A 57671-nucleotide genomic window follows, 5' to 3' on the forward strand; every position below is an offset into this window, starting at 1 on the left:
TTCTCCCCATACAAAAACTCCTCTCTAAGTAAACAAGCTTTAATTATTTGCTTGTCTACCCATAGAGGAGTATAGCCCAACGACTTATATTGATCGTTGGCTCCTTTAGTGTTGTTTGATGTGAAAGTCGGAACCTAGGATTATGACGCTTGGTGCTAATTGGCTTAAATTACCACTGAGCCAATGCTAAGCTACCCGTCGTTATCCAACCGTTAGGCGGCAATTTCAACTAGCACCAAGCGTCCGACAGTTATTGATTTAGCAAATTCTGACGAACGAGGCGAGCCACGTAGCGTTCCTGAATGAGCTTAGCGTGGGTAATGCCAGCCTGATTAACGGTCATTTGGGTGTAGCGGTCAGCTTGGTTCATGAATAGCTGCTTGCCGGCAGCGACACTGCTGACTGGGACGACATCGTCATTACCGTGACCAGTATCACCCGCCACATTCACGACGGCGTGGAGCGACTTGAACTGGGCTTTTTTAGCTAGTAACGGGTTAAATAGCTCACGGTCAGGATGCTTAGTGCTGGTGCCTAAAAACGGTGTGCCAACTAACATCACGTTTTTTACGGTAACGGGTTGACTAGTGGTCATGCCCGCTAAGTAACGGCTAAGAATCAGACCACCGTTTGAATAGCCTAATGCATTAGCATCCCGCATCTTTAAACGCTTTTTAAGATCCATCATAGCTTTAGCCAGTCCCTGTGTTTGATCAACTATAGTCGCGTTGGTGTCCGTACTATTTTCATAATGAATGACCACGAGGGTTTCATTTAGTGGGGAGTCCTTCGTTCTGGTCTCGCTAAATCTGATAGTGTGGTCGGCAGTAATCGTGAGTCGGACCACCGGATGCTGCGACTGCGCATTGAGTTGCTTGACCAGGTTGTCAAAGTCATGCGGTGAACTGTCGCTGCCAGGAATTAGGATTAACGGTCGACGTTGGGTCAAAATGACATGACTGGTGCGGTCACTTTGCAATTGATTGGCTAGCCCCAAGCCAACAATCAAGAGGAGAAAAGCGGCGCAAGCTAATAAGCCCCATTTTACTTTTTTAGACATGTAGATGCCCCCTTGTCAGCCGAAATTTAGAAGCGTTCAGCAATGATTGGTCGACCATTTAGCGGCTGTACTGTTCGATGATTGGCTTGATAGCGTTGTTGATAAGCGGCTAATTGTTGTTCACCAACCATCACGGTGTCGGCACAGACGTACCATTCAACTGATTCTGTCAATGGCGGCGTCGTTAAGGACCCTAAATAATGGTAGACAGTCCCAGTATCTGGTAAAAGTTCAGTCAAATCAACGGGTTCCGTTAAGTCATGACTCGCGTTAGGGGTGACTTGGTCTAGTAAGCCTTGGAAGCTGGCATTGGGTTTGCCGATACGACCGAAGACAGCGACAACGGCTAATTGGCCGGTCACACTGCGATGAACTAGGTGCCATTCAATTGGAGCGGCCACGCCATCTAGTAAATGTTCAGCTGGGGTGTGGAAGTGAATTTGTTGAAAGTCGAAGTCGCGGTCATTTAAGTAAGCCTTACCAGTCCCCGTTGCTTGTAGCGTGGTGGCGGTTCCGGTGATGGACTTAGCTTGGTATAAGCCACGCCAGCTAATGGCGGAAAGTTGTGAAGTCACGGCTGCTTTGGTGTCAATGTCGATAGGTGACTGTTGCTGGCCGCCAACGAATTGCCATGATGATTGAGTTGCATAGTCTAGTGTCATTTGAAATCCTCCGATTGTTATTTAATGGTGTTTTTTGATTTAATGATGTTGTATTTGGGGCTAGTGGTGATTGCGTTTACCAGTTGGGTTCTAAACTGGTCGTCCGAGTAAAATAGTTGCAACCGGCACGGTTAACCAGCGTGGCAAGTACAATCAGGACTAGTCGCCAAAAATAACTACTTCCTATTTTCTCACGGCCACCAACTTTGTCAATTAATGGCACAGATTTATAATCGCTAGGGGGGCCGACAATGGTAGAATAGCAAGTAGATAATCTCAAAGAATAGGTGGACGATAAAATGGCAAATCAACGGGTATTAACAATGCAGCAAGGAATCAATTTCCGGGAATTGGGCGGTTACGCCACGGAAGATGGTCATACGCTTAAGTGGCATAAAGTTATTCGGACTGGGAACCTAAGTCAATTAACGGCGACCGATTTGAAATTCTTAGATGACTACGGCGTACGCTATGATATTGACTTTCGTTCACCGAAAGAAGTATTAGACGAACCAGACCGGGTGCCGGGCAATGCCAAATATCAATTTGCTCCAGTCTTCAACGTTGATGAAACCCGTAATTCAGATGGTACGGATAAGATGACCGCAAACTTAGAAAAGCATCCTGACAGTGGTTATCGGCATATGCTCAAAGTTTATCGGATGATTGCGACTGAAGACCATTCTAAAGCTGAATATCGGCGTTTCTTTGATAATTTGTTAGCTAATGATCAACCAAATGAAGTGTTGTTGTTCCATTGTACGGCGGGTAAAGATCGAACGGGCATGGGCGCGGTCTACTTGTTGAGTGCGTTAGGCGTTGACCCACAGACGATTCGGACGGATTACTTAATGAGCAATGAGACTTCCGTTAAACGGATTGATAATATGGTCAAAGAAGCAACGCAGCAAGGGGCTTCTGCCGCCACTATTGCGAGTGTTAAGGCGTTGTGGTCAGTGAATGGTGATTATTTGGATGCGGCCTTAGCCGAAATTAAACGGCAGTCCGGCAATATGCAGCACTACTTACGGACTGAATTGAAATTAACCAAAACAGAATTAGCAGATTTACGGCGGCTTTACTTAGATTAACCAGTCAATGTTTGGCCGTATAAATAAAAAAATATTATTTTGCTTTATATCGTGAAATCGTTTACAATATAGGTGACGATAAGCATAGTATATTGTTAAAATTCAATTATAAAAAGGAGTTATTTAAAATGCACAAGTTTGTTGCGATTGTCGGTACCAATTCAGATAATTCGACCAATCGAAAGTTATTACAGTTTATGCAAAAGCACTTTGCCGATCAAGCGACGATTGAACTCGTTGAGATTAAAGGATTACCGATGTTCAATAAGCCTGAAGACAAGCAGATTCCTGCCCAAGCTCAGGCCATGGCGAAACAAATCGATCAGGCTGATGGTGTGATTATTAGTACTCCTGAGTATGATCACTCGGCACCAGCAGCGTTGATGAATGCCTTAGAATGGTTATCCTATTATGTAAACCCCTTCGCTGATAAGCCAGTGATGATTACTGGGGCTTCTTATGGATCATTAGGCACATCGCGGGCGCAAGAACATCTGCGTCAGATTTTGGATTCACCAGAATTACGTGCGCGGATCATGCCCAGCTCCGAATTTTTCTTAGGCCATTCATTACAAGCCTTTGATGATGACGGCAATTTAGTTGACCAGACTAAGTTAGCTAAGTTGGAGGGGTTGTTTGCTGATTTCCAGACGTTTGTCGACATTACCAAGCAATTGAATCATGCTAATGCGGCTAACAAACAAGAAATCCATGATATTGATTGGGCCAACCGTTAGAGAGGAGCAGACAGTTAAATGAAATTAGTTGGAATTGCCGGTTCAGTAGCAGATAAATCCTACAACCGGTTACTATTAAAGTATATTGCACGTGAATTTAAAGATGTTGTTGATCTTGATGTTTTGGATATTAATGATGTGCCGTTGTTTAATCAAAGCGACGATCAGACGGATAGTCCAGCCGTTCAAGCCATCAGCAATAAGATCTTGGCAGCTGACGGGGTCATCATTGCCACGCCAGAACATAATCATACGATTACAGCCAGCTTGAAGAGTTTAATTGAATGGTTATCTTTCAATATCCATCCAATGTCTGGTAAACCGGTTATGATTGTCGGTGCGTCATATTATGATCAAGGCTCATCACGGGCCCAATTGAACTTACGTCAAATCCTGGAATCACCTGGTGTTGATGCGATTGTGATGCCCGGCAATGAATTCTTATTGGCGAACGTTAAGACTGTTTTTGACGAAAACGATAACTTGAAAGATGATCGCACGGTTTCCTTCTTAAAAGAAACCCTTGGTAAATTTACTAAATTTGTAAAGGTGATCAATAAAATGAACGAAAAAGAAGATCCAGGTTGGCAGTCTGAAGACCTTGAATCCCATGGCAAAGTTGAAACGACGGTTGAAGGCGTTGATATGCATGCCGCTGATTGGGTTGAAAAGGCCGCTGAAAAGACGAATGCTGCTGAAGGCGACGACTACGTTAAGTTAGATCGTGGACTTTTGACTGTTAATCAACTGAACTATTTCTTAAATTCCATGCCAATTGAATTGACTTATGCGGATGCCAACAACCAATTTATCTATTACAACCATTTCTTGGAAGCCAAAGATATGTTAGCTGCGCGGACACCTGGTCAAGCGGGGAACCCAATGGCCGATTGTCATCCTAAGCGGGCCATTCCTCATGTCCAACAAGTCATTCATATGTTGCGGACGGGCCAGACGGATATGTTCCGCTTACCTGTACCAGGGATGGGTCCGGACAAGTACGTCATGCATTACTACAAAGCGATGCATGATGCGAAGGGCGAATACAAAGGGATCAACGAATTGGTCTTAGATATTATGCCAATCGTTCAGTACTACTTGAAGCACACTGGTCAAATGTTAGTTAAAGATCCTGATGCGGATACCGATGCCGTTTCCGGGGCTTCAACGAATACGAAGCCAGAAAAGACGGATGCTGTTTCTGGTGCGTCTGCCGATACGGAACCTGAAAAACCAGCTGAACCAGAAAAGCCCGATGAAGTTTCCGGCGCTTCTGCCAACAGCTAAATAAGATTTTTGAGAACAGCCATTCTGAGGAGTGGCTGTTTTTTTAGTGCGCCCGGCATGGACGCTAACTAGGCGGTGAAAGTCCGCTGTGGGCCGTAGTAGTCGGAACCACGAGCCGAAGGCAAGGGTGTCCATCGCGAGGTGGAATCTGAAGGAAGCCTTAGGCAAAGCACTGCGCTGATGTACAAGAAGCGGCTAGAAGGCCGAAAATGACTGGGCGAGATTGCTGAACAAATTGAAGCCCAATACTACTCGAAGTCACAACGGTAAAGCCGACAGCGACATGGTGTGAAAGTTAGCGTTCTTACCCGGGGAGGCCTGATGGATATGTTCCCGACAAGAGACGCGTTATGCGTCACAGGAGCAAGCGGGTTAGTGATGGCTCGTTGAATCTATCAGGAGTCAGCCGAGGTCATAGTAGGATAGCTAACGCTATCTGAAGGACTGAACAGTAATAACTCATCATTGATAATGGAGGTGGAGAAGATGCGACAATCGCAGAAAACAGAACAAGCTGACCACCAGTCGAAGATAGGTCTGGAGGACCAAAGGTACACTGGGGCGCGTAGCATCATCTCTGGTGAAAGCACGATGATAAGTGGCACAGAATTTTCAAAACGTGTTCTGACTCGAAACAACATGAACCTCGCGTTTTCTCGAGTCAAGAAGAATAAAGGTGCGGCGGGCCTCGATGGTATGACTGTCGAAGACCTCTTACCCTATCTAAGAGAACACAAGGACGAACTACTTGAACAATTGGCGCAGGGAACCTATAGACCCCAGCCGGTTAAACGAGTGGAAATCCCTAAGCCCAATGGCGGCAAGCGCAAGCTTGGTATTCCTACGGTAGTTGATCGTTTAGTTCAACAGGCTGTGGCTCAGGTTATGACACCCGTCTTTGAGCAAGTTTTCTCAGATAATAGCTTTGGCTTTCGACCGAATCGAGGTGCTCAACAGGCTATCTCTCGTGTGGTGTCGCTCTATAATCAGGGCTATCACTATGTGGTGGATTTAGACCTCAAGGCATATTTCGATACGGTTAATCATGACTTACTCACTAAATTCGTCGGCCAATACATTAATGACCTATGGTTACTGCGACTGATTCGTCGCTTTCTGACTAGTGGTGTTATGGATGGAAAACTCTTTGAGCGAAGCGACAAAGGGACACCTCAGGGTGGCCCCTTGTCTCCACTATTAGCCAACGTCTATTTGAATGAGCTGGATAAACTACTGACCTCACGGGGACACCAGTTTGTTCGCTATGCGGATGACTGCAATATTTATGTCAAAAGCAAACGAGCAGGCCAAAGAGTCTTGGAAAATATTTCAAGATTCCTAGAGAAGGAACTCAAGGTGACCGTTAACCGAGAGAAAACAGCAGTCGGTTCACCACTTCGTCTAAAGTTCCTGGGATTCTCATTAGGTGTTGGGCACGGAGGGGCTTACGCTCGTCCGGCCAAGCAAGCCAAATTGAGAGTCAAGAGAGAGCTACGGCGTCTGACTAAGCGTAACCGAGGAATTTCTACGGACAAAATGTTTGTAGAAATTCGACAGAAGATGCGTGGCTGGCTTCAGTATTATGGCATTGGCAAGATGGCAAGCTTCATTAAGATTCTTGACCAGTGGTTGCGGAGCAGAGTTCGCCAGTACTACTGGAAACAGTGGAAGAAAGTCAAAACCAAGATAAATAATTTAAAGCGTTTGGGCCTTTCCCATAACGATGCCTATACCTTCGCCAATACCCGCAAGGGTGCATGGCGAACTGCGCATAGTGCGACTTTAACTTACACGTTAACGAATAGAAAACTGGAACGTCTCGGTCTAATAAATTTGACCAAAACGCTCCAGCTTATTCAAAGTGCTTAAATTACTGAACCGCCGTATACGGAACCGTACGTACGGTGGTGTGAGAGGTCGGTAGCCGAAGTAATCGGCTACCTCCTACTCGATTGCTGTCAATCAGCCGGTTGGGTCGGTGAAAATTGAATTGATCACGAAAATAGATTGTTCGTCTTTTGAATGATAAATATATTTATCGTAAAATATCGCGCTAATTCGCGGATTAGTTTGCTAAGTTAATAAAAGACGGTTAAACCGGCTAAAAATATATTAATAATCAGTAGCTTGTTCGTACGGCTTATTTTAATAAACACGAACATTAAAATGTTGATTTATCGGTAAAGTTAAGAAATTCGTTGACAGCGACGACCTAAGTTGCTAAACTTATCATGAAAACAAGGAAAGAGGGATTGAGATGGCGAAGGTTGGTTTAGTGATGGGCTCGATTTCTGATTGGCCAACGATGCAGTTAGCGGCTGAATTGTTGACTGACTTAGGTGTTACGTATGAACGGCGGGTGATTTCGGCCCACCGGATGCCAGCAACTTTACAAACATATGGCGAACAGGCTCAAGAACGCGGGTTAGATGTCATTATTGCCGGTGCTGGCGGTGCGGCGCATCTACCAGGAATGCTGGCAGCTAATACGGTCATTCCCGTTATCGGGGTACCGGTTCAGTCGCATGCGTTGAACGGGTTAGATTCACTATTATCAATTGTGCAAATGCCTGGTGGTGTCCCGGTTGCGACGATGGCAATCGGCAAAGCCGGCGCTAAGAATGCCGCCTTAATGGCCGCTCAAATATTAGGATTACATGATCAAAAAATTCAGCAAGCGATACTTGATTTTCGGCAACAACAACGGCAGGAGGCTGAACAAAGTGAACGCCAATTCTAAGCAAGTGATTTTACCACCCGCTACCATTGGAATTGTTGGTGGGGGACAACTCGGTCAGATGATGGCTTTAAGTGCGAAGGCCATGGGGTATCAAGTAGGTGTCTTAGACCCAACGCCCAAAGCACCGGCCGGTCAAGTTGCAGATTTTCAGATTGTAGCAGATTATCAAGATCAATCTGCATTAATCAGCTTGGCACAACGTAGCGATGTCTTGACTTACGAATTTGAAAACGTTGATGAGCAGGCTTTACAAGCTGCACAACGTTATGCGCAATTACCACAAGGCACGCAACTCTTGCACATCACCGGTAATCGGTTAAATGAAAAACAATTCTTACACGACCACGGGATTCCGGTGACTGGTTTTGCCCCCGTGACGGATCAACAATCTTTGAACTATGCGCTGCAACGTGTTGGCACGCCGGCCATTTTAAAGACCGCAGCTGGCGGTTACGATGGCCATGGTCAAGCGGATTTAAATACCAATACGCCGACGGACGCCAGCTTAGCCTTATTGACGCAACCCTGTATCTTAGAGGCGCGGCAGACGTTTCGTGCCGAAGTCTCAATGATGGTGACACGCAGTGCGGCAGGCGTTATTACGACCTTTCCTTTAGTTGAAAATCAACATCAACACCATATCTTACACACGACGATTGCCCCGGCTAATGTTGGTCCGGCAGTTCATGCCGCGGCGCGTAAGATCGCGGTTTCAATTGCTGAAGCGTTAAGCCTACGGGGCGTCTTGGGCATTGAATTCTTTGTCCTACCAGATGATCATTTATTAGTGAATGAACTCGCCCCAAGACCCCACAATTCCGGGCATTACACCATTGAAGCGTGCAACATTTCACAATTTGAAGCACACATTCGCAGTATTTGTGGCTTGCCGATTCCGCCGGTTCACCAGTATCAGCCAGCGGTCATGCGTAATTTATTAGGCGCCGATTTGACGGTCGCACGGCAACAATTAATTGAACATCCAGAATGGCATTTTCATGATTATGGTAAAGCTGAGATCAAGGCACAACGTAAGATGGGCCATATAACCGTATTAGACGATGATGTGAATGCTGCGATGGCATCACTGGCAGGTTTGAAGGGAGCACAATAAGATGACTGAATTTGTAAAAGGCGATTTATTATATACCGGTAAAGCTAAGGAAATGTATACGACTAATGATCCCGACGTCTTGTGGGTTGAGTATTTAGATCAAGCGACGGCCTTAAATGGCAAGCGCAAGGTTGCGATTGACCAAAAAGGCTTGTTGAACAATCGGATTTCCAGCTTAATCTTTCAAGATCTGGCTCAGCATGGTATTGAGAATCACTTTATTGAACAACTTTCAGAACATGTGCAATTGGTCCGACGTGTCAGCATGATTCCATTAGAAACGGTGGTCCGTAATGCGGCTTCTGGTAGTTTTGAACGTAAATTTGCCGTCCCACATTTAACTGAATTTTCCACGCCGGTAATGGAATTCTTCTATAAGAGCGACCAATTAGATGATCCTTTTATTAACGATTCCCAGATTGAAGCATTGGGAGTCGCAACTGCTGCGACTTTAACTGAAATGCGGCGCCAAGCTTTGTTAGTCAATCAACGGTTACAAACGATCTTTGCAGAAATGAATGTGCAGTTGGTAGATTTTAAGATTGAATTTGGGATGACCGCTGCCGGCCAAGTTTTACTAGCAGATGAAATCTCGCCAGATAGTTGCCGATTAGTTGATCTGACGACGCATGAATCGTTAGATAAAGATGTATTTCGGAAGAACTTGGGTGATTTAACGACGGTCTATCAAGAAGTGTTGCGACGGTTAGCCAGCGTTGAAGGAGGCCAACAATAATGTATTTAGTGAAAGTCTATGTGACTTACAAAGAGTCCATCTTAGACCCTAAAGGGGAAGCCGTGAATGATGCCTTGCATCGGCTCGGTTATACGAACGTCCAATCAGTGGAATTAGGTAAATACTTTGAACTTAAACTAGCTGCCGGCAGTCGCCCGGTCGAAGCCCAAGTGGATGAGATGTGTGATCGTTTGTTAGCTAATGTCAATATGGAAACTTATCGCTACGAGATTACTGAGCTGGAGGCGTTATAAAATGATTTTTGCCGTCCCAGTTTTTCCAGGTTCCAATTGTGACCACGATATGGTTAACGCCTTACGTGATGTTTTGCACGCTCAGGCTGACTTAGTGCCAGCCACGACCAGTGATTTGACTGCTTATGATGCGGTAATTTTACCCGGTGGCTTTTCATACGGTGATTACTTGCGCAGTGGCGCGATTGCCCGTTTTGCGCCCGTAATGACAGCTGTTCAAGCCTTCGCGGCAGCCGGTAAGCCAGTTATGGGGATCTGTAATGGGTTTCAAATCCTAACCGAAGCAGGATTATTGCCGGGGGCGTTACAGGCCAATCGTTCTGCTAAGTTTATTTGTCAAACGAGTGAGTTGGTTGTGCGTAACTCACAGACACAATTCACGACGACTTATACTGAAAATCAGCACATTCAATTGCCAATCGCCCATGGTGAAGGTAATTACTATTGTGATGACGCGACCTTAGCTGAGTTGCAAGCTCATCATCAGATCGTTTTTGAATATGTGGATAACCCGAATGGGAGTGTCGCCAACATTGCTGGCATTATCAACCGGGCTGGTAACGTGCTTGGCATGATGCCGCATCCCGAACGGGCGGTTGAAGCCATTTTAGGGTCAACGGATGGGTTAGGATTATTTAAATCATTACTTGCTAATCAAGGACGGGAGGTCACCCATGCTTAAGAATCCTGAATTATCACCGGAAGCTTTGCGCGACACGCAAGCGTACCGTGAATGGGGCTTAACTGATGCTGAATATCAATTATTGACGGATGAAGTCCTCGGTCGGTTACCCAATTATACTGAAGCTGGTTTGTTTTCGGGAATGTGGAGTGAACATTGTTCGTATAAAAACTCCAAGCCTGTTTTAAAGAAGTTTTGGACGCAGGGTGAACAAGTCTTAGAAGGTCCCGGCGAAGGCGCCGGGATTATCGATATTGGTGATGGTCAGGCGGTAGTTTTCAAAGCTGAAAGTCACAACCATCCATCGGCGGTCGAACCTTATGAGGGCGCTGCAACTGGGGTTGGTGGCATTATCCGTGACATCTTCTCCATGGGTGCTCGGCCGATTGCGTTATTAGACAGTTTACGATTTGGTGAACCCGAAGATACTCATACGAAATACTTGATTTCTCAAGTTGTGGCCGGTATCGGCGGTTATGGCAACTGTATCGGGATTCCGACGATTGGTGGCGATACGGTCTTTGATGCCAGTTATCAAAAGAATCCGTTAGTGAATGCGATGTGTGTTGGTATCCTCGACCAAGCAGATATTCAAAAAGGGCAAGCAACCGGGATTGGCAATAGCGTGATTTACGTCGGTGCCAAGACCGGGCGTGACGGGATAAATGGGGCTTCATTTGCCTCCGCGGAATTCAACGATGCCAAGGCGTCACAGCGTTCAGCGGTGCAAGTCGGCGATCCATTTATGGAAAAGCTATTGATGGAGGCTTGTCTAGAAGTTATTCATGATCATCGGGACGTTTTGATTGGGATTCAAGATATGGGGGCAGCTGGGTTAGTGTCTTCATCCGCGGAAATGGCGTCCAAAGCGGGTAGTGGGCTGGAATTGAACTTAGACTTAGTGCCCCAACGTGAAAGTGGCATGACACCGTTTGAATTGATGTTGTCTGAATCGCAAGAACGCATGTTGCTCTGTGTGAAAGCTGGCGCCGAAGATGAGATCTATGCCGTCTTTGAAAAGTATGGCTTAGACGCAGTCACGATTGGAAAGGTTACAACTGGTCATCAATACCAGTTATTCCATCATCAAGAATTAGTTGCGGATGTGCCAGTCGATGCCTTGGCGACCAAAGCACCAGTCTATCAGCGTGAAAAGAAGCGGCCAACGCGTTTGAATAAGCAGAGTCATCATCAATTCATGCCACGCTTAGTCGATGCAACGGGCACGCTTAAAAAAATGTTACAACAACCAACGATTGCCTCTAAAAAGGCCATCTTTGAAACTTATGACGCTCAGGTTCAGACGAATACGGTGGTGAAGCCCGGATCAGATGCTGGGGTGATTCGGATTCGTCATACTGACAAAGCTTTGGCGGTAACGACCGATGTTAATGGTCGATACTTGTATTTGAACCCACGGGTTGGCGGCGAAATTGCTGTCGCAGAAGCAGCGCGTAATATTGTGGCAAGTGGTGGTCTACCATTAGGAATCACCGATTGTCTGAATTATGGTAATCCAGAAAAGCCGGAACAATTTTATGATTTAGATGAATCTGCCCAAGGGATTGCACGGGCCTGTCAGTTATTTAACACCCCAGTGATTTCTGGTAATGTGTCGTTAAATAATGAGTCCAATGGGGAAGCCATTTATCCAACCCCCATGATTGGGATGGTCGGGTTGATTAAGCATCAACGTGATATTACGACGCAAGACTTTAAACATGCCGGTGACGCCGTCTACGTGTTAGGTAGCACTGGTGCTGACTTTAACGGTAGTGAGATTCAAAAAATGCTGACCGGTAAAATTAGCGGTGAATTGTTTGATTTCGACTTAGTCACTGAAAATCAAAATCAACGGCTCTTGTTACGCGCTATCCAAAAAGGGCTAGTCGCGAGTGCGCACGACGTTTCAGAAGGCGGGTTAATTACGACCATTGCTGAATCTTGTTTTGGCCAAGGCTTCGGGGTGAAGTTGACGAGTGAGTTACCGTCAATGAACTTTTTTGCTGAGACCCAGTCACGCTTTGTGATTTCGGTTACACCAGATAAACAAGCCGCCTTTGCGAACTTAATGGAACCATATGCGACTTATTTAGGGACGACAACTGCCGATGATCAGCTGTTTGTTCAGACCGCTGATCAAGCTTTCGATATCAAGGTCAGCTTTGCGAAACAGTTATGGGAAGGGGCGCTACCATGCCTACTGAAGTAAAAGGCTTAAATGAAGAGTGTGGTGTCTTTGGTGTTTGGGGGACGCCCGATGCGGCCAATTTAACTTATTTTGGCTTGCATGCCCTGCAGCATCGTGGTCAAGAAGGGGCTGGGATTACGGCTAATGACCACGGTCAATTACAGTCTGAACGTGGCTTGGGGTTATTGGCAGATGTTTTTCGTGATCCGCGCCGCTTAGATCGTTTGACGGGGACGGCCGCTATCGGTCATGTGCGTTATGCGACGGCTGGCAATCATGGTGTCGAAAATATTCAACCGTTAGAATTTAATTTTAGCGATTCCCAATTTGCCCTAGCGCATAACGGCAATCTAACCAATGCAGTGTCTTTACGGCGGCAATTAGAAGCTGATGGGGCAATCTTTCATGCTAGTTCGGATAGTGAAATCTTGATGCATTTGATTCGCCGCAGCCAAGCGCCAACGTTAACCGATCAAGTTAAAGCAGCTTTACGGCAAATTCATGGTGGTTTTGCTTATATCTTACTAACTAATGATCGCTTATATGCAGCACTTGATCCGAATGGTTTCCGGCCGTTAGTGGTTGGTAAATTGCCGACGGGTGGTTACGTTGTTTGTAGTGAGACCTGTGCCTTAGATACAGTTGGCGCAACGTTTATCCAAGATGTTCATCCGGGGGAATTACTGACGATTGATGATGAGGGACTTAAGATCGATCATTATACAACGCAGACGCAACTAGCGATTTGTTCGATGGAGTTCATTTATTTTGCTCGGCCAGACTCAGATATTTACGGCGTGAATGTCCATTCGGCGCGTAAACGAATGGGAGCCCGGTTAGCAAAAGAACAGCCGGTTGATGCCGATATCGTAGTCGGGGTACCAAACTCGTCACTCTCCGCGGCAACCGGTTATGCGGAAGCTAGCGGGTTACCTTATGAGATGGGACTAATCAAAAATCAATATTCTTCACGTACATTTATTCAGCCGACTCAAGCGTTACGCGAACAAGGTGTGCGGATGAAGCTCTCAGCGGTCAAAGGGGTCGTTGCTGGTAAGCGAGTGGTCTTAATCGATGATTCGATTGTCCGGGGAACGACGAGTCGCCGTATTGTTAAGCTGCTAAAAGATGCTGGTGCGAAGTCGGTGCATTTACGGATTGCCTCGCCACCGTTACGTTACCCTTGCTTTTATGGGATCGACATCCAGACCACGCGGGAACTTATCGCTGCCCAAGAAACCATTCCGGCCATGTGTCAAACCTTTGGCGCTGATTCACTAGGGTTCTTGAGTGAACAAGGGGTCATTGATGCCGTTGGACTTAAGTGCGATGCGCCGTATGGTGGGTTATGTATGGCGTATTTTAACGGGGACTATCCAACGCCACTCTATGATTATCAAGCTGAATATGATGCAGAAATTCAACAGTTAAAGCGACAAGCCAACTAGGAAAGGGTGACGGACTTGAGCGATGCATATAAAAAAGCCGGTGTCGATATCAATGCCGGTTACGAAGTGCTCAAAGCGGTAAAACAGCTGAGCGGTAATGCCCAATTAGGCGGCTTCGGTGGGGCTTTTCCATTAGCAGCCGAAGCGGTTGCTAATGAGCCAGTACTCGTTGCCGGGACGGATGGGGTGGGCACCAAACTCTTAATCGCGATTGCGGCACATCAGCATACGACGATCGGGATTGATCTGGTTGCAATGTGTGTGAATGATATTTTGGCCCAAGGCGCCCGACCACAATTCTTCTTGGATTATTTAGGTTTAGGTCATACTGATCAGGCCCGGGTGAAAGCCATCTTACAAGGGGTAGTGGCTGGCTGTGAACAGGCTGGCATGACTTTAATTGGTGGCGAAACGGCCGAAATGCCAGATATGTATGGTCAAGAACATTATGATTTAGCGGGCTTTGCGGTCGGTATCGCCAATCGGGCAGATTTATTGACGCCCCAAAATGTCCAAGCGGGTGACGTTTTGATTGGTCTGCCTTCCAATGGCTTACATTCCAATGGCTTTAGCTTGGTGCGCGATATCTTATTCAAACAACATGGCTACGAGTTAAGCACCGTTTTCCCAGAGTTGGGCCATGACTTACAAACGGAGCTATTGCGACCAACCAAGATTTATACCGCGAGTGTGCTGCCGTTACTCCAACAAAAGTTAGTGGCTAGCATCGCCCATATTACGGGTGGCGGGTTGATTGAAAATGTCGCCCGGGCGTTGCCAGCACAACTTAGTGCCACGTTTGCATTGGGGAGTTGGCCGGTTCCAGCCGTGATGCCGTTATTGGCACGCTTAGGTAACTTGAGTGCGGCGGATGTTCGCAGTACATTCAACCTCGGCTTAGGCATGGTGCTGATCGTACACCCAGACCAAGTGGACGCCACGTTAGCGGCTTTAGCAGCCCAACATCAACCTGCTTATCAAGTTGGCCAGGTGACTGTGGGCGCCACGCCGGTCGTGTTTCAGGAGGCTGCGCATGCTTAAGAAATTAGCGGTTTTTGCTTCTGGCAATGGCACCAACTTCACAGCCTTGCAACAAGCGATTACAGCCCGGTCATTACCGGCTGAAATCGTGTTGCTGGTTTGTGATCACGAAGATGCACCCGTTTTAAAACGCGCGCAAGCAGTTAATGTACCGGTCTTGGTCGTTAATTTTAAGCACTATGCCAATAAGGCTGCGGCTGAAGCTATTATGCTGACTGCACTGCAGGCTCATCAAGTTGAAGCGGTCTTGCTGGCGGGATACATGCGGATTATTGGCCCCACGCTACTGGCAGCCTATCCGCATCGCATCATTAATTTACATCCAGCGTTATTACCGAAGTTTCCTGGGCGGCATGGGATTGAAGATGCCTTTGCCGCGGGCGTTACTGAGACTGGGGTCACGATTCACTATATTGACGCCGGTATCGATACCGGCCAGATTATTGCCCAGCGAACGGTTCCAGTTAAAGCAACGGACACTGTCGATACTTTGGCGACACGGATTCATCAAGTTGAACATCAATTTTATCCAGACGTGTTACAGTCACTCATCAATGAAGGAGCAATCTAATGACAAAACGAGCATTATTAAGTGTTTCTGATAAACAAGGATTAACCGACTTTGCTAAAGGGTTAGTGGAATTAGATTATGAATTAGTGTCGACCGGTGGCACCAAAAAAGCCTTAGAAGCTGCGGGGATTCCAGTAATTGGAATTGAAGACGTGACGGGTTTTCCGGAGATGCTGGATGGTCGCGTTAAAACCTTGCATCCTAAAGTTCATGCTGGCTTATTAGCTCGGCGGGACTTGCCAGCTCATATGGCCCAATTAAAGGAAGCTGGGATTACGCCGATCGATATGGTCGTCGTGAACTTATATCCCTTTAAGGCGACCATTCAGCAACCCGATGTGACACAAGCTGCAGCAATTGAGCAAATTGATATTGGTGGGCCATCTATGTTGCGGTCAGCAGCTAAAAACTTTGCGGCAGTTTTACCAATCGTGGATCCCGCTGATTACCAGCCCATCTTAACTGCTTTGCAAGCTGATGACGTGACGCCAACGATGCGCCAACGCTTAGCGGCCAAGGTCTTTCAGCATACGGCAGCTTATGATGCGTTGATTGCCCAATATTTGACGACTGATGAATTTCCAGCGAAGTTAACGTTGACCTATGATAAGAAGCAAGCGTTGCGTTATGGTGAAAATAGCCACCAACAAGCGGCCTTTTATGAAAATGCCTTACCAACGCCATTTTCAATCACCGCAGCTAAGCAATTGCATGGTAAAGAACTCTCATACAATAATATTAAAGATGCGGATGCGGCGTTACGGATGGTCAGTGAATACGATCAACCAGCGATTGTCGCGATGAAGCATATGAACCCTTGTGGGGTAGGCTTAGCTGATCACTTGGAAGCGGCCTGGGACAAAGCGTATGCCGCGGATTCAATTTCAATCTTTGGCGGTATTATTGCGGCTAATCGGCCGGTAGATCTTGCGACGGCCGAAAAGATGCATCAATTATTCTTGGAAATTATCATTGCCCCAAGCTTTGATGATGATGCTTATGTGGTCTTAGCCAAGAAGAAAAATTTACGGTTATTGACGGTTGACTTTGATCAAGCCCATACAGCGGATAAGTTTGAAACCATTTCGGTTGGCGGTGGTCTGTTACGTCAAGAAGTCGATGCCGCTTTTGAAGTTCCAGCTGACTTTACGGTCGTGACTAAGCAACAACCGACGACTGAACAATTAAAAGCCCTCGCTTTTGGTCAGCAGGTTGTCAAACATGTTAAGAGTAACGCAATTGTGGTGACAACGGCTGATCGGACGTTAGGCGTTGGCTCTGGTCAGATGAACCGCATTGATTCGACTAAGATTGCGATTGAAAAAGCCATGAGTAAGCCTGGTTATGAACATGCCATCTTAGCTTCCGATGCGTTCTTCCCAATGAATGACTGTGTTGAGTTTGCAGCCCAACATGGGATTCGGGCGATTGTGCAACCTGGTGGCAGTATCAAAGATCAAGACTCAATTGATATGGCTGATCGCTATGGCATCGCCATGGTGACAACTGGTGTCCGGCATTTCCGGCATTAGGCTGAAAGGACGGTACGAAAATGGCAAAAGTATTAGTCGTTGGTGGCGGTGGTCGTGAACATGCCATTGCTAAGGCCATGTTGGCTAGTCCCCAAGTTACCGCAGTCACTTGTGCACCAGGTAATCCAGGGATGGCATTGGATGGTATTCAAACGGTGGCAATTGATGAGTTGGATTTTGCGGCTTTAGTTGATTTTGCACGGCAAAATACAATTGAGTTAACTTTTATTGGTCCCGAAGTCCCACTAGCAGCAGGCATTGTTGATTACTTTCAAGCGGCTGGGTTAGCAGTCTTTGGCCCGAATCAAGCGGCGGCTCAGTTAGAAAGCTCAAAAGTCTTTGCCAAGGAGTTTATGCGTCGCCATCAGATTCCTACCGCTGACTATCAGTTGTTTCATGATTTAGCGGCCGCGTTGACTTACAGTGCGCAAGCCGTTTTACCACAAGTGATTAAGGTTGATGGTTTAGCCGCTGGTAAGGGGGTCACGGTTGCCACAACGCATGACCAAGCAACGACTGCGTTGACCCAAGCCTTTGCGGCGACCGATACGGTTTTGATTGAAGCTTATGTTGATGGTTTTGAATTCTCGCAGATGGTTTTGGTTGGTGGAGATAAGTATTGCTTGTTGCCGACTGCCCAAGATCATAAACGACTCTTAGACGATGATCAGGGACCTAACACTGGTGGGATGGGGGCATATTCACCAGTGCCGCAAATCACCCCGGCGATTATTGCGACGACGATTAAAACGATTATTGAACCAACTTTGGCTGGTTTGCAAAGTGATGGTCTCAGTTTTGAAGGTGTCATTTACGTTGGCGGTATTTTAACAGCGCAAGGGGTGCAAGTCATTGAATATAATTTGCGGTTAGGTGACCCAGAAACGCAGATCTTGTTACCGCAATTACAGAGTGACTTTTATCAATTAATCGTGGATCTGCTACAACATCGTGACCCCATCGCAACTTGGCAAACGCAAGCGACTTATTTAGGCATTGTATTGGCAGCGCCCGGTTATCCTAATCATCCCGCTAAAGGTATCGCTGTTCCAACGCTGGCTGGTGCTGATTATGCTAGTGTCGCTGGTGAACCGGGGCACATGGTTAGTGCCGGTGGGCGAGTTATGATGGTCACCGCGCACGCAGATTCGTTGGCGGCTGCTAAGACAGCCGCATATGCGAAACTAGCTCAATTGCCAACGGGCGACTTGGTTTATCGGACTGATATTGGTGCCAAAGGGTTAGTGGTAAAAAAAGCTTAACGTTAGCTTGACAATTATGAGAGAACGACTTATGATTTAACCATTGAATTTAATCGTATTCTAATTTGCGTTGAAGAGAAGAGTAGTTAAGCACAGTTAGTCGTAGTGAGCCTGGGTCAGTGAAAACAGGTCTAATTGTCCTAATGAAGATGAGCTCTGAGCATCTTAGCCGGTTCACGCTGGCTGAGCGGTTGCAACCGTTAACTTGCGCGGTATCAACAGGTACCGTTGAGGTTACTAGTGTCAGCTAGTAGCGAAGTAGGGTGGCAACGCGTTTAAAAAGCGTCCCTTTTAATCACATCGGTGATTAGAAGGGACGTTTTTTTGCGATTAAAGACACTGACAAATTTTAGACGGAGGTTTTATTAAATGACAACACAAACAGGATTTTCCAAACGAACGGTTTCACCATTTCGGTACGATGTCGTCGGCAGTTTCTTACGGCCACAAGCATTGAAGGTAGCGCGGGCGCAAGTTGCAGCTGGTACTTTGGATGCTGCTGGTCTAAAGGCCGTTGAAGATCGCGAAATCATCAAGCTTATTCAAGCACAGGAAGCGGCTGGTTTAAAAGCCGTGACGGATGGTGAATTTCGGCGTAGTTGGTGGCATCTAGACTTTTTCTGGGGGTTACAAGGGATTGCCAAGAAGCAATTAACCCAAGGCTACGTCTTCAATGCTGAAGAGACCCGAGCGGAATCAGCCACCGTCACTGGTAAAATCAGCGGGGAAAATCATCCCTTTGTGGCTCATTTTAAATTCGTAAAAGCCCACGTCAAGGCTGGCGTACAAGTCAAACAAACGCTGCCAGCGCCAGCCCAATGTCTAGCTGAATTACAACGGCCGGAAAATATCGCAGCGTTACGGCAGGTGTATGCAACTGATGCAGCCGCCGTTAAAGCACTAGCAGCGGCTTATCATCAAGTCCTCGAAGACTTATATGCGGCCGGGGCGCGGACCATTCAATTAGATGATTGCACTTGGGGCATGTTAGCTGGCAATCACACGAAGGGGGCGGAGACTGGTGCGGTCTCAGCGCGTAACGATGCGGTGTTAGATCAAAATAAGCAGTTGTATTTAACTGTCAATAATGAAGCCATCAAAGATTTACCGGCGGATTTAACGATCAACACCCATATTTGCCGGGGCAATTACCATTCCACTTGGGCCTCGGCTGGTGGCTATGATTCGGTGGCAGATCCCTTGTTTAACCGAGAAAACGTCAGTGCCTATTACTTAGAATATGATAGTGACCGGGCTGGCGGTTTTGAACCTTTGAAGTTAGTCAGTGATGATAAGTTAGTGGTACTCGGTTTGATCACGTCCAAGTCAGGCGAATTAGAAGACCGGCAAACAATTATTGATCGGATCCATGAAGCCGCGAAGTACGTGCCATTAGATCGCCTCTGCTTAAGTACCCAGTGTGGCTTTGCGTCAACTGAAGAAGGCAATGTCTTAACGCCAGCTCAACAATGGGCTAAGATCGAACTGGTTAAATCAATTGCGACTGAAGTTTGGGGAGCTTAAGGATAAGCAACTAAAAAGTGCGCCGCACAACATCCGTGAATTGGATGTTGCGCGACGCCTATTTTTGGTCTATTAAGCGACAAAGGCAAAGTAAAGGATGAAGATGACCATCATGGCCCACATTAAGGCGTTAACTTCACGCCAGCGTCCTTTGACTGTCATGGTAATCGGATAGAAGATGAACCCGACTGCTAAGCCTTCCGAAATACTGTAAGTTAACAGCATCATAATCATGGTAAAGAAGGCTGGCACTGCGATTTCAAACTTCGTCCAGTCAATATATTGGACGTTTGATAACATCAAAATTCCCACAATGATTAAAGCTGAGGCCGTTACAGCGGAGGTAATCACCGTTAGAACTGGGGAGAAGAAAGCCGCGATGGCGAATAAAATAGCGGCCACGACGGATGATAACCCGGTCCGAGCGCCAACCGCGACGCCAGAAGTGGATTCAACGTAAGCAGTTGTGGGGGATGTCCCAAAGATTGCGCCGATGGTTGTTGCTAAAGCTCCACTGAATAAGGCTTTACCGACCCCTTTGACTTCACCGGTTTCATGATTGACCATCCCAGCTTCTGTTGCTACCCCGACCAAAGTACCCGAGGTATCGAACAAGCCGATGATAAAGAAGGTTAAAATGACGATAATCATTTGAAATGAGTTAATGTCAGTTATGTGCGTTAGCGCTTGGCCGAAAATTGGTTGGACACTAGGCACGCCGCTAATAATCCCAGTTGGTAACGGAATGATTTGAAAAATCATACCAACGACGGCCGTAATAAACATGCCCCAGAAGATGCCCCCAGTAACGTTGGCGGTTACTAAGATGACACCGATGATAATCCCAAAGATGGCTAATAAAACAGTGGGACTGTGCAAATTACCTAAGGCGACGGCATTGGACTTGTTGGCGACGATAATCCCAGAGGTTTGTAACCCAGAAAAGGCAATGAAGAGACCGATCCCAGCGGAAACGGCGTATTTTAAAGCACTGGGAATTAAGTTAATTAACTTATCACGTAGCTTGGATAAGGTTAATAAAATAAATAATAACCCGGCGACAAAGACGCCAGCCAGCGCCGTTTGCCATGGAATATGCCACTCTTGGACGACTGTATAGGTGAAGAAGGCATTCAAGCCCATCCCGGGGGCTAAGGCAACTGGAAAGTTAGCGATTAATCCCATCAACAGACAGCCGACAATGGCTGCTAAGACAGTGGCGGTGAAGACCGCCCGTTTATCCATCCCGGCACTACCCAATAGTTCGGGATTAACGGCTAAAATATATGACATCGCTAAGAAGGTTGTTAACCCGCCCACGAGTTCAGCCCGGATAGATGTCCGGCGCTGCTTTAACTGAAATAAATGCTCAATAATAATGTCCCGCTCCCAACATAATGAAAAGTTAACAATTCAACAATTATTCAGTATAACATACTGGTTTTTGCGGTGGGGACTTTTTTAATTGCCTACAATTAAATACTCATCAAAAAAGCCAGTCTGGCAGCGTTAGTGCGACCAGACTGGTGATTTTTAGTCATAATTAATTTAATGTTCCGTTTCGTTTAATCCGATTGATTCGTCGTCGACGGTCTTCTCAACCGTATGGCGATTAAAGAGTAAGTTTAAGAGAACTGCGGCCAAACTCCCAACGACGACCCCATTGCTGAGCATAATCTGTAAGGCGCCAGGTAAGAATTGGAAGATGTTGGTTTGGACTGTAACACCTAAGCCTAAACCGATGGAAACGGCGGAGACTAACAAATTATTGTTGTTGCGGAAGTCGACTTGGGCGAGCATCCGAATTCCTTGAATTCCCACAATCCCAAACATCACGACCATGGCGCCACCTAAAACGGGGTCGGGAATAACGGTCGCTAGGGCGCCAATCTTAGGGAGTAAGCCCAAGACGATTAAAAAGGCGGCTGAAAAGTAAATCGGTTTACGGGTTTTAACGCCGGATAATTGTAAGACCCCGACATTTTCGGAGAAGGTTGAGTAAGGAAAGGTGTTAAACAAACCGCCTAAGATAACGGCAATTCCTTCTGACCGATAGCCGCGCTTTAAGTCCTCACTTTCGATTTTACGGCCGGTGATATCGCCTAGTGCAAAGAAGACCCCGGTTGATTCCACCATCGTAGTGAGTGAGACTAAAATCATGGTCAAAATTGACGACCATTCAAATTTTGGCGTGCCAAAGTAAAAGAGGGTCGGTAAGTGGAACCAGCTAGCCGCTGCGACTGGTGCTAAGGAAACCATGCCAAAGGCGCCGGCTAATAATGTTCCGGCCAGAATACCGATTAAGATGGCCACCGACTTCATAAAGCCTTTAGCAAAGACATTAATTAATAAAATAATGGCAATAGTTAAAAAGCCGATGCCTAACGCTGGTAAACTACCAAAGTTCTTGGCACTAGCATTGCCACCGCCTAGATTCTCGAAGGCAACGGGAATAAGTGTGAAGCCGATAATCGTAATCAGTGACCCAGTGACAACGGGTGGAAAGAGGCTTTTGATCTTGGAGAAAAGGCCAGCGATTAAAAAGATAAAGATGCCGGCGCCAATAATTGAACCGTACATGGTACCTAGTCCATAGGTTTTACCGATTTGAATCAGTGGATTAACGGCCTGGACGGCACAGCCCAGCACGACTGGCAATCCAATCCCGGTCATCGGGGTGCGCTTTAATTGTAAGAATGTGGCAATCCCACACATGAAAATATCGATTGAAACTAAGTAAGTCATTTGTTGCTGACTAAAATGCAAAGCCGCCCCAATTAATAACGGCACCAAGACATCGCCAGAATACATGGCTAATAAGTGCTGAAAACCTAAAATCGCCGCTTTGACGTTGGAGATTCTTGGTGTACCAGTTGCTTCCTTCAAAAAAATCGTCCTCCTCAATTCTGCGAATATGCCTGAAAAAAAGAGACCACCCCGGCAAACGGGATGGTCTCGTCTGCTTATAGTCCAGCGTTTACGGCGCTGGGTAGAAACTCGTCATCCATATCATGACATTATATAGGCAATTACTCGTATTTGAATGGGATAATTCTAACATAGATGAAAACCGAATACAATTAGAACCGGACAAAACAATGTTCGTGAAAATAGCAATCTTAGTTAAATTAGCAATGTAAACGTTCACTTTTGCAGCTGTTGATTATGCCATAACAAAACGGCCATTTCGAGTGTCTGAGTTTGTTCAGGGTCGTCTAAGTTGAGTGTGAGCATTTTTTCGATCTTTTTCAGCCGGTAAATCACGGTGTTACGGTGAATGGCCAGATGACCAGCAACTTCCGCAATATTTTGATGGTAATAGAAATAGCCATACAGCGTGTTGAGCAAGTTCAACTGTTCATTGGCACTGACGCCGCCGACTAGCCCACCTAGAACCCGTTCAACAAAGGACTTAGCTTCATTATCCGGAATCAGCGAAATTAATTCTTTGACGTATTTTGGCCGGTAGATCGTGACCGCATGTGGACTATTCTTACTGAGGGCTAACGCTTCGGCCGCTTCGTTATAAATGGTGGCGAGTTCGGTCAACGGTAAGGTTGAATAGCTATAACCGGCAATTAAACGGGCCTGTTTATCGAGTTTGGGCTGAATAAAGTTGACGAGTGCGGTTAAGAAATCCTGAGCGTTTTGGTCGTCATTGATTAATAAGACGAGTTGCTGTTTTAATGAAAAGGCGATGACCGAGGCTTGGAATTCCTTAATAAACCACAGGGTCAGTTGTTGCACCTGTTCAAGTAGGTGGTTACTGAGCAAGGGTTGATGATGAGTGGTCACTAAAATGGTGGCACAGTGGAACTTAGTCGTGGGCTCAGTGCCGCGGGCTTTTAAGGTCTTGTTGACTAATTCGTTAGAAATGCCACCGTCCATGACATTTAAGTAGAAGCCACTTTGATTACGGAAGGCTGATTCATTCAGCATATCGACCCGACTGTTGACGAAGCTGAGCGTGTTGATCACGACTTGTGCCAACATTTGATCAGTCGAGTTCTTCGGATCCAAATTCAAAACGCCCACAAAGGCCTTATTTTCTTTATAAGCTGAAAATAGGGGAATAATCGTGAGCTGGGTCTGATTGTAGGTTACTGTAATCCGGGTATGTAGATTGAAATAGTCAATCTGAGTCTGATTGCGTAAGAAGTCTGTCAAGCTGGCCCGAGTCATTGGCAAGTTTTGGGCGGCACTGACGACGCGAAAATGGCTATCCATCAGGAAAAGCGGATGACCAATCAATTCAGTACATTTATTTAAAACCGTCGTGTGTGACGGATCCTTTAAAAGCAAGTCAGCCAAAGTCTGGTTCACTTGCACGATCCGACTGAGTTCGTCGGTCTGTGATTTTAAAATGATTGTCAGCATGTTACGCATCGTTTCTGAAATTAATTCATCGGCGGGGGTCACAATAATCGGAAAGTCGAGTTCATCGGCCAATGCCAACACATCACTGGAAACGTGATCGATATAACGTTGATCTTTAACGCCGAGACCGGCACAATTAGCTTGGTGCATCGCTTTGATGAGCGCTTTAGGGTCAGTGGTCGCATTGCTGAAGGGAAAGCCATTCGTAATTAAAAATTGATGGGCTTTTAAAAAGTCGGCGATATCGGGTGATTCAATCATCCCAATATTATTGATTTCTCGATTGAGACCGCGTTCACCTGCAATTACCCGCATGTGCTGCAGTGTCGGTGTTTGTAATAATGTTTGTAAACGCATGGCATGTCCCCCTAATATTTGGTTATCTTTCACAAGTAGTATACCGATAATTTGGCAGTTTGACTATAAATAAATGAAAAATAGATTAAAATAAAATGAAATGATTTGTTTTTTGAGATAAAAATCTAGTTGGTGGTTAAGGTGCCACTCTGGTTGGCCCAGAATTTGCTGGAACGTGGTGGCCACGTTTTTGAGCCATAGGGCGGTCTCAAAAGCCGGGCTTTCGCTAAGTCGGAAAAGCACCGACTAAGTGAAACGACACCACTGAGCCAATTCTGAGCCGCCCGGCGTTCGCTAGCAGTTAAAAATGGAGCTGGTATCAGGTATACTAATGGATACATATAGTTGTCGTTAATTGATAGAGGTAAATTAAAATGATTATTCGAAAGTATATACTGGCTGATTTTTCAGCCATTCGAACTTTATTTAAACAAACGATACGAATTTCGAATGCGCGCGATTATTCGGCTGAACAATTAGCGGCTTGGATTGGGAATGATGATAAGGCCACGTTGACAGCCTGGCAACAATCGTTATTGGCGCATGTGACGCTTGTGGCTATTCAAGATGAGCAGCTTGTGGGTTTCACAGATATGAGTGACGCTGGCTATTTGGATCGGTTATATGTTCGGCCAGCTTATCAACATCAAGGGGTGGCAACGGCGTTAGTCGATGGGTTGATTGCGGCCGTGTCGGTTAAAACGTATACGACGGCAGCGTCGATTACAGCGCGGCCATTTTTTGAACGCCAAAATTTTCGCGTTATGCATGCGCAGCAAGTTGAACGGGATGGTTGTCAACTGACTAATTATTTGATGGTGCGGGGCGTTTAACTGGGCATTGTTAGTATTATACCGTTAGTATTGCTTAGTCTTTGTTATCGCCACAAAAAATATTAGTTAGCTACGCTTGGTGCTAGTTAAAATTGCCGCCTGCCGGTTGGCTCCTAAAATGCTGGAACGCCATGGGTCATTTTGAACCCAAGCCCGGTCTTCAAAACTGACCTTGGCCTAAGTCCGAGTAAACCACTCGCACTAAGGCCAACGACACGGCTGAGCATTTTAGGAACCAACGGCTCGGCTAAATGAGTGGACTAAGAATAATCAATCGTTAATTTTTCAATTCCCGGTAACTAACGACGGGCGGGCCAGAATTGGCTCAGTGGTGTCGTTTATCTTAGTCGGTGATTTTCCGACTTAGATAAAGCCCGGCTTTCGAGACCGCTCTATGGCTCGAAAACGCGGCCGCCACGTTCCAGCCGATTCTGGCCCAACCAGAGTGGCAATTTAAACCAAATAACACCAAGCGTTAGTTAGCTATATAGGTTAACTAAGTGTGAGGTATTGTGGCTATTAGTCATAAGTGACGGTTGGGTTAAAATAAATCGGTTATTAACGACGGGCGGCCTAGAATTGGCTCAGTGGTGGTCACCACGTTTCCGCCGATTCTAGGCCAACTAGAGTGGCAAGGCTGATCTTTACAAGAACTTAACCTAATCTTGATAGTCGACAACCGCAATTAGGGTTAGATTGGTCGTATAATCGTTGATCCAAGATAATTGCCAGCTGAATCGGAATTTGGCTTGACACGCGGGCAGCATTTAGTTACACTTATTGCAATTAAATAAGCACCTTTAAATTAGTCCTGTGAGGCTAACAAGGGGAACGGTAACTAGGAGTCTCCCACGCTTTTTCGCAGGAAAAACGGGGGGACTTTTTTTGCATCCCCAGGTGGTCAATCAAACAGAAATGGAGCTGACTAGCATGGCACGTGAAGTCGTCGATGCAATGACAATGCGCCGCGCATTAACGCGGATCACTTATGAAATTATCGAACAGAATAAAGGGGTCGGCAATTTGGTCTTTATCGGGATCAAGACCCGGGGTATTTATTTGGCGCAACGTTTAGCACAACGGTTGAAGCAGTTAGAGGGCGTTGATGTGCCAGTTGGGTCGCTTGATATTACTTTATATCGTGATGATCACCATGCCATTGATGTTCAAGGTCAAGCTGAATTAAACGGCGCTGAAATTCCAGTCGATATTAACGGCAAGCATATTATTTTAGTCGATGATGTGTTATTTACAGGCCGGACGGTGCGGGCGGCACTAGATGCGTTGATGGATCAAGGTCGGCCAGCGAAGATTTCGCTCGCGGTGTTAGTTGATCGTGGTCATCGTGAATTACCGATTCGTCCAGATTTTATTGGGAAGAACATTCCAACTGCTTTAGATGAACAAGTTGCCGTGGCTTTAGAAGAACATGACGGTCACGACGGGATTAGTATTGAAAAATTAGAGTGATAAATTGAATCTTTAACCATTTAATTGTTTCCAGAGAGGAACGAAACGGTTTGGCCATGCGTGGCCGTTTTAATCGGAGTCTAGCCTCTTTGCAAGCAATTTTGCAGGAGCTAGACTTTTTTCTTTGGAAAAAAACAGAAGGAGACGGCAAAAGAGCATGCAGACCACGAATTATTTAGTTAGTGTTGATCAATTCAGTAACGCCGATGTGACCCACTATATTCACTTAGCGCAAGCCTTTAAGCGAGGGTTAGCGGTGACGCTTAAGCGACCGGCTTATGCGATGAATTTATTTTTTGAGAATAGTACCCGGACCCACACCAGCTTTGAAATGGCGGAACGGCAACTAGGGATGCAAGTGATTCCTTTTGACCCCAAGACCAGTTCGGTCACTAAAGGTGAAAGTTTGCTGGATACGTTAAAAACGATTCAAGCGATTGGCGTGGATCTAGCGGTGATTCGGCATCCCCATGATCACTATTACCAACCACTGATTGAGGCTGGGCTGGACATGAGCCTCATTAATGCCGGCGATGGAAGTGGTCAGCATCCCTCACAATCTTTACTGGATATGTTGACAATCTATGAAGAATTCGGTCACTTTGACGGGTTGAAGATTGCGATTGTCGGCGATTTGCAACATTCACGGGTGGCCCGTTCCAATATGATGTTACTAACGCAATTAGGTGCGCAGGTTTACTTTAGCGGGCCTAAAGCTTGGTTCAATGCGGATTTTGCTAAGTACGGTGATTACCGGCCACTGGATGAGCTGGTTGGTGAGATGGATGTCATGATGTTACTACGGGTCCAACATGAACGGTTGACAGCCGATAAGGACGCAACTTTCGATGCGGCTAGTTATCATCAACAGTTTGGGTTAACGGCGGCGCGTGCCGCTAAGATGCCTGCCCAAGCGATCATCATGCACCCGGCACCCGTTAATCGGGGTGTCGAGATTGCCAGTGAGTTGGTGGATGCGCCGCAATCGCGGATCTTCCAACAAATGACGAACGGGATGTATATTCGAATGGCCATGATTACCCAATTACTCGTCCAAAAAGGTTTGTTAGCTGCTGAGCCAATCGAGGAGGTCGCCCATGTCAACTTTAATTAAAGCTGCTCAGGTTCTACAAGCTGGGCAATTAACCACGCAAGATATTTTAATTCAAGATAGTCGGATTAAGGCTATCGGGCATAACTTAAACCAACAATACGGCGCTGCTGATCAAGTGATTTGTGCCGATCAGCATGTGGTCATCCCCGGCTTAGTCGATGTGCACGTGCATTTACGTGAACCCGGCTTAACAGATAAAGAAACGATCGATACGGGGACGATGGCGGCGGCCCATGGCGGGTTTACGACGGTTGGTGCGATGCCAAACGTTGAACCAGTTCCTGATACGCCAGAAAAAGTCGCCTTGATGGTTGCTGAAAATACTCAAAAGGCGCATGTTCATGTGGCACAATATGCCAGCATCACGAAAAATCGAACTGGTGATGAACTGGTTGACTTTGAAGGGGTCAAACAAGCCGGGGCCTTTGCCGTCAGTAACGATGGTTCAGGGGTGCAAACGGCTGGGACAATGTATCAGGCGATGTGCGGGGCGGCCAAAGCCGGCTTGCCATTAGCCGCCCATGTTGAAGATGAATCTTTGAAGCGCGACGGCGTCATGAACGCTGGCCCAGTTGCCGACAAATTAGGTTTACCAGGGATTCCTGGGATCTCCGAATCCGCGCAGATTGCGCGGGATGTGTTACTGGCCGAAGCTAGTGGCGTGCATTATCACGTCTGTCATATTTCAACGGCTGCAAGTGTGCGGGTCGTGCGCGATGCCAAGCGGGCTGGGATTAACGTAACTTGCGAAGTATCACCACATCATTTGTTATTAACAGATGAAGATATCACCATGGATAATCCGATGCTGAAGATGAATCCGCCATTGCGGTCGCCTAAAGACCGGGCCGCGTTAATTGCGGGGTTATTGGATGGGACAATCGATATGATTGCGACTGACCATGCCCCCCATACTGATGCGCAAAAGGCAGGTTCAATGCGGACTGCGGCTTTTGGAATCACTGGCCTGGAAACGGCCTTTGCCACGCTTTACACGGCCTTAGTCAAGCCACGCTTGTTAACCTTGAGTCAATTGGTCGCTTTAATGAGTACGCGGCCGGCCGAATTATTCGGCTTGACCGGGGCCGGCCAGTTAAAGCCTGGGGCCCCGGCAGATTTAGCCATTTTAGATTTAACGCATCCCTATGAAATCAAAGCTAATCAGATGTTATCAAAAGGGCATAACTCGCCGTTTGTTGGTTGGCAAGTGTACGGCAATGTCTTAATGACGCTAGTTGACGGCCAAGTCGTCTACGGAAAGGATCAGCACGCATGAAACGATATTTAGTCTTAGCAGATGGCACGATTTATCCCGGGACGGCATTTGGTGCCAGCAGCGCTGCCGTTGGCGAATTGGTGTTTAACACGGGGATGAGCGGCTACCAAGAATCGATTACGGATCAATCTTATAACGGTGAGATCTTAATGTTTACGTATCCGTTAATCGGTAATTACGGTATCAATCGCGATGACCATGAATCAATTACGCCAACTTGTAAAGGGGTCGTCGTTCACGAATTAGCTCGGCGGGCCAGTAATTGGCGTAGTGAGATGTCCTTAGATGATTATTTGAAGCAAAATCAGATTCCTGGTATCGCCGATATCGATACGCGGGCAGTGACGAAACATATTCGGACTAAAGGCGCCCTCAAAGCGACGATTGTTGATGAAGTGAAGCCGGATACCGTCAGTCAGCTACAGGCTACGGTTTTAAATCCGGCGGTCGTTGCGGAAAGTTCAACGACGAATGCTTATCCCAACCCAGCGACGGGTCCTAACGTGGTCGTCGTGGACTTTGGGTTGAAGCATTCTATCCTGCGTGAATTGGCCAAGCGCCAGTGTAACGTGACGGTCTTGCCATATAACGCCACGGCGGGCCAAATTCTGGCTTTAAATCCAGATGGGGTCATGTTAACAAATGGCCCGGGCGATCCCAAAGATGTGCCGGAAGCCTTAACGATGATTCGTGATGTTGAGCAACACGTGCCGTTATTTGGAATTTGCCTCGGTCACCAATTATTTTCCCTAGCTAATGGCGCCGATACTTTTAAGATGAAGTTCGGGCATCGGGGATTCAATCATCCGGTCCGTGAAATTGCGACTGGTCGGATTGACTTTACCTCACAAAACCATGGTTATGCGGTTGATCGGGATTCGCTCGCCAAGACAGACTTGATGATTACACATGAAGAAATTAATGACGGAACGGTGGAAGGCGTGCGACACCGCAACTATCCAGCCTTCTCCGTACAATATCATCCCGATGCAGCACCGGGTCCCCACGATGCGGATCATATTTTTGACGAATTCATTGATTTAATGGCGGCCCACCAAGTCGCCCGGAAAGGAAGCCACTTCAATGCCTAAACGCACAGATATTCATAAAATCATGGTCATCGGTTCTGGTCCCATTATTATTGGTCAAGCAGCCGAATTTGATTATTCCGGTACCCAAGCTTGCTTAGCGCTTAAAGAGTTAGGTTATGAAGTGGTGCTGGTCAATTCGAATCCAGCAACGATTATGACCGATAAAGAAATTGCAGATCAAGTGTACCTAGAACCAATTACGCTAGAATTTGTGTCACAAATTCTACGCAAGGAACATCCGGATGCCATCTTGCCAACTTTAGGTGGGCAACAAGGCTTGAACATGGCGATGGAGTTGGCTGATTCAGGAATCTTAAAAGAATTAAAGATTGAGCTGCTTGGGACCAAGTTAAGTGCCATCGACCAAGCCGAAGATCGAGAACAATTTAAAGATTTAATGGAAAAACTTGGTGAACCAGTGCCGGCTTCTGGCATTGCCCATACGACTGAAGAAGCCTTGACTTTTGCGGAAGCGACCGGCTATCCAGTCATCGTGCGGCCAGCCTTTACCATGGGCGGTACCGGCGGCGGGATTGCTGAGACGGCGAAAGAGTTACGGACGATTGCTGAGAATGGTTTGGCCTTGTCGCCAGTGACTCAGGTCTTGATTGAACAAAGTATCGCTGGCTATAAAGAAATTGAATTTGAAGTTATGCGCGATGCTGCCGATAATGCGATGGTCGTTTGCAACATGGAAAACTTTGACCCCGTGGGGATTCATACTGGGGACTCAATCGTCTATGCACCGGTCCAAACGTTAGCGGACCGTGAAGTCCAAATGTTACGGGATGCTGCTTTAAAGATTATCCGCGCGTTGAAGATTGAAGGGGGCTGCAACGTACAGTTGGCTTTAGATCCAAACAGCTTCAACTACTACATTATTGAAGTCAATCCGCGGGTCAGTCGATCATCAGCGTTGGCCTCTAAAGCGACCGGCTATCCGATTGCTAAGATGGCGGCCAAGATTGCCGTCGGGCTACATCTAGACGAAATTAAGAATCCGGTCACTGGGACCACCTACGCTGAATTCGAACCCGCTCTAGATTACGTTGTCTGCAAGATTCCGCGCTGGCCATTTGACAAGTTCACCCATGCTGATCGCCGCTTAGGGACACAGATGAAGGCGACTGGTGAAGTGATGGCGATTGGCCGCAATATCGAGGAAGCGACGTTAAAAGCAGTCCGGTCACTCGAAATTGGGGTGACTTATATTGACGAACCGGCATTAGCACAAGTTGACGATGATACCTTGAGCGACAAGCTAATCCATGCCCAAGATGACCGGCTCTTCTACTTAGCGGAAGCGATTCGGCGCGGTTTTACGATTGAAGAACTCGCCGAAATTACGAAGATTAATGTGTTTTTCTTGGATAAATTGTTACATCTAATCGAAATTGAAACGGCACTTAAGACGCATGTTGATGATTTAGATTGCTTAACCACGGCTAAACGGAACGGCTTTGCGGATCAAACTATCGCCGAATTCTGGGATGAAACCATCGATGAGGTCCGTCAATTCCGGCAGCAGCATCAGTTGACGCCCGTTTATAAGATGGTCGACACCTGTGCTGGCGAGTTCGCCTCGACGACACCGTATTATTACGGGACGTATGAGACGGAAAACGAAAGTGTGGTTAGTGAGCGGCCGTCTGTGTTAGTGCTAGGTTCGGGGCCGATTCGGATTGGACAAGGGGTTGAATTTGACTACGCCACTGTGCATTCGGTTAAGGCGATTCAAAAGGCGGGTTATGAAGCCATTATCATGAACAGTAATCCGGAAACGGTCTCCACGGACTTCTCAATCTCTGACAAACTCTACTTTGAACCATTGACGATTGAAGATGTCATGAATGTGATTGACTTGGAACAGCCAATGGGGGTCATCGTCCAGTTCGGCGGTCAGACCGCAATTAACTTAGCTGCCCCGTTAGCGGCGCATGGTGTTAAGATTCTTGGAACGAGTGTGACTGATGTGGATCGGGCTGAAGATCGGGATGAGTTTGATAAAGTCATCAAACAGTTACAAATTCCACAACCGGCTGGTGATACCGCTAGTGATGAGGCCACGGCCATGAAGATTGCTGACAAGATCGGTTATCCAGTTTTGGTCCGGCCAAGCTATGTCTTAGGCGGCCGGGCGATGGAAATCGTGAAGCAACCGGCCGACTTGGATTATTACATGCACAATGCCGTTAAAGTCTCACATGACCATCCGGTATTGATCGATAGTTATTTAGTCGGTAAAGAGTGCGAAGTTGATGCCATCTGTGATGGTAAAACGGTGGTTATTCCCGGGATTATGGAACATATCGAACGTGCCGGGGTCCATTCAGGGGATTCGATGGCCGTGTATCCACCACAATCACTATCGGCCCATGTCCAACAACAGATTGTTGATTATACGGAACAATTGGCGATTGCTTTGAATTGTATCGGGATGATGAATATTCAATTCGTCATTCATGAGGAACAAGTCTATGTGATTGAAGTGAATCCGCGGGCAAGTCGGACGGTGCCGTTCTTAAGTAAAGTGACTGGGATTCCAATGGCGCAAGTCGCAACGCGAGTCATCTTAGGTCAATCGTTAAGTGATCAAGGTTATCAGACGGGCTTAGTGAAAGCCGGATCGTTAGTCCATGTGAAGGCTCCGGTCTTCTCCTTCTCGAAGTTGAATCGGGTCGACAGTTTATTAGGACCAGAAATGAAGTCGACGGGGGAAGTTATGGGGAGTGACCAGACGATGGCTAAAGCCCTTTATAAGGCCTTTGAAGCAGCTAAATTACACGTACCAGCCCATGGCAATGTCTTAATTACGGTTCGTGACGATGATAAGCCGGAAGCCTTGAAGTTGGCCCAACGGTTCCACGCCCTCGGTTATCAGTTAATGGCGACGAGCGGCACGGCGACTTATTTGACCCAGCATGCGCTAGATGTACAAGTGGTCGATAAGATTGATGCCGGTGAACATGATTTGCTACATCAGATGGAAGCCGGCCAAGTGCAAGTGGTCATCAATACGGTTTCGGATGAAGAACAAGCCGCCGATGACGGTACTTTGATTCGAAATACCTCGATTGCCCACGGCGTTCCATTATTTACGGCGCTTGATACGGTCGCCGCTATTTTACAAGTCTTAGAATCACAGTCGTTTGTCACGCAAGCATTGTAGGAGGGTCAAGTATGGGACGGTTAACGGTTGAATTAGCAGGGGTGACGTTACAAAATCCCGTCATGCCAGCGAGTGGTACAGCAGCTTATGGGCAACAAATGGCTCAACAATTAGATTTAAGCGCATTAGGTGGGCTGGTCATCAAATCGACGACCGCCGCACCTAAAGTCGGCAATCCACGGCCAACTACGGCGGCAACCACGGCGGGGTGGTTGAATGCCATCGGGTTGAAAAATCCCGGTATCGATGCAGTTTTAGCGGATAAGTTACCTTGGTTAGCGACAAATTATCCAGAATTGCCGATTGTGGGTAGTGTGGCGGGGACCACGTTTGATGAATATGTCACGGTAGCGACGCAAATGGCGACAGCGCCAAACGTTAAATTGTTAGAAATCAATATCTCTTGTCCGAATGTGGAAAAAGGGGGCCTCGCTTTCGGAACGGATCCGGCGATGGTGGAAAATTTAACTCGTGAGATTGTGATGGCCGTTGATAAGCCAGTCTTTATGAAGCTCACGCCCAATGTCACGGACATCGTCCCTATCGCGGCGGCGGCGGAAGCTGGTGGTGCGGCCGGATTAACGATGATTAATACGCTGACTGGGATGGGGATTGACTTAAAGACACGGCAGCCGATTTTGGCGCACGGTACGGGTGGCCTATCTGGTAAAGCTATCCATCCGTTAGCAGTCCGGATGATTCACCAAGTTCGGCAACAAACGAAATTGCCGATTATTGGGGTCGGCGGAGTCTTTACTCCTGCGGATGTGCTGGAATTTTACTTGGCTGGCGCTAATGCGGTCGAAGTCGGCGCCGCAACTTATGGTAATCCGACCGCTTGTACCGATATTATTACTGGCTTACCAGCTGAAATGGATAAATATGGGATTAGTAGTTTGCAACAATTAATTACGGAGGTGCAAGGATGAGTCGACCAGTCATAATTGCCTTGGATTTTCCAACCAGCGACCAAGCGTTAGCGTTTTTGGATCAATTTCCGCAGACGCCCCCAGTCACTGTTAAGATTGGGATGGAGTTGTTTTATGCGGCCGGGCCGGCGATTGTTAAAGCGGTGCAGGCGCGGGGCCATGCCGTCTTCTTAGATTTAAAGTTACATGATATTCCGAATACGGTTGGGTCAGCGATGCGTGTTATCGGTCGACTAGGTGTTCGCTACACGACGGTGCATGCTGCCGGTGGTCATGTGATGTTAGCCGCCGCCAAACGCGGTCTGGTCGCCGGGGCAGCGGCAGCCGGGTTGCCAGCGCCTAAATTACTAGCGATTACCCAGTTAACATCGACGGATCAAGCGATGCTGAATACGGATCAACAAATTCCCGGTAGTGTGCAAGCTAGTGTCGTACATTATGCGCAGCTAGCGCAGGCTAGTCATTGTGACGGGGTGATTTGTTCGGCACAAGAAGTCGCCGCGATTCACCAAGCGGTCGGTGCGGACTTTCTTGGAATAACCCCCGGCATTCGGCCGTTATCAGCGACGGCGGACGACCAACAGCGGGTGATGACGCCCACCGCCGCCGCCCAAGCCGGTAGTAATGGCTTAGTCGTTGGTCGGCCGATTACACAAGCTAGTGATCCGGTAACTGCCTATACTGAAATTGTAAAAGAATGGAGTAACGCTAATGACTGAAATTGCAGCAACTATTGCGAAAGATTTATTATCGATTGAAGCCGTCACTTTACGACCGAATGAACCGTTTACTTGGGCCAGTGGTATCCATAGTCCAATCTATACGGATAATCGTTTAACGATTTCGTATCCCAAAGTTCGGCGGGATATTGCGAACGGGATTGCGGCGATAATTCGCGAGCAATATCCAGCGGCAGCAGTCATTGCTGGCGTGGCTACGGCGGGAATCCCGCACGCGGCTTGGGTCGCTGAATTGTTAGACTTACCATTGATTTACGTCCGCTCGAAGCCGAAAGATCATGGGGCCGGTCGTCAAATCGAAGGCGTGTTAAAAGCGGGACAAAAAGTCGTGATGCTGGACGATTTGATTTCGACTGGCGGTAGTGTGCTGCAAGCGGCGAAAGCCGTCCAAGCTGCGGGTGGCGATATCCTAGCGGTCGGGTCCGTCTTCAGTTATCAATTGGCGGCAGCCACCACGAACTTTGCAGCGGCCAAGTTACCGCTGTTCAGTCTGTCGAATTATTCGACCTTAATTGAAGTGGCCCGGCAAGCTGACTACATTAACGATGCCGACTTAGCGTCCTTACATGCTTGGCGGCAGAACCCAGCGACTTGGGGGCAACAACACTAAGATAACCATTGAAATAGCTCTAGTAGCAGTCAGCTTAAATTTGCCACGCTGGTTGGGCCAGAACCGGCTGGAACGTGATGGCCGCGTTTGGAAGCCAAGTGTGGTCCTCCACAAGCCGGGGGTTAGCTAAGTCGGCAAAGCACCGACTAAGATAAACGACACCACTGAGCCAATGCTGACCCGCCCGTCGTTAATTAACGGGAATTAAAAAATTAACGGTTGCTTATTTTCAGTTCAGTCATTTGGCCGAGAGATTGGTTCCAACAATGTTCAGCCGTGTCGTTGACCTTAGTGCGAATGGTCTGCTCGGACTTAGGCCAAGCAGACCAGGCTTTGGTTTCAGCAGGGCCCATGGCGTGCCAGTGTTTTAGGAGCCAACCGGCAGACGGCAATTTTAACTAGCAATAAACACGCTCATTGTAACAATTAGTTTTCAGATAATTAGTTGTCTGATGGTTGATGATGCTGACGGGTACAAAAAAAGCTAATAGTGTGACAATTCGATCGGTAAAAGCTGAAATATAAAGTTATTGTAAAGGGTGCGACTTTCCAGTTGGCACTCTTTTTTTGCGACTTTAAGTATGCGATAATTAAGTATCGAAATCAGAACGTTTGTTCAGCTGAAGAGGGGGAACTATTGTGAGTCTACAGTTTATTTTGGGTGCCGCTAAGCAGGACCATCGCCAAAAGTTGGTGGCTAATTTAGTTACCAGTTTGCAAGCCAATCCGCATGATCAATTCTTTTATTTGGTCCCAAACCATGTCAAGTTTGATACCGAGGTTGATGTCTTGAATCGACTAGCCCGAGCCTTTGATCAGCCCGGCTTGTATGCGCAAAGCCAAGTGCAGATTTTTTCGTTTACCCGATTAGCTTGGTACTTAATGAAGAATGAAGCCGCCTATCAAGTCCCGCGGCTCTCAGCAGCTGGAATCAACATGCTACTGTTTAAAATCTTGCAAGCCCATGCGGATGAGCTACGGTTATTCGGTGGGGAAATCTCACAGACCGGTTTTGTGACGCAACTGGCTAAGGAGATTAATGAATTACAATTAGCTAATTTAGCACCGGCAGATGTGGTGCAATTGGCTGAACAGACACCAGCGGGGGACTTAAAAGCCAAGCTGCATGATTTAGCAATTGTGTATACGGACTTTGCTGCCGCGACCGATGGGCAATATTTAAAAAATGCGGATGTGTTAGCACAGTTAAGCCATTATTTGCAGCAGCAGGATCTGCATGGTACCCATATTTACTTAGAACTATTCTCACAATTATCGTCACAAGAACAAGGTGTGATCACGACGATGTTGGAGCGCGGGGCGGAAGTTACGATCAGCTTGATTTTAGATCAAGCTTATACCGATAAGCCACCGTTGAACGGGACGTTATTTTATCAGACGGGCCGCCTTTATTATCGCCTGGTTCAGTATGCTAAGATTCGTCAGATCAAGTGTTTGCCGGATCAGTTTGCGACCACGCAACGAGTGAGTCCGAGTTTGGCCGCACTAGACGATTTGTGGCGTGATCAGGTGCAAAAGTCGCCTACTGCTGAAGTGTTGAAATCAGAGCTGCATTTGTTCCGAACGGATACCCGGCAGACCGAGTTGGCACAAGTCGCGCGGCAAATTCGCTATCTGGTAGCTGAAAAGGGCTATGACTATCGCGACTTCCTGATTGTGACGCGGCATCTAACGAGCTATCAGACCATGATTGCGCCAATCTTTCATACAATGGAAATCCCGTATTTCTTGGATTTACGACGGTCGATGGCGGATCATCCGTTGGTAGAATTAATCAGTGCCCTCTTTGATCTGAATACGAAGCATTATCAATATCGCGATGTGATGCGGTTGTTAAAGACCGAATTACTGTTACCACAAGTCAATGGGCAACCGATGGGGCGGCAAGCGTATCGCCAAGCGGTTGACTTAACCGAAAACTTTATTTTAAAGAGCGGTTATAGTGGTCGGCGCTGGACGCAAGCGGAGGATTGGCAATACTTTCAATTTACGGCTGGTGATGCGGGCATTGAGACTGATGAAAATGTCGCGATTACCAAGCAGATTAATCTGATCCATCATTTTGTTGCGACTTTATTGCCACCCTTCTTTAAAAAGTTGGCGGCGGCCAAAGATGGTCGGGCAGCGGCGACAATTTTAGTTAACTTTTTAATGACGCATGGCGTGGATACGCAGTTATTAGCTTGGCGCGACCAAGCGATTGAAAAAGGCGATATGACGGCAGCCAGTGAACCCGAACAGACTTGGCAGACTTTTTGCGACATGCTTGATGATTTTGTCACGATGCTAGGTGACGGGCCGTTTGTGACTGATGATTTCTTGGCGCTCTTGCAAGCCGGATTCGAAGGCGCAGGCTATGCCCAGATTCCGTCAACCTTAGATCAAGTGACGATTTCTGAAAGTGGTCGTGAGCAGAGTCAGAACCGTAAAGTTGTGATGTTAATTGGTGCGACGGACTTAGTCATGCCGGATCGTATTATGACAAATGATTTACTCAGTGACGTGGATAAGGATGCATTGCAGCCAGACCTTCAGCAGCTAGACGGTGACCATTATTTGGCTGATTCAGCCGTAGTGCAATTAGGCGATGAGCGGTATTTAAACTACTTAGCTTTTTTGAATGCGACTGATCAGTTGTATTTGAGTGCGCCGTTAAAAGATGATCAGGATGCTGATTTGAAGTTATCAAATTATGTCCAACAGATTCAGCAGCACTTTAAGTTACCAATTGCGACGTACTTAGCAACGCCTGATCCAACTCAGCCTAAAGTGGCGCCCTTTATTGGATCTAAACGGCGGACCATTACACATGTGGTGCAAGTCTATCGCGATGTATTGACTGCTAACGCTGATCGTAATCGCGTCGGGGCCCCGCTACGGCCAGCACCAATCTGGGTCTGGTTGCGGCGACAATTGACCGCTGATCCGCAGTTTGGTCAGTTAGCGCAACAATTGTTAGCCAGTTTGAGTTACCGCAATGTCCCGGTTGCCCTGTCATCAACGAGTGTGCAGGCGTTATATGGGAAGCAAATCTATACGTCGATTTCAAAGCTAGAAGAATTTTATCGGAATCAATATGCGTACTTTCTAAAGTATGGCTTACGGTTACGGGAACGTGATGTCTTTGAATTGTCAGCAGCCAGCACGGGTGAGTTTTTCCATGCGGTTTTAGATGGGATGATTAAAGCTTTGCAAGCCCAACACTTGAGCTTAGCGACGATTGATCAAGCTGACTTGGGAACGTTATTGGACCAAGTGACACTACAAGTATTAGAACAGCCGCAGTTTATGATCCTATCAAGTTCTAATCGGATGGGGTATTTGCGGCAACAGCTAATTAACACGGTGCGCCAGATTGCCTTTGCCATTCAGCGGCAAAGCCAACGCTCTGATGCCACGCCACAACAAACGGAATTACTCTTCGGAAATGTTGGTAAAGACCATGGGCTAAAGGCTCTAGACTTCCAAGTTGATCCGCAGCATAGCGTTCATGTTCGAGGAAAGATCGACCGCTTAGACCGAATTCAGGTTGCTGACCAAAGTTATTTAGGCATTGTCGATTACAAATCGTCGCAACATCGCTTTGATTTTCAGCAGGCTTATTATGGGTTGGCGATGCAGATGTTGACCTACCTAAATGCGGTACTGGTTAACGAAGATGCCTTAGTCCCAGCCGGCACCGACAAAGTGAAATTAGCTGGTGCCTTGTACATGCATATCCAAAATCCAACGTTAAAACCCAAAGATGCGCGGGCGGGTTTTGAGGATGCCCTCTTAAAAGCGAATAAGTACCGTGGGGTTATCGTTGATGATCCGCAATTATTGACGCATCTAGATACGGAACTGCAAAAGCAAAGTGGCGATTCTAAGATCTATCCATTTTCACGGGTGAAGTCGGGTGAGTACCACAGTCGTAAGACGGCGCCACTAGTCACTGAAAAGGAATTGGATCAGTTATTAGCGAATAATCGGAAATTGATTGTCGATGCGGCACAAGCGATTTTTGCGGGGGCACTGGCGCTGAATCCGGTGCGGCTAAATGATAAAACTACGGCGTTGCAATATTCACCATATCTTGCGATTATGGCGTTTGATGCTATGCTATCAGAAAATAATTATCGTGATTTACCGCCATTGACGCCCAGTGAAGTTTTAGAGCGGATTAAAGCGCAGTTAGGGGATGAACGCGCATGAGTACACAATTTACAGCTAGTCAACAAGCCGCGATTGATCAGCACGGCAATAATTTATTAGTCTCAGCTTCAGCCGGTTCCGGTAAGACCACGGTCCTGATTGAACGCATTATGCGTAAATTAGACGCCGGGTTGAATATTGATCAATTATTAGTCGTGACGTTTACGAACCTAGCCGCTAAGCACATGAAGCAAAAGTTGGAAAAGCAGCTCAATCAACGAATCTCAGATCAGCTAGCAGCTAACCCGAAGGCCACGACAACTAGCCCCGCAGTTCAGCGGCTACGTCAGCAGTTGAATTTGTTAGGGGTTGCCAACATCAGTACATTGGATGCTTTTTGCTTGCGATTGATTCAACGCTATTACTACGTGATCGATTTAGATCCGGTGTTCCGATTGTTAACAGATAATACGGAAGGCCTATTGATTCGTGATCAGGTCTGGGACACTGTTCGGGAAAATTTGTACGGTGACGATGGCGAATTATTTGCCGCGTTGACGGCGAACTTTTCAAATGATCGCAGTGATGATGGGCTTAGCCGCCTAATTATGCGACTTTATGACTTTGCCCAATCGACACCGGACCCAACGGCTTGGCTTGAACAATTACCGGCTAGCTATGAGTTGGGGACGGACCACCTGACGGCATCTGCTTTTTATCAACAACAGTTGTTACCGCAACTACGGACGACTTTTACGCAGATGACCACGACGATTACGCAAGCCCTTGAACAGGCCACTGATAGTGATCTGGATCCCAAGACATTGACTGCATTGCAGGCTGCGCAGGCAAGTTTGACCGATGTGACGGCCCGGCTAGGTTCGATTGAATGGAATGAGTTGCGGGCCTTTTGTCAGACTTTTAAGATTAAGGCGATCAAGAAAACCTATAAAGATGATGAGGTGCGGACGGCGATTGGCACCGCTGTTAATGGTCAAGTTAAGGCGGTTCGTGATCAGATTACCGAGCTCAATGTGGCTGTTTTGGTGAGCGATGAACAAGCGGTTTTAGATATTATGGCGGGGGCGGCAGCTTTAGTGCGTGAATTAGTCCACGCCACGTTAGCCTTTAAACAAGCGTTTGCGACGGAAAAACGCCGGCGCCATGTGTTGGATTTTAATGATTTGGAGCATTTGAGTCTAGCCATTTTAACGAGTGACAATGAAAGTGGTCAGGCGGCCTTAACCCAACTGCAAGCTCAGTTTGCCGAAGTAATGGTCGATGAATATCAAGATATTAATAGTTTGCAAGAGACGATTTTGCAATTGTTGGCCCAACAGACTCCTGGCAACATGTTTATGGTTGGCGATGTGAAGCAATCAATCTACCAATTCCGATTAGCCGATCCGCTCTTGTTCTTGCATAAATATCAAGACTTTGGCGAGCATCCCGAACATGGGGAACGAATCGTACTAGCGGAAAACTTCCGGTCAGTGGAGAATGTGGATCAGTTAACCAATTTGATTTTTAGTCAGTTAATGGATGCCCCCGTGGGTCAGATTGAGTATGACCAAGCGGCGTATTTGAAGTATGGCCCCAAAGATTATCCGGCTGATATGCCACAGACAACTAGTCTATTGCTCTATCAGACTGGACAAAAAGAGGCGGCTTCAGACACTGAAGATGACGCTGATTTTGCAATTGATGATCCCGCCGAAGGTAGTATTACGATGGTTGCGCAAAAGATTCTCGAATTAAAGGCGCAGGATAAACCGATTTATGATCGAGCGGCGCAAGCTTATCGGCCATTTCGCTATAGTGATGTGGCGCTACTAGTGCCGACCCGAAATCATAATTTAACGATTATTGATATCTTTAAACGTCTGCATATTCCAATTGTTGTCAATGATGCGCAGAATTATTTTCAGACGACCGAAATTCGGATCATGATGGCAATGTTAAGCATTATTGATAATCCGTATCAAGATATTCCGTTAGTGGCTGTGTTACGGTCACCGATGGTTGGCTTAGATGAAAATCAATTGGTTTATTTACGGATTCAAAATAAGACGAGTGACTATTTCCAAGCGTTACGCGACTTTTACAATCGCGCAGTGCCGACAGATGATTATGGCGCGGCGGTTTATACCAAAGTGGCGCAGTTCATGGATGAATTGACTGAATTTCGTGATCTAGCCCGGCGCAATCAATTAGTAACGCTGATTTGGCGGATTTATGATCGCACCGGTTTCTTGGATTATGTTGGTGGGATGCCGGCTGGACCACAACGCCAAGCTAATTTGCACGCGTTGTATGAGCGGGCACATACGTATGAAGAAGGTAGTTTTAAAGGCCTGTTCCAGTTTGTACGTTTCATCAAGCGGATGCAGGAAAAAGATCAAGATTTGGCTGAGGCAGTTGCTGAAACTGAGACCGAAGCAGTGAGCGTGATGACGATTCATGGGAGTAAGGGCTTGGAATATCCAGTCGTTTTCATTATGGATATGAGTAAACGGTTCAACCAAACTGATACGAGTCAGTCGGCTTTATTAGACCGTGAAGCGGGGATTGGGATTACGTATCTTGACCCAGAAACCCGGGTCAAGTACCCCACCTTGCCACGCTTAGTGACGCGCCAAGTAGTCAGTCAAAAATTGCGGGCCGAAGAAATGCGGAAACTTTATGTGGCGATTACGCGTGCCGAACAGCAACTCTACTTAGTTGGGACGATTGAAGATATTGACACGGCCAGCAAGCAATGGCGGCAAGTCTTTACTGATGAACAGCGACTGCTGCCAGCAACAGCCAGAACCGCGGCGAAGAGTGAACTTGATTGGGTCGGCATGAGCCTGATTCGGCACCCGGATCTAGCGGATTATTGGGATGGCGAACAGCCTTTGTATTCGTTTAAAGCTGATCAGACGAAGTTGACTGTTGAATTAGGGGATGCGGCATCGATTGGTCAGACCGAGACCGCCGTTACCGATGAAGCTGAACAACCAACTGCGCTAGAACGCGTTGAAGCAGGAGTCAGTATCGATGTTGACGAGTTGACTCAGCAAGCCATCACGCGGATCTTAAACTTCCAGTATCCGCAACGGGTTGCCACTACGACTACCGCGTACCAATCTGTTTCGGAAGTGAAACGGGTCTTTGAAGATCCCGATACACCGTTGATGAATGCGAACCCAACGATTAGTGATCAACAAGCCCGGGTGCATAGTCGTTACGTGAGTGACCGCTTAGACGGGCCCCAGTTCTTGCAGACAAGTCAAGCGCCAACTGGTGCCGAAGTCGGGAGTGCCACGCATTTGGTCTTAGAACAATTGGATGTCACGCATGCGGTGACTGATGCAACTGTTCAAGCAACTATTGATGAGCTAGTGGCCAAGCACGTGTTGACACCCACTGTGGCACAACGGATTCAAATTGAGCAAGTAGTCGGCTTTTATGCTAGCTCGCTAGGCCAGCAGATTTTGGCAGCGCCAGCGCAGGTTCATCGAGAAGTGCCATTTTCACTGTTACTACCAGCGCAGCGGTTGTTTAAAGGTTTTGAAACTGATCCGTATAGTAAAATCTTAATACATGGGATTATCGATGGGTATTTGGCGACCGAACAAGGCTTGATTTTATTCGATTACAAGACGGATCATGTTGCTCAGGCCACTGATTTATTGACCAAGTACGCTGGCCAAGTGAAATTATATGGGCAAGCATTAGCTTCAATGTATCAGCAGCCCATTGCGCAACAGTATTTGTATTCGTTAGTGCATCAGGAGTTGGTGGCGGTTGATTCTTAAAATGTGAGCATTTTAGAAACTAACTGCTCGGCGAAACATTACTGGCGATAATGACTTAACGTTAGCTGATAAGTATCCGATAGTTAGCGCCGATTCTGGGCCAACCCGAGTGGCAATTTAAGGCAACTAGCAACCTATATCGGACGAACTGAATATGAAAAAAACGCGATTCTCAAACGAGAGTCGCGTTTTTGATGACTTAAAGTAAAATTTGGTAGGCTTTACGTTGATCCTGAGCATCGCCGTCCATGTAGACAATCCCGCGATAGGTGAAGCCTGCTTTAGTAATGACATGTTGCATCCGCTGGTTTAAGGAATGCGTATCAATCCGCAATTGGTGGAAGCCTTGTTGATAACTAAGGGTCATCAAATTGCTGAAGAAGAAGTCCGCTAAGTGTTGACCATGGAAGCCACTGGCAATGGCAATCCGATGAATGGACGTATAGTGATCATCGGTGTGTGGTGCCCAACTGCCTTGATAGATTTGGGTATAGTTAGGGTCAGAAGTCGTGAGTAAGGCCGCAGTACCGGTGATTTGGCCGTCGACAATCAGGACCCAGGCACGGCCAGCGTCTAAGTCAGCTTGTAAATCCGGGGTGGCAGGATAAGTGCCCTGCCATTGTGGAATCTGATCAGTGGCTAAGGCTTGGCGACCGGCGTTAATGATGGCCAACATGGCTGGTAGATCAGCACTGGTGGCCGCACGAACATATTTAGACATTCAAATCACAGCTCTCTTATAGAATGGTTATTATTATAAGCGGTTTTGATGATGGCGACAACTAGCAAAACAGATTGGTAGAGTGCCCGCGTGATTAGCTTTATAATATGACTTAACAAACAGTGGGAGTTGAAGACGATGAAAGTATTTGTAATTGGTGCACATGGTCAAATCGGTAAGAAAATCGTTTCAAAATTAGTCGCACGAGGCGAGCAAGTCTTTGCTGGCATTCGGCGGCCTGATCAGGCGGAAGCTTTTGAAGATGCCGGGGCTGAACCAGTAGCCTTTAACTTGTTAGATCAACCATCAGAACTAGCGTTGGCCTTTAAAGGCATGGATGCGGTCGTCTTTGCGGCGGGTTCTGGTGGCTCGACTGGGTATGACATGACGTTGATGATTGATTTGGATGGTGCGGTCAAGTCGATGCAGGCCGCCGAAATTGCGGGAGTCAAACGTTACGAAATCATTAGTGCGGAATTTACGGTTGATCGGGCTAAGTGGCCGAATAGTCTGAAGCCTTACTATGTCGCTAAATACTATGCGGACGAATGGTTGAAGACCCGCACGCAGTTGGATTATACGATTTTACAACCAGGGACATTAGTGAACGATGCTGGGACTGGCCAAGTCACGGTCAATCCAGATGTTGGCGGTGAGATTACGCGTGACGATGTCGCAACATTTGCCGTGCAAGCGCTCAGTACGCCAACCACAATTGGGCAGACAATCGCGTTAATTAACGGTGAAACGCCAATTGCCACGGCGGTTAAACAAGCTAAATAAGGATTAAAAGAGATGGTTCCAGTTTAGCAACGACTGGAACCATCTTTTTTAGTTTTCATTTTTTGTTTTGAGAACGATTGACGGCCACTAAAGCACCGATGGCAATGATGACCAATAACGTAAAGAACCAAAAGGATCCGCCCATCCACATGAAGGGCATACCGCTGTTAAACCAACCACCGCACATTGACGTCACCGCTTTCCTTAGTATTGCCACCATTATACCAACCGTGATACCGGCCAGCAAGCTATTTCAACTGGTTGGTTAAGGTCGTCACCTGGGTCGCGTTTAAAGGTAAAATAGGCAATCGTGGATCGCCGACTAGTAGGTGCTGTGCATTTAAAGCGGCCTTTATTGGGGATGGTGAAGGCGAACTGAAAAGTGCGGCCATTTTAGGCAGTAATTGGCGTTGAATCTTCGCCGCCACTGGGACTTGTCCAGCTGCTAATGCCTGTTGGATGGTTGCCATGTCATCACCAAAGAGATGGCTAGCTACTGAGATTACCCCTTGAGCCCCCAGTGCCTGAGCAGTCAAAGCCTGACTATCTTCACCGGTATAGACTAAGAAGTCAGCTGGCGCTTGTTCAACGATCGTCGCCAATTCTTCCAATGACGTGCATTGCTTGATACCAATAATATTAGGATGTTGGGCGAGCTTAACGACCGTCTCAACAGCCATTTTGACGCCAACGCGGCCAGGAATATTATAAATCAGGATTGGAAGGTCGCCTTGATCAGCAATTGCGGTAAAGTGGGCAATCATCCCAGCTTGATCAGGTTTGTTATAGGGTGGCACGACCACTAAAGCGGCGTCAATCCCTGCAAGCTGACTCACTTGGCGCGTAAACGCAATGGTTGCGGCAGTGTTGTTCGAGCCGGTATTCGCAATTATTGGCACCCGCCCAGCCACAATCTTAGCGGTGGCCTGAAATAATGTTAATTTTTCACTGGTACTTAAGGTGGGGCCTTCACCGGTCGTGCCACCGACTAAGATGCCCTGCGTCTGATGGGCCAGTAAATGTTCAATTAAGCCAGCTAACCGAGTTAAGTCAAGCTGCTGGTCGTCATCGAACGGGGTGACCATGGCGGTGATTAAGTGTGCTTGCTCAAAATTCATTTTAAAGCCTCCATAATTAAGCTTGTTGTTGTGTTAGCCAAGTTGCGAAGCGGTTCATGCTATCGCGCAAGGCGTCTTGACTGGCGGCATAACTAATCCGGAACCATCCTTCTCCCGCGGCACCAAACGCCGATCCGGGAATCACAGCCACATGGGCTTGCTGTGCTAAGGTCGTGGCAAAGGCCCAACTAGTGCCTTTAAAAGCTGCTGGGACTTGTGCGAATAAGTAAAAGGCCCCCGTCGGATAGATATAATTAATGCTCATTTCACTTAGTCGGGTCACTAAGTAGTCGCGTCGGGCTTGATAAATGGCGCGCATCTTTTGACCGTCTTCGAGACCATGCGTCAGTGCTTCAATCCCGGCGACTTGACTGATAGAACTGGTCGACGTCACTAGGTATTGGTGGGTCTTTTTCATTTCAGTAATCAGGGCTAACGGCGCCATAATGAAACCTAAGCGCCAGCCCGTCATGGCATGTGATTTCGATAGCCCATTGATAGTTACGGTGTGCGCTGGGTACAAGGTGGCTAGGGCGGTGTGGGGTTGTTCGTAAGTGATCTCGCTATAGATCTCATCACTGATGACGGTTAAGCCGGCTTGCTTGATGACTGCTACTAAGGCTGCTAATTCGGCTTTCGTGTAAGTCACACCGGTCGGATTAGTCGGATAGTTGAGTAAAATGGCTTTTAACCGTTGGCTATGATTAGTTTGAATCGCGGCTGCCAGACCCGCGGGAGTTAACTTATACCCCGTCGTTGTCGTATCAATGGGAATGACATGGGCATGTGCCATCGCGATGACCGGTTCATAACTGGTATAGCAAGGTGTTGGCAGTAAGACGGCGTCGCCAGGGTTGAGTAACGTGATTAAGGCCGTTGCAACGGCTTCGGTGGCGCCAACCGTGGCAATGATTTCATTGGGGGCATAGTTCAGTTGATATTTTTGATTAAAATAACGACTGGCCGCGGCTTGTAATTTTTGGAAGCCCATTAACGGTGAATAGTGGCTAAAGTCGTCGCGAATGGCTTGAATACCAGCTTTTTTGATGTGGGCTGGGGTAGGGAGATCCGGTTCACCGACCGTTAATTTGATGATATCTGGGACGTCACTGATGGCCTCGTCAAAACGACGAATGCCGGAAACTTGAATTTGTTGGATAATGTGATTTGTATCAGCCATAGCTAACAACTTCCTCTCGTTCTAGTTATTGGTTATAATAAGGAATAATTGTATGGCTTAAAAGTGACAATTTTAACAAAAATGAAAGGACAGTTGCGTAATGCCATTAGACCGGGATTCTAAAACGCCATTATATTTACAACTTTATCAATTGCTAAAGGACAGCTATTTGCCTAAGTCGGGTAACCAGCAACAATTGTTATCGATTCGACGAATGGCTCAAACGATGAATGTATCCAAAACGACGGTTGAGCAAGCTTATGATCAGTTATTAGCGGAAGGCTACGTGTACACCGTCCCGGGGAGCGGTTATTTTTTTAAGGCGTTAAAAGCTTGGCCGACCGCAAGTCCTAAAACCCCCGCGATTCCAGTTTCAACACCGCCTAAACCGGTGACGTATGATTTTCGCTATGGGGCGACTCAGCTATTGAAGCCCAGTTGGAATGCTTGGAAAAAAGCCGTCCGCGATGCCTTACGCCAAGCTGAGGCAAACCCGGTGAGCTATCCGGATGCCCAAGGATTACCAGCGTTACGCCAACGGTTAACCACTTTTTTACGAACGACTCGTGGGGTACGGTGTCAACCAGATCAGATTGTGATTACGAACGGGGCAAAAGAAGGTCTGGCCTTACTGTTAAGCATCTTGCCGGCCGGAACTTTGGGCATTGAAAATCCTGGATATCGGGGGTTGCCAGCCTTAGCATCAGCAGCTGGTAAGGCGACGGTGGCCCTGCCGGTGACGACGCAAGGGGTTTCGTTAACGGCGATCAAGGCGGCCCAGCCACAATTTGTTTACACGACTCCGGCCCATCAGTTTCCATTGGGGTATGTGCTACCAATTGCCCAACGATTGGAATTATTACAGTGGGCCGCTGCTGAGTCGCGGTTAATTATTGAAGATGATTACGACAGTGAGTATCGGTACCACACACAGCCGCTGCCCGCCCTGCAATCAGTTGCAATGGCTGATCAGGTAGCCTACTTAGGAACCTTTGCGAAAGGGATCGATCCTACGTTACGGATGGGGTATTTAGTCTTACCGGTTCATTTAGTGGCGGTTTATCACCGTCAATATCAGTATCGCTCGGCCATGGTGGCGGGCCTATTGCAGCAAGCGATGGTGGCCTATTTTGATAGTGGGGCTTATTATCGGCATATTAGCCGCAGCCGCAGCTTAAATCGGCGTAAGTATCAACGGCTGACGCAGCTGTTAGCAACAACTGATCGTATTCAGCCAATTGCGACCGGTGCCGGTCTACAACTGGTTGTTCGCATTCCTGGCATTGCCCAAAAAGCTTTGTTGGCCGCGTTAACCGCCGCTGATATTCGAATTTATCCGCTTGATTCCAATTGGCAGGCGATGCCGAGTCATGACTATTACTTGTTAGGATTTACAGCGGTTAGTCTTGCTGATTTAGAAGTTGCCATCCCGCGTTTGATTGCGGTTTGTGATCAGTTAGGACATTGAAAAAGACATCAAGCTGACTAGTTAGTACTGGTCAGGTTGATGTCTTTGGTTTTAGTATGGTTGGGTCTGGTGGGTAAGTTGCGGATACCCGTCTTAGACCCGTTTCTTGCTTTTAAAAGTGTTTTTAACCCTGATAGACCCACCGATGCCCATCTTGTGCTAACAAGTCAGCTGCTGCTTGTGGTCCCATGGTACCAGGCTTGTAGTTTGGAAAACTTGGTTGATGGTCATCCCAGTATTGTTGAATCACATCAATAAATTTCCACGAATAGGCCACTTCTTGCCAATGGGTAAAGTTGGTGGCATCGCCGTTTAAGATGTCGTGTAAGAGGCGCTCGTACGCTTCGGGACTGTTAGCGGCGGCGGTCGCGTCATGATCGAAGTTCAATTGAACTGGGGTTGTCGCAAAGCCTTGACCGACATTCTTAGCATTCATCCGTAATTCGAAACCTTCAGTGGGTTCCACGTTGATCGTTAAAACGTTTGGTGCCAAGCCGTTATCGGCCGCTTGATTATCAGGTAGCTCGTGATTAAAAATATTGATAACGGGTCGTTTGAAGACAATGTCGATCCGGGTGAACTTGTCAGCTAAGCGTTTACCGGTCCGAATGTAGAACGGCACGCCGGACCAACGATAGTTATCTATCATTACTTTACCAGCAACAAAGGTATCGGTATTGGATGCTGGTGAGATTTTGTCTTCTTGTCGATAGCCCTTGACCGTTTCAGTCGGAGCGTATTGTCCACGAACAAAATTCTTGGCAACTTCTTCTGGCTGGTAAGGCCGCAAGCTACGTAAAGCTTTGACTTTTTCAATATTGATATCGTCTTCGGTAAATTCAACCGGTTGATCCATTGTGAGGAGACTCAGAATTTGCATGATGTGGTTTTGAACCATATCACGCAAGGCACCGCTATTATCATAGTAAACGGCGCGTTCTTCAACGCCCAGCTTTTCACTTAACGTAATCTGCACGTTGGAGATATAACGGTTATTCCACAAGGATTCCCAGATATTATTGCCAAAACGAATGGCGGCAATATTTTGGATCATTTCTTTACCGAGATAGTGGTCAATCCGATAAATTTGGTTTTCATCGAACGTTTCAGCTAATTCATCGTTTAACGTCTTAGCGCTTTCGAAATCATGGCCAAAAGGTTTTTCAATGATGACGCGGTTAAAGCCATTTTCAGTTAAAATATGTTCAGATTTAAGATGCCGCGCAATTGTCCCGAAGAAGTTCGGTGCCATTGCCAAGTAGAAAATCCGGTTACCCTGTAACTCATATTGTGCGTCTAGCTTTTCAGAGAGTCGCTTTAAGGTGATGTAGTGTTGGACATCTGTGACATCATGCGACTGGTAGTAAAAATGGCTAGCAAAAGCGGTCACTTGATCGGCGTCAGCGTGCAATGATGCTAAGGCATCGGCGACGACTTGATGATAATGCTCATCGGTCCAAGGTCGCCGGGCTGTCCCAATCACCGCAAAATGGTCTTGTAAATACCCTTTTTGATACAGTTTAAATAATGAGGGGTAGAGCTTTCGTTGGGCCAAGTCGCCAGTTCCGCCAAAAATGGTGAACAGAGCAATCTTTTCTTTACTCATCAAATTCACTTCTTTACTTAGAATTATAAAAATTAAGGTTAGTTGGTACTCGTATTAAACATTAATTATCTTGGATGTTGACCATAACCTTAGCAACCAACCAGAGTGGCAAGCGCAATTAAACTAACGGCCAAGGCCACTGTCAAATCCTGATTGGTTAGAAATAGTCGTCGTACATAACGGTTAAAGCCACCATTACTAATATTAAGCGATAAGCCGTCGGGGTCAATTATTAAGTTCTTTAGTTAAACAACTAGGCTTTGGGCGTGGGCTGATTAGGAAATTGATGCCGTAATTCGCGTTCGGTTGCGACATTTTGCATAATCAAGCCTAACGCTAAGCCAAGAATCTGCAATGTTGAACTTTGTAACCAAGCAATTTGTAAAAGGAGACCGACCAGCGAGGCGAGGGTCAGAATGCCAAAAATTTCAACGCCAAGCATGGCATAGAAATTCTGAGCAAACTGCCAAGTGGTTTTATTGTGACCAGCGCGCCGTGAGGTATAGCCCCACAACGACCGAAATTTTGGCATATGCCGCCATTGGTATCCCCAAACAAGTAGAAAGATTAAGAAACAGCCGGTTAGGCCATATTGATTAAGCATCATAAACATGCCTCGCCTTTTTCAAAATTAACGCTAGATGATTGCGCTTAACTTATATTATAACAATCATTATGAGTCATCGTCGATAATCAGTTTAAGAAAGTCGTCTAAATTACGCTTGGTATTGGTTGAAATTAGCGTTGGCCGGTTGGTTCCTAAAATGACACTTTAAGCCAACTAGCCCCAAGCGTGTCTAAGTTGTGAAAAATTATTAAAAACTTTATTGCGTTTCATTCAGATAACTAGCTTGATTTTAACGAAGAGGTTATAATATGGACTGAAATAAGAAAGGGAGTTATTTTTGATGCAAACTTCAAAGAAGTTAATCTCAGGTTTATTAGCAACGGTTACGGCCGTTTCATTGTTTGCCCCTGCTGCTTTAGGTACGAACAGTCAAGCAACGGTTGCCCAAGCTGCTACTAAGAAAGCAGCTAAGACCACGATTGCGGTCGATGGTGTGACTAGTAGCGCTAAAAAGGTTACCGGGACGGCTACTAAGGGTGTCAAGGTAACGGTTTACGCTAAGAAGGGTGCTAAGGATTCCAACGCTGGAAAGAGCAAGATTGCTTCAGCAACAGCATCATCAAAGACGGGTAAGTTTACGGTTAAATTACCTAAGACTTACAAAAAGGGTACTGATTTATACGTTTACGCCACTCAAGGTAAGTATTCATACATGTACCGGATTGTTAAGGTAACGGCGCCTAAGAAAGCAACTGCTAAAAAGACGACCACTAAGAAGACCACGGCTAAGAAGACGGCCACTAAGAAAACGACCGCTAAAAAGACCACTGCTAAGAAGAATTATGGCAAGGTCAGCAGCGTTGCCGGGACTTGGAAGTCATCTAGTTACAAAGGCTACTACACCAAGTGGACGTTAACGAATGGTAAAAAGATTACCGTTAAACGTTACAAGTCAGGTGCTAAGACTAAGACCTTGTTGAACGGGACTTATACTGCCAGTTCTAGCAACAAGCATCTTTGGAAAGTCGATGCCAAAGTTGGTAAGAAGACTGAAAACTTCTACTTACGCTTCCGGAGCAGCAAGACGTTCTATGTGGTTAACAGCAAGAACGTGCGGTTGAAGGAAAACCTTGGTCAAGGGGCTAACTACTTCACCTATACCAAAGTTGCTACCAGCAGCAAATCTAATGTCTTAAGCTTCTAATTTTAGTAGGCTGACGTTAGTTAAAAGACGGTCCAATCGCAACAGCGATGGTGGCCGTCTTTTTTTGCGTTAACTTAACTAAAGAAGTCCCGGCTTATTTTCGTAAAAAAGATGCTGGGTGTCGGTAAAATACCTGTGCAAGGGGCCCAAACTCGCGATAATGAAAGTAAAGCGAGGGGACAGCTTATGACACATCGGTGGTTACGACTTGGCGTTGAGTTACTGGCAGGGATACCCGTGGCGATGATGATTATTTTTATTGGGGTGGCCGTTGGTTATTTTTTGATGCAGGTCTTACCGGCCACGCATTTTAACTTACGCGTTTTAGGCCTGTCAGTCTATCAGATTAGTCGACAGGGGCGGTCGGTTAGCGGCCAGTTGAATATGAAGTCCGCACAAGAGTTAGGGGTGTTTTGTTCACTGGCTATCGTTTTGGTGAGTGAATCATGTTATACAATCTGGCATCCGCGGGTACAACACAAGTTTTAGTAGGCGGTAGCCGGGTGAGCGCGTATACTGAAGAAAATGGAAAATTTAGGTGAGCACAATGCAGAAAGAAGTTCGGCTGCGATGGTTGTTTTTAGCAAATTTGCTGAATAACGCTGGCGCGGCTTTTATGTGGCCGTTAACGACGGTCTATATGCACAATTATTTGAAGCAGACCTTGACGTTTTCAGGGGTCGTGCTGTTTTGTATGTCGCTAGCCATGATCTTGGGTAACTATGTCGGCGGTCATTTATTTGATCATTGGCGGCCCTATCAAACGGCAATTCTTGGCGTGATTATTTCGACCGTGACCTTGGCGACGTTGATCTTTTGGCATAGCTTATGGCCGTACGCTGTGGGCTTGATTGTCGTTGGTTTCGGTGATGGGATTAGTATGACGGTGGTGAATGCGTATGCGGCCACGGTGACGACTAAGTCAAATCGATATGTGTTTAATATGTTGTACTTGGCGTTGAATGTCGGGGTTGTGATTGGCACGCTACTGGTTGGTTACTTGTTAGACTTGGGGATTAATGTGGTCTTTATGGTGACCACGGCTTGTTATATTGGGCTGATGATTATTGTGTTGAGCACCTTTAATGTTCAATTAGCCGCCAAGACAACGACCGCGGCTAAAGCTGAAACAACTGATCAAACACCGCGCCATAAACGGCAATTAATCTGGTTAATTTGTTTGATGATTTTTTCAATCTATCTGAGTTATGCGCTGTGGGAAAGTTTGTTGTCTGTGCATATGACTAATCTCGGGATCCCATTTCGGCGGTATAGTGAAGTTTGGACGATCAATGGGTTACTGATCATTGTCAGTCAGCCAATTGTGACGCTATTTAACGAACGGTTTAAGATTGGCACGCAGATTGGTTTTGGAATTACCCTATTTGCGTTATCATTTTTAGGGCTTGTCTTCGCTCGGCAATATGCGGATTTCATTGTGATTATGGTGGTTTTAACGCTTGGTGAGGTGATTGGCTTGCCAATCGTTCCGGCGTGGGTCGATGATATGGCCGCAGTGGATCAGCGTGGCAAGTATCAAGGACGTTTCAATATGGCGCTCTCGCTCGGTCGTGCGGTCGGACCGCTATTCGGTGGGATGATGGTTGCGCAGTTCTCATATGCGATTTTGTTTATGACGGTGACAGTGTTAATGCTGGTCACTTTAGGCGTCGTATTATGGCGGGCAGCACGTGAACAGTTGTTAAATGGTTAAGACTTTTGAAGATGAAAAAACGGATCACACCCAGTGCATGGGCTGATCCGTTTTCTTTACTTACTAAAGGCATGTAACCGTTCTTTCATCACGTTATAGATGCGTTCCGTATCAACGGAAGTCCCGCGTAATTCGTAGTCACCGATTAAATCGGTATCCAGTTGTTCCGCGTAACGCCGAGCAGTTAAGCAATATTGTTCATTGAAGTTCTTGTTCCCACTACCAACGACACCGAGGCAAAGACTTGGATTTAAGTCGTAGTTTAAGTATTCACCTAAGGTATTTGTCATGAGTTCCTTGACCCCAGTATCAATCCCGTTCCCGCCATCTAGATAGGTTGGGACAAAGGCAAAGTACGGCTTGGTTTCAATGGCAAATTCAGTTTGATCCGTAATTTCTTTTAAGGTAATCAAAGGGTTACTGTCGTCAGCTGCATGCTGGGTTTTGGCATAGTCCTGCATCCCAGTGACAAACGATCGGGTATTGCCTTCAATCGAAATATAAATAATATTAATGACATTTTCACTCACGGCCGGTTCCTCATTTCTGTATTAACATACGTTTAGTTTACGCTGTACGCGGTTGTTTTGCAATCAACTTCCGGTAAAAGTTTAAAGGGTTTTCACAATTGGCGCGCCTATGAACAGTTAGTGGCCTAAGGATGATGACAGTTATTGTGATGTCGACTAGAACCAGTACTAAATGTGACCGGTAACAGGCACGCTTCACAGGCTAACTAAATTTATACCAGTCCAAATAATAACTAATAGTCGCTGGCATTTTTTACTGAGTTATTGGATCGGTAAATAAGTGCCCACTTTTAATGACAATAATTTAAAGTGACATGCTTAGGGCTAGTTAAAACTATCACTGGCTGATTAATTTTCAAAGTGTTGAGACGGCAACACTCCAGCTGAGCCTTTTAGTAACCAACTGCTCAGATAAAGTTATAGTTCGAACAGTTTGCCAACCTGGTTGGGGCAGCTTAAGCTGACAAGTGTCAAACCAGCCATTATTAAGTCAAAAAAAGCGCCAAGCTAGGTTAGCTTGACGCTTAAAGCGGTGCTTAGTCTTGATCGTCATCCGTTTTAGCAGTTACTGCTGGAACGGGGGACTTGCGACTGACTTCAAACCAATTAATGTAGGCATTCTCAAAATCGAGGGCCTTAAAGGTGAAGTCGGCGATCTGAATCGTATCACCAGCTTGAATCTTCGGGAAGTTATCCAAGATGTAGCCGGTTAAAGTGACCACATCGGAGTCCTCAAATTCTTGCAGGTCGGTCTTAAAGAACCGTTCAAAATCATATAAAGTCATTTTACCGCTCATACGATAGGTGCCGTTGTCTTGCTTCTCGACGTACTCCGTCGAAACATTGTCGATTTCATCGTTGACTGTTCCGAAGAGTTCCTCGTAAATATCTTTATCCGTGACAATCCCACTCGTCCCACCGTATTCGTCAACGACGACCACGATTGGAGTTTGTTTTTCAATCATCTTTTGCAAGATGGCTTGAATCGGGGTGGTTTCAGGAATGGTAATGATATTACGCAACACTTTATTGACCCGAATCTCATCATCAACTTCGCCTTGACGAATCAAGTCGTAGTTGTAGACGTAACCGAGAATCTTGTCCTTATCATTGTTCGCCACGACCGGTAACCGGCTGAACCGCTTCTGTAGATAAACCCGAATGGCTTGTTTAACGGTATCGTTAATATCAATGACAACCAATTGGGTCCGATCAATCATGATATCTTTGGCAATCTTATCGTTAAATTCAAAAGCGCGTTCCATATACAGATAATCATCACGGTCTAATTGACCACCGGAGACGGCGTTACGTGACAAGTTTAAGATTTCAGCTTGCGAATAAACATCGTTATCCTCATTAGCCACGGGAATACCTAGCATCTTAACCACGCCGGTCGATGAAATATTCAATAACCAGACGAATGGGTAGAAGATGACGTGGAACCACCGTAATGGGGTCGTGATGACCGCCATTACCTTTAACGGCATATCGATCGCGATGTTTTTCGGGACGATTTCGGTTAAGACGACTTCTAAGTAGGTCAGTAAGAAGACCCCGAGGATAATACTAATCCCACGCAGAATCGAGGTACTGATGGACAGGTGGAATAGATCTAACAGCTGTAACACGAAATGTTCAGTTGTTTGTTCCCCAATCCAACCTAAGATAATCCCAGCTAATGAGACCCCGACTTGAGTTGTTGATAAGTACTCGTTTAAGTTTTGCACCATGTGCAAGGAGGTCGCGATCCGTTTGGAAGGTTTATCCCGTTTTTTCTGTTCTTCTTCGAGGGCGCTTGGTCGGGTCTGAACTAAAGCAAATTCACAGGCCACAAAGAAAGCGGCGACGCAGAACGTAATGACAATAATGACTAAATTTAAAATTATCTGGCCACTGTCCAAAGAAACATTCCTCATTTCATTTATTTGATACCTAAATTATAACGCGAAGTTGACCATCGTTGCCAGTCAGGTTTCAAATTCGCTGATTTAGTTTGGGGTACGGTATGTTGCCACTCTGGTTGGGTCAGCATCGGCTGGAACGTGGTGGCCGCGTTTTTGAGCCAAAGAGCGGTCTCAAAAACGGGCTTGATCTAAGCCGACAAAATTCGTCGACTAAGATCAACGACACCACTGAGCCAATGCTGACCCGCCCGGCGTTAATGTATACGTATCATGGCATCAGCTATGATAGCCACGATTAGTGCTTGTCTAATCCAATGTTCGCGGCGCAACTGGAAACTATTTGTTGGGATTGGTCGGCAGTTAGTGGTGATTATGAATGAACACTTAATTAGCGTAGGGCGGGCTGGATGACGCTCAGTGGTGTCGTTTGACTTGACCGAGTGGGCTACTCGGTTTAGTCAAAGCCCGGCTTGGAAGACCGTTCTTTGGCTTCCAAACGTGGCCACCACGTTCCAGCGTCAATCCAGCCCAACCGAAGCGGAAAATTACACCTTTTCGAAGTAGCTACAATTATAAGGATAGTCACGTTAATTTGCAATCTAAGAAAGAATGGTTAACGTTTTCATAGATTGGTGCTAAACTAAAGGTATATTAAGTCAAAGGAGATCTTTTGTGATGCCAGTAGAAACGAAAACTAAGATTCATGAGGATTCGAAGAAATTGGTCTATGACGATAGTGATGTTAAGAAAGCGATGGATTTGATTCGGAGTCGGGGATATGTAACCCGTGCCGATTTCAGTAAGATGGATGATGAAGATTGGGCTGAAGGCTTCGATAAGAAGATTGAAGACGGCTTTATCAAGTCTGACAATGAAGATCCATACGTTTACTTTGAACAATTTGACTTTAAAGGCGGCGACATTGATTCGATTATCTTTGATATGGATCAAGTCGGTACCCGGGAACATGCTTTAGATCTTTTAGCCGCGGCAATTAAGCAAAACGCGTACTAAACCAA

General features: G+C 46.6%; 45 protein-coding genes, 1 riboswitch and 1 other annotated feature. Of the genes, 33 read left to right on the plus strand and 12 right to left on the minus strand.

What is annotated here, in order from left to right:
- Positions 1-250: 250 nt before the first annotated feature.
- Entirely contained in the window at positions 251-1060 is an 810-nt protein-coding gene (locus FFM80_RS05835; RefSeq protein ID WP_137639950.1) for an alpha/beta hydrolase, read from the minus strand.
- A 26-nt stretch (positions 1061-1086) separates the two neighbouring features.
- Positions 1087-1722, minus strand: a complete 636-nt coding sequence (locus tag FFM80_RS05840; protein WP_137639951.1) for a carbonic anhydrase family protein — start codon at positions 1720-1722, stop codon at positions 1087-1089.
- Between the two features lie 299 nt (positions 1723-2021).
- Between FFM80_RS05840 and FFM80_RS05845 the strand changes: the two genes are divergently transcribed.
- The 16 genes from FFM80_RS05845 to FFM80_RS05920 all read left to right on the plus strand — a co-directional run bounded on the left by FFM80_RS05845 (position 2022) and on the right by FFM80_RS05920 (position 19932).
- Complete coding sequence (locus FFM80_RS05845; protein WP_137639952.1) at positions 2022-2813, plus strand: tyrosine-protein phosphatase; 792 nt, start codon at positions 2022-2024, stop codon at positions 2811-2813.
- 128 nt (positions 2814-2941) lie between these two features.
- Positions 2942-3550, plus strand: a complete 609-nt coding sequence (locus FFM80_RS05850; protein ID WP_137639953.1) for an NADPH-dependent FMN reductase — start codon at positions 2942-2944, stop codon at positions 3548-3550.
- A gap of 18 nt (positions 3551-3568) precedes the next feature.
- A complete protein-coding gene (locus FFM80_RS05855) occupies positions 3569-4837 on the plus strand; it encodes an NADPH-dependent oxidoreductase (protein WP_137639954.1) in 1269 nt (422 codons plus the stop codon).
- Between the two features lie 486 nt (positions 4838-5323).
- Positions 5324-6706: a group II intron reverse transcriptase/maturase gene (gene ltrA / locus FFM80_RS05860; RefSeq protein WP_137639955.1), complete on the plus strand. Its 1383-nt coding sequence runs from the start codon at positions 5324-5326 to the stop codon at positions 6704-6706.
- 388 nt (positions 6707-7094) lie between these two features.
- Positions 7095-7577 carry a 5-(carboxyamino)imidazole ribonucleotide mutase gene (gene purE / locus FFM80_RS05865; RefSeq protein ID WP_137639956.1) on the plus strand — a complete coding sequence of 161 codons (483 nt, stop codon included), beginning with the start codon at positions 7095-7097 and terminating at the stop codon, positions 7575-7577.
- Positions 7561-8691, plus strand: coding sequence for a 5-(carboxyamino)imidazole ribonucleotide synthase (gene purK, locus FFM80_RS05870; protein WP_137639957.1), 1131 nt, complete (start codon positions 7561-7563; stop codon positions 8689-8691). The genes purE and purK overlap by 17 nt, the downstream gene beginning before the upstream one ends.
- A gap of 1 nt (position 8692) precedes the next feature.
- Positions 8693-9427 carry a phosphoribosylaminoimidazolesuccinocarboxamide synthase gene (gene purC / locus FFM80_RS05875; RefSeq protein WP_137639958.1) on the plus strand — a complete coding sequence of 245 codons (735 nt, stop codon included), beginning with the start codon at positions 8693-8695 and terminating at the stop codon, positions 9425-9427.
- Positions 9427-9681, plus strand: coding sequence for a phosphoribosylformylglycinamidine synthase subunit PurS (gene purS, locus FFM80_RS05880; protein ID WP_137639959.1), 255 nt, complete (start codon positions 9427-9429; stop codon positions 9679-9681). The genes purC and purS overlap by 1 nt, the downstream gene beginning before the upstream one ends.
- Before the next feature lies 1 nt (position 9682).
- On the plus strand, positions 9683-10363 hold the full coding sequence (purQ, locus tag FFM80_RS05885) for a phosphoribosylformylglycinamidine synthase subunit PurQ (protein WP_137639960.1): 681 nt from the start codon (positions 9683-9685) through the stop codon (positions 10361-10363).
- On the plus strand, positions 10356-12575 hold the full coding sequence (gene purL / locus FFM80_RS05890) for a phosphoribosylformylglycinamidine synthase subunit PurL (protein ID WP_137639961.1): 2220 nt from the start codon (positions 10356-10358) through the stop codon (positions 12573-12575). The genes purQ and purL overlap by 8 nt, the downstream gene beginning before the upstream one ends.
- On the plus strand, positions 12560-14002 hold the full coding sequence (gene purF / locus FFM80_RS05895; protein WP_137639962.1) for an amidophosphoribosyltransferase: 1443 nt from the start codon (positions 12560-12562) through the stop codon (positions 14000-14002). Before purL ends, purF begins: the two co-directional genes overlap by 16 nt.
- 15 nt (positions 14003-14017) lie before the next feature.
- Positions 14018-15043, plus strand: a complete 1026-nt coding sequence (gene purM, locus FFM80_RS05900) for a phosphoribosylformylglycinamidine cyclo-ligase (RefSeq protein ID WP_137639963.1) — start codon at positions 14018-14020, stop codon at positions 15041-15043.
- Positions 15036-15614, plus strand: a complete 579-nt coding sequence (purN, locus tag FFM80_RS05905) for a phosphoribosylglycinamide formyltransferase (protein ID WP_137639964.1) — start codon at positions 15036-15038, stop codon at positions 15612-15614. The genes purM and purN overlap by 8 nt, the downstream gene beginning before the upstream one ends.
- On the plus strand, positions 15614-17146 hold the full coding sequence (gene purH, locus FFM80_RS05910) for a bifunctional phosphoribosylaminoimidazolecarboxamide formyltransferase/IMP cyclohydrolase (protein ID WP_137639965.1): 1533 nt from the start codon (positions 15614-15616) through the stop codon (positions 17144-17146). The genes purN and purH overlap by 1 nt, the downstream gene beginning before the upstream one ends.
- A gap of 20 nt (positions 17147-17166) precedes the next feature.
- On the plus strand, positions 17167-18408 hold the full coding sequence (purD, locus tag FFM80_RS05915) for a phosphoribosylamine--glycine ligase (protein WP_137639966.1): 1242 nt from the start codon (positions 17167-17169) through the stop codon (positions 18406-18408).
- Between the two features lie 61 nt (positions 18409-18469).
- Positions 18470-18701, plus strand: a binding site (T-box leader).
- 76 nt (positions 18702-18777) lie between these two features.
- Positions 18778-19932: a 5-methyltetrahydropteroyltriglutamate--homocysteine S-methyltransferase gene (locus FFM80_RS05920; RefSeq protein WP_137639967.1), complete on the plus strand. Its 1155-nt coding sequence runs from the start codon at positions 18778-18780 to the stop codon at positions 19930-19932.
- Positions 19933-20004: 72 nt separating this feature from the next.
- Here FFM80_RS05920 and FFM80_RS05925 read toward each other — a convergent pair whose 3' ends face one another.
- From FFM80_RS05925 to FFM80_RS05935, 3 genes are all read right to left on the minus strand, one after another.
- Positions 20005-21312: an NCS2 family permease gene (locus FFM80_RS05925; protein WP_137639968.1), complete on the minus strand. Its 1308-nt coding sequence runs from the start codon at positions 21310-21312 to the stop codon at positions 20005-20007.
- A 168-nt stretch (positions 21313-21480) separates the two neighbouring features.
- Positions 21481-22818, minus strand: a complete 1338-nt coding sequence (locus FFM80_RS05930; protein ID WP_137639969.1) for a nucleobase:cation symporter-2 family protein — start codon at positions 22816-22818, stop codon at positions 21481-21483.
- Positions 22819-22878: 60 nt separating this feature from the next.
- Positions 22879-22977: riboswitch (purine riboswitch) on the minus strand.
- A gap of 99 nt (positions 22978-23076) precedes the next feature.
- Positions 23077-24666 carry a PucR family transcriptional regulator gene (locus FFM80_RS05935; RefSeq protein ID WP_137639970.1) on the minus strand — a complete coding sequence of 530 codons (1590 nt, stop codon included), beginning with the start codon at positions 24664-24666 and terminating at the stop codon, positions 23077-23079.
- Between the two features lie 374 nt (positions 24667-25040).
- On the opposite strand from FFM80_RS05935, the gene FFM80_RS05940 reads away from it, so the two are divergent.
- The 11 genes from FFM80_RS05940 to addA all read left to right on the plus strand — a co-directional run bounded on the left by FFM80_RS05940 (position 25041) and on the right by addA (position 43853).
- Positions 25041-25499 carry a GNAT family N-acetyltransferase gene (locus tag FFM80_RS05940; protein ID WP_137639971.1) on the plus strand — a complete coding sequence of 153 codons (459 nt, stop codon included), beginning with the start codon at positions 25041-25043 and terminating at the stop codon, positions 25497-25499.
- 930 nt (positions 25500-26429) lie between these two features.
- Positions 26430-26969, plus strand: a complete 540-nt coding sequence (pyrR, locus tag FFM80_RS05945) for a bifunctional pyr operon transcriptional regulator/uracil phosphoribosyltransferase PyrR (RefSeq protein ID WP_137639972.1) — start codon at positions 26430-26432, stop codon at positions 26967-26969.
- 157 nt (positions 26970-27126) lie between these two features.
- Complete coding sequence (locus tag FFM80_RS05950) at positions 27127-28083, plus strand: aspartate carbamoyltransferase catalytic subunit (RefSeq protein WP_137639973.1); 957 nt, start codon at positions 27127-27129, stop codon at positions 28081-28083.
- Positions 28067-29359: a dihydroorotase gene (locus tag FFM80_RS05955; RefSeq protein ID WP_137639974.1), complete on the plus strand. Its 1293-nt coding sequence runs from the start codon at positions 28067-28069 to the stop codon at positions 29357-29359. The genes FFM80_RS05950 and FFM80_RS05955 overlap by 17 nt, the downstream gene beginning before the upstream one ends.
- Positions 29356-30450, plus strand: a complete 1095-nt coding sequence (locus FFM80_RS05960) for a carbamoyl phosphate synthase small subunit (RefSeq protein WP_137639975.1) — start codon at positions 29356-29358, stop codon at positions 30448-30450. Before FFM80_RS05955 ends, FFM80_RS05960 begins: the two co-directional genes overlap by 4 nt.
- Positions 30443-33619 carry a carbamoyl-phosphate synthase large subunit gene (gene carB / locus FFM80_RS05965; RefSeq protein WP_137639976.1) on the plus strand — a complete coding sequence of 1059 codons (3177 nt, stop codon included), beginning with the start codon at positions 30443-30445 and terminating at the stop codon, positions 33617-33619. The genes FFM80_RS05960 and carB overlap by 8 nt, the downstream gene beginning before the upstream one ends.
- Before the next feature lie 11 nt (positions 33620-33630).
- Entirely contained in the window at positions 33631-34548 is a 918-nt protein-coding gene (locus FFM80_RS05970; RefSeq protein WP_137639977.1) for a dihydroorotate dehydrogenase, read from the plus strand.
- A complete protein-coding gene (pyrF, locus tag FFM80_RS05975) occupies positions 34545-35267 on the plus strand; it encodes an orotidine-5'-phosphate decarboxylase (protein ID WP_137639978.1) in 723 nt (240 codons plus the stop codon). Before FFM80_RS05970 ends, pyrF begins: the two co-directional genes overlap by 4 nt.
- Positions 35260-35898 (plus strand): orotate phosphoribosyltransferase, encoded by a 639-nt coding sequence (gene pyrE, locus FFM80_RS05980; RefSeq protein ID WP_137639979.1) that lies wholly within the window; start codon positions 35260-35262, stop codon positions 35896-35898. Before pyrF ends, pyrE begins: the two co-directional genes overlap by 8 nt.
- A gap of 639 nt (positions 35899-36537) precedes the next feature.
- On the plus strand, positions 36538-40113 hold the full coding sequence (locus tag FFM80_RS05985; RefSeq protein ID WP_137639980.1) for a PD-(D/E)XK nuclease family protein: 3576 nt from the start codon (positions 36538-36540) through the stop codon (positions 40111-40113).
- On the plus strand, positions 40110-43853 hold the full coding sequence (gene addA / locus FFM80_RS05990; protein ID WP_137639981.1) for a helicase-exonuclease AddAB subunit AddA: 3744 nt from the start codon (positions 40110-40112) through the stop codon (positions 43851-43853). The genes FFM80_RS05985 and addA overlap by 4 nt, the downstream gene beginning before the upstream one ends.
- A gap of 199 nt (positions 43854-44052) precedes the next feature.
- Here the strand turns inward: addA and FFM80_RS05995 are convergent, their stop codons facing one another.
- Entirely contained in the window at positions 44053-44574 is a 522-nt protein-coding gene (locus FFM80_RS05995) for a GNAT family N-acetyltransferase (protein ID WP_137639982.1), read from the minus strand.
- A gap of 138 nt (positions 44575-44712) precedes the next feature.
- Between FFM80_RS05995 and FFM80_RS06000 the strand changes: the two genes are divergently transcribed.
- Positions 44713-45357 carry an SDR family oxidoreductase gene (locus FFM80_RS06000; RefSeq protein ID WP_137639983.1) on the plus strand — a complete coding sequence of 215 codons (645 nt, stop codon included), beginning with the start codon at positions 44713-44715 and terminating at the stop codon, positions 45355-45357.
- A 248-nt stretch (positions 45358-45605) separates the two neighbouring features.
- Here the strand turns inward: FFM80_RS06000 and dapA are convergent, their stop codons facing one another.
- Positions 45606-46475, minus strand: a complete 870-nt coding sequence (dapA, locus tag FFM80_RS06005) for a 4-hydroxy-tetrahydrodipicolinate synthase (protein WP_137639984.1) — start codon at positions 46473-46475, stop codon at positions 45606-45608.
- Positions 46476-46491: 16 nt separating this feature from the next.
- Positions 46492-47655, minus strand: a complete 1164-nt coding sequence (locus FFM80_RS06010; RefSeq protein WP_137639985.1) for an aminotransferase class I/II-fold pyridoxal phosphate-dependent enzyme — start codon at positions 47653-47655, stop codon at positions 46492-46494.
- A gap of 100 nt (positions 47656-47755) precedes the next feature.
- Between FFM80_RS06010 and pdxR the strand changes: the two genes are divergently transcribed.
- Positions 47756-49123: a MocR-like pyridoxine biosynthesis transcription factor PdxR gene (gene pdxR, locus FFM80_RS06015; RefSeq protein ID WP_137639986.1), complete on the plus strand. Its 1368-nt coding sequence runs from the start codon at positions 47756-47758 to the stop codon at positions 49121-49123.
- A 124-nt stretch (positions 49124-49247) separates the two neighbouring features.
- Here pdxR and zwf read toward each other — a convergent pair whose 3' ends face one another.
- A complete protein-coding gene (gene zwf, locus FFM80_RS06020) occupies positions 49248-50729 on the minus strand; it encodes a glucose-6-phosphate dehydrogenase (RefSeq protein WP_137639987.1) in 1482 nt (493 codons plus the stop codon).
- Positions 50730-50982: 253 nt separating this feature from the next.
- Positions 50983-51336 carry an SdpI family protein gene (locus FFM80_RS06025; RefSeq protein ID WP_137639988.1) on the minus strand — a complete coding sequence of 118 codons (354 nt, stop codon included), beginning with the start codon at positions 51334-51336 and terminating at the stop codon, positions 50983-50985.
- Positions 51337-51637: 301 nt separating this feature from the next.
- Between FFM80_RS06025 and FFM80_RS06030 the strand changes: the two genes are divergently transcribed.
- The 3 genes from FFM80_RS06030 (at position 51638) to FFM80_RS06040 (ending at position 54215) form a co-directional block, all read left to right on the plus strand.
- Positions 51638-52501 (plus strand): hypothetical protein, encoded by an 864-nt coding sequence (locus FFM80_RS06030; RefSeq protein WP_137639989.1) that lies wholly within the window; start codon positions 51638-51640, stop codon positions 52499-52501.
- 186 nt (positions 52502-52687) lie between these two features.
- On the plus strand, positions 52688-52990 hold the full coding sequence (locus FFM80_RS06035; RefSeq protein ID WP_137639990.1) for an LlsX family protein: 303 nt from the start codon (positions 52688-52690) through the stop codon (positions 52988-52990).
- A gap of 58 nt (positions 52991-53048) precedes the next feature.
- On the plus strand, positions 53049-54215 hold the full coding sequence (locus FFM80_RS06040; protein ID WP_137639991.1) for an MDR family MFS transporter: 1167 nt from the start codon (positions 53049-53051) through the stop codon (positions 54213-54215).
- A gap of 56 nt (positions 54216-54271) precedes the next feature.
- Here the strand turns inward: FFM80_RS06040 and nrdI are convergent, their stop codons facing one another.
- Both nrdI and FFM80_RS06050 read right to left on the minus strand, forming a co-directional pair.
- On the minus strand, positions 54272-54745 hold the full coding sequence (gene nrdI, locus FFM80_RS06045; protein ID WP_137639992.1) for a class Ib ribonucleoside-diphosphate reductase assembly flavoprotein NrdI: 474 nt from the start codon (positions 54743-54745) through the stop codon (positions 54272-54274).
- A 536-nt stretch (positions 54746-55281) separates the two neighbouring features.
- Positions 55282-56649 (minus strand): hemolysin family protein, encoded by a 1368-nt coding sequence (locus tag FFM80_RS06050; protein WP_137639993.1) that lies wholly within the window; start codon positions 56647-56649, stop codon positions 55282-55284.
- A gap of 675 nt (positions 56650-57324) precedes the next feature.
- Between FFM80_RS06050 and FFM80_RS06055 the strand changes: the two genes are divergently transcribed.
- Positions 57325-57666, plus strand: a complete 342-nt coding sequence (locus FFM80_RS06055) for a hypothetical protein (RefSeq protein WP_137639994.1) — start codon at positions 57325-57327, stop codon at positions 57664-57666.
- The last annotated feature ends 5 nt before the right edge of the window (positions 57667-57671 follow it).

The organism is Lactiplantibacillus dongliensis (genome assembly GCF_005405105.1).
GTDB lineage: Bacteria > Bacillota > Bacilli > Lactobacillales > Lactobacillaceae > Lactiplantibacillus > Lactiplantibacillus dongliensis.

Excerpts from the sequence above, each read along its gene's own strand:
- FFM80_RS05835 (WP_137639950.1), bottom strand. The coding sequence starts at position 1,060 with ATGTCTAAAAAAGTAAAATGGGGCTTATTAGCTTGCGCCGCTTTTCTC.
- FFM80_RS05840 (WP_137639951.1), bottom strand. The coding sequence starts at position 1,722 with ATGACACTAGACTATGCAACTCAATCATCATGGCAATTCGTTGGCGGC.
- FFM80_RS05845 (WP_137639952.1), top strand. The coding sequence starts at position 2,022 with ATGGCAAATCAACGGGTATTAACAATGCAGCAAGGAATCAATTTCCGG.
- FFM80_RS05850 (WP_137639953.1), top strand. The coding sequence starts at position 2,942 with ATGCACAAGTTTGTTGCGATTGTCGGTACCAATTCAGATAATTCGACC.
- FFM80_RS05855 (WP_137639954.1), top strand. The coding sequence starts at position 3,569 with ATGAAATTAGTTGGAATTGCCGGTTCAGTAGCAGATAAATCCTACAAC.
- ltrA (WP_137639955.1), top strand. The coding sequence starts at position 5,324 with ATGCGACAATCGCAGAAAACAGAACAAGCTGACCACCAGTCGAAGATA.
- purE (WP_137639956.1), top strand. The coding sequence starts at position 7,095 with ATGGCGAAGGTTGGTTTAGTGATGGGCTCGATTTCTGATTGGCCAACG.
- purC (WP_137639958.1), top strand. The coding sequence starts at position 8,693 with ATGACTGAATTTGTAAAAGGCGATTTATTATATACCGGTAAAGCTAAG.
- purS (WP_137639959.1), top strand. The coding sequence starts at position 9,427 with ATGTATTTAGTGAAAGTCTATGTGACTTACAAAGAGTCCATCTTAGAC.
- purQ (WP_137639960.1), top strand. The coding sequence starts at position 9,683 with ATGATTTTTGCCGTCCCAGTTTTTCCAGGTTCCAATTGTGACCACGAT.
- purL (WP_137639961.1), top strand. The coding sequence starts at position 10,356 with ATGCTTAAGAATCCTGAATTATCACCGGAAGCTTTGCGCGACACGCAA.
- purF (WP_137639962.1), top strand. The coding sequence starts at position 12,560 with ATGCCTACTGAAGTAAAAGGCTTAAATGAAGAGTGTGGTGTCTTTGGT.
- purN (WP_137639964.1), top strand. The coding sequence starts at position 15,036 with ATGCTTAAGAAATTAGCGGTTTTTGCTTCTGGCAATGGCACCAACTTC.
- purH (WP_137639965.1), top strand. The coding sequence starts at position 15,614 with ATGACAAAACGAGCATTATTAAGTGTTTCTGATAAACAAGGATTAACC.
- purD (WP_137639966.1), top strand. The coding sequence starts at position 17,167 with ATGGCAAAAGTATTAGTCGTTGGTGGCGGTGGTCGTGAACATGCCATT.
- FFM80_RS05920 (WP_137639967.1), top strand. The coding sequence starts at position 18,778 with ATGACAACACAAACAGGATTTTCCAAACGAACGGTTTCACCATTTCGG.
- FFM80_RS05935 (WP_137639970.1), bottom strand. The coding sequence starts at position 24,666 with ATGCGTTTACAAACATTATTACAAACACCGACACTGCAGCACATGCGG.
- FFM80_RS05940 (WP_137639971.1), top strand. The coding sequence starts at position 25,041 with ATGATTATTCGAAAGTATATACTGGCTGATTTTTCAGCCATTCGAACT.
- pyrR (WP_137639972.1), top strand. The coding sequence starts at position 26,430 with ATGGCACGTGAAGTCGTCGATGCAATGACAATGCGCCGCGCATTAACG.
- FFM80_RS05950 (WP_137639973.1), top strand. The coding sequence starts at position 27,127 with ATGCAGACCACGAATTATTTAGTTAGTGTTGATCAATTCAGTAACGCC.
- FFM80_RS05955 (WP_137639974.1), top strand. The coding sequence starts at position 28,067 with ATGTCAACTTTAATTAAAGCTGCTCAGGTTCTACAAGCTGGGCAATTA.
- FFM80_RS05960 (WP_137639975.1), top strand. The coding sequence starts at position 29,356 with ATGAAACGATATTTAGTCTTAGCAGATGGCACGATTTATCCCGGGACG.
- carB (WP_137639976.1), top strand. The coding sequence starts at position 30,443 with ATGCCTAAACGCACAGATATTCATAAAATCATGGTCATCGGTTCTGGT.
- FFM80_RS05970 (WP_137639977.1), top strand. The coding sequence starts at position 33,631 with ATGGGACGGTTAACGGTTGAATTAGCAGGGGTGACGTTACAAAATCCC.
- pyrF (WP_137639978.1), top strand. The coding sequence starts at position 34,545 with ATGAGTCGACCAGTCATAATTGCCTTGGATTTTCCAACCAGCGACCAA.
- pyrE (WP_137639979.1), top strand. The coding sequence starts at position 35,260 with ATGACTGAAATTGCAGCAACTATTGCGAAAGATTTATTATCGATTGAA.
- addA (WP_137639981.1), top strand. The coding sequence starts at position 40,110 with ATGAGTACACAATTTACAGCTAGTCAACAAGCCGCGATTGATCAGCAC.
- FFM80_RS05995 (WP_137639982.1), bottom strand. The coding sequence starts at position 44,574 with ATGTCTAAATATGTTCGTGCGGCCACCAGTGCTGATCTACCAGCCATG.
- FFM80_RS06000 (WP_137639983.1), top strand. The coding sequence starts at position 44,713 with ATGAAAGTATTTGTAATTGGTGCACATGGTCAAATCGGTAAGAAAATC.
- dapA (WP_137639984.1), bottom strand. The coding sequence starts at position 46,475 with ATGAATTTTGAGCAAGCACACTTAATCACCGCCATGGTCACCCCGTTC.
- FFM80_RS06010 (WP_137639985.1), bottom strand. The coding sequence starts at position 47,655 with ATGGCTGATACAAATCACATTATCCAACAAATTCAAGTTTCCGGCATT.
- pdxR (WP_137639986.1), top strand. The coding sequence starts at position 47,756 with ATGCCATTAGACCGGGATTCTAAAACGCCATTATATTTACAACTTTAT.
- zwf (WP_137639987.1), bottom strand. The coding sequence starts at position 50,729 with ATGAGTAAAGAAAAGATTGCTCTGTTCACCATTTTTGGCGGAACTGGC.
- FFM80_RS06025 (WP_137639988.1), bottom strand. The coding sequence starts at position 51,336 with ATGATGCTTAATCAATATGGCCTAACCGGCTGTTTCTTAATCTTTCTA.
- FFM80_RS06030 (WP_137639989.1), top strand. The coding sequence starts at position 51,638 with ATGCAAACTTCAAAGAAGTTAATCTCAGGTTTATTAGCAACGGTTACG.
- FFM80_RS06035 (WP_137639990.1), top strand. The coding sequence starts at position 52,688 with ATGACACATCGGTGGTTACGACTTGGCGTTGAGTTACTGGCAGGGATA.
- FFM80_RS06040 (WP_137639991.1), top strand. The coding sequence starts at position 53,049 with ATGCAGAAAGAAGTTCGGCTGCGATGGTTGTTTTTAGCAAATTTGCTG.